Origin of the sequence: Virgibacillus natechei (assembly GCF_026013645.1) — a bacterium.
Classification (GTDB): domain Bacteria; phylum Bacillota; class Bacilli; order Bacillales; family Amphibacillaceae; genus Virgibacillus_L; species Virgibacillus_L natechei.
Window position 1 is genome coordinate 1,730,144 of record NZ_CP110224.1, and the last position, 57,671, is coordinate 1,787,814.

The window sequence follows — 57,671 nt, forward strand, 5'->3', positions numbered from 1 at the left end:
ACATAAAGCACAAGGGACAGAATCGGCTTCAGGTGTAGAAGTGACGAATATTGTTGAAGATGAAGATCCTTTTAAAATGGAATATAACCCGAATCATCCAGATGCAAATGATGATGGTTATGTTGAACTACCGAATGTAGACCCATTAAAGGAAATGGTTGATCTAATGAGTACGACCAGGTCCTATGAAGCAAATGTAACCTCTTTAAATGCTAGCAAAGGTATGTTAATGAAGGCATTGGAAATAGGGAAATAATCCACAGCAAGGAGTATGAAAATGGATAGTCTATCAATAAATAATATACAACAACAAACATCATTACCTGAATCTGCAAATACAATTTCACCTGGAGATGCCCAGAATAATTTTGCTAATACACTAAAATCAGCAATTGATGGAGTGAATGAAGCACAAATTGCGTCTGATGAAAAGACAGAAGCACTGGCACAAGGTAATATAGATGATTTGCATGATGTGATGATTACTGCTCAAAAAGCTAGTCTTACATTGGAAACAACTGTACAGGTTCAAGGTAAGGCTATAGATGCTTATAACGAAATTATGCGTATGCAAGTCTAATTTACCATGTTCGATATACATGGAGTAGAAATGGTATAACAGTTGATTTAGTACATGTTTGCAATTAACCAGAAATAATTGTTATTTTTTTGGCGCTTTGGTGGGGGAATATATGAAAGAAAAAATGATGAAGTGGAAAGATACAGCGGCAACTGCTTGGACAAGCAGATCAAAAAGCCAAAAAGGCGTCTTTATAGGTTCAGCACTAATTATCATCATGCTAATCGCAGCTATAGCACTCGTTACATCAAGTTCTAATTTCGTCCCGTTGTATAATAATTTAACTTTACAGGAATCGGGACAAATAAGTGAAGAATTAGATGCTAGGGGTATTCCTTATGAAATAGAGGATGGTGGTACGACAATTACTGTACCGGAGCCACAAGTAGATACCTTAATGGTAGATCTTGCAGGTCAAGGAATACCAAACAGCGGAAATATTGACTATTCTTTTTTTAGTGAAAACACCTCCTGGGGGATCACAGATAATGAATTTGACATTATGAAGCTTGATGCAATGCAAACAGAGCTAGGTAATCTAATGCAAGGTATTGATGGAATTGAAAGTGCTGAAGTGATGATTGACATGCCTGAAGATCCAGTGTTTGCAAGTGAAACAACACAAGAATCCAGCGCTTCAATCGTGTTAAATACACAACCAGGGTATCAATTTGAAGGAAACCAAATCGAGTCTCTCTACCACCTGGTATCCAGTGCTATTCCAAATTTACCAGATGACAATGTGGTTATTATGAATCAGCATTTTGAGTATTTTGATCGTGATTCACAAACTGCTCAAGGAAACCAGGATTCGCATTCATACCAACAGACTGTCAAGCAGGATGTGGAACGAGATATTCAAAGAAGGTTACAGCAAATGCTTGGTACGATGGTTGGTGCAGATAATGTAATTGTTTCTGTAACAGCAGATATAGATTTCACACAGGAAAATCGGACTGAGGAGCTCATTGAGCCTGTAGACATTGAGAATATGGAAGGCGTTCCTGTCAGTATTGAATCCATCCAGGAATCATATTCCGGGAACCCTGGTGTTGGTGGAACTGGTGCAGGTGATGTGACTGGAACTGGGGAAGATGATATTCCTACTATGCAAGAGATAGAAGGTGACGACGGGGAATACGAATTAGATAGAGAAACAATCAACAATGAATATAACCGTATCCGCAGAGACATTGTAGAAAGTCCTTATAAAGTTAGGGATTTAGGGGTTCAAGTTGCTGTTGATAGCGTAACGGATTCGGATGGAGATGATATTCAATATTTAACCCAACAAGAGGAAACAACGGTTGAAGCAGGAATATCTTCCATATTAGATTCTGTTATTGGTACTTCAATGAGTGAAGAGTTTGGTGAGGTTGTTCCAGAAGATAATTTTTCTATTGTATTTCAGGAGTTTAGTGGGACTACAGCAACGCCTGAAACGACAACACCAATTATTCCAACATGGCTTTATATAACAGGTGCTATTTTATTGGCAATCATTATTTTATTAGCTTTCCTATTATTCCGTAATCGCAACGAAGATGAGGAAGAATTTGTAGAAGAAGATTATACAACTGAAATTATGGAAGAGGTACCAGAAATAGAAGAACAACAACAGGACTCAGAATCAGTTACACGAAGAAAAGAACTGGAAAAAATAGCAAGAGATAAACCAGAAGATTTTGCGAAGCTTTTAAGAAGTTGGATCGGGGACGATTAGGGGGAATGAACGATGGCAAAACAAACATTATCAGGAAAACAAAAAGCAGCGATTCTTTTAATCTCCTTAGGTCCAGATATATCAGCGCAGGTGTATAAACATTTATCAGAAGATGAAATTGAGAAATTAAGTTTAGAGATATCTTCTGTAAAAAAGGTTGACTCCCACATGAAAGAAGATGTACTGGAACAGTTTCATCAAATCGCTGTTGCTCAAGACTTTATTTCCCAAGGTGGTATTGGCTATGCCAAAACAGTATTAGAAAAAGCATTTGGAACAGAGGAAGCATCGGGTATTATCAATCGCCTTACCTCATCATTACAAGTTAGACCTTTTGATTTTGCGAGAAAGGCCGACCCAAAGCAAGTATTAAATTTTATCCAAAGTGAACACCCTCAAACCATAGCTTTAGTCTTATCTTATCTTGATGCGGAGCAGTCTGGCCAAATATTATCCGAATTGCCTCAGGAAATGCAAGCAGATATTGCAAAGCGTATTGCAACAATGGACTCTACGTCGCCAGAGATCATTGCTCAGGTGGAACAGGTTTTGGAACGAAATATATCATCTTCTTTAACAGAAGATTATACACAAACTGGTGGTATTCAAGCTGTAGTCGAAGTGTTGAATGGTGTAGACCGAAGTACGGAGCGAACGATTTTGGATTCCTTAGAAATACAAGATCCTAAGCTTGCTGAGGAAATAAAGAAACGTATGTTTGTTTTTGAAGATATAGTTGTATTGGACAGTCGTGCAATCCAGCGCGTCATAAGAGAAGTAGAAAATGAAGACCTACAATTGTCACTTAAAGTTTCTAGTGATGAAGTGAAGGATGTTGTCTTTAAAAATATGTCACAAAGAATGGCTGATACCTTTATGGAAGAGATGGAGTACATGGGACCAGTTCGGCTACGAGATGTAGAAGATGCACAAACGAGGATTGTTAGCGTGATACGCAGACTTGAAGAGATTGGTGAAATTATTATTGCCCGTGGCGGAGGAGACGATATTATTGTCTAGTCATACGCAGAATCGCCAAAGCAAGGTTATTGAGCTTAAACCAATCGAGGTTACGAAAAAAGCGCCAAATCAAACGTTAGATTTAGAGGTTGAGGACAGTAAGGTGAAAGATGAAATTCAAAATGCTAGAGATGAACTGCAAAAAATAGAACAACAGAAGAAACAGCATATAGCTGATACAAAATCAGAAATTGAAAACGCAAGACAGAATTGGAAAAACGAAAAGAAACAATTTATCGAAGCGGCGAAAGAAGAAGGGTATAATGCAGGTTTCTCGCAAGGAAAAGAAGAGGGGATTCTAAATTATCAGCATTTAATCGATAAGGCCAATTCGATAATGGAGGAAGCTATTAAAGATTTTCATTCCACAATTGAAAAAAGTGATGAAGCAATTCTTGGTCTAGCAATACATATAGCGGACACGATTATGAAACAGAAGCTTACGGAAGATCCAAGGTCCTTTTTGTCGATCGTGAAAGCTGCAATTAAAGAATTGAAAGATCAATCTGTAATCACTATTTATTTACATCCTAATAACTATGAGTATGTTATACAGCAAAAAGATGAATTAGAGCTTATTTTGGAAAGTGAAACAAACTTGTCTATTTATGTGGATGAATCGGTTAAAGAGAATGGGTGTGTAATCGAACATCCATTTGGTCAAATTGATGCTGGTACTGATACACAGCTACAGCAGATACGTAAAGTTTTATATGAAATAGCAACGGAGAATAAATAATGAATACATTGGATTACTTTTCTGCAATTGATCAAACAGATACATACAAGCGTTATGGTAAGGTTTTGCGTGTGGTTGGGCTAATGATTGAATCACAAGGGCCGGAAGCGAATATTGGAGAAGTCTGTTATATTCATGCTTCAACAAAAAATAAAGATCCAATACTTTCGGAGGTTGTTGGTTTTCATAATGAAAAGCTGATTCTTATGCCATATGCAGAAGTAGCCGAAATCGGGTCAGGGTGTTTAGTCGAATCGACTGGAAAAGCATTAACGGTCAAAGTAGGACGTGGGTTAATCGGTAAAGTTGTGGACTCACTAGGTATGAATCTTGACAATTCATTATTACCAAAAGGATTATCTAGCCGTTTAACGGAGCAATCGCCTCCTAATCCGATGTTGCGTCCACCTATTTCTGAGCCCTTACAAGTTGGTGTGAAGGCAGTCGATTCTATGCTTACAGTCGGTAAAGGACAACGAATTGGAATTTTTGCAGGTAGTGGTGTTGGGAAAAGTACATTGCTTGGAATGATTGCTCGTAATAGTAATGCTGATATTAATATTATTGCGTTAATTGGAGAAAGAGGACGTGAAGTGAGGGAATTCATTGAAAATGACCTCGGGGAAGAAGGACTAAAAAAATCAATTGTTGTTGTCGCCACTTCTGATCAACCAGCTTTAATGCGTATAAAAGGTGCTTATACCGCTACAGCGATTAGTGAATACTTTCGTGATTTAGGTTATCAGGTAAATTTAATGATGGATTCGGTAACGAGGGTTGCAATGGCCCAGCGTGAAGTAGGACTTGCAACAGGTGAACCACCAACAACAAAAGGGTATACACCTTCTGTATTTGCAACGTTGCCAAAACTATTGGAACGAACGGGTACGAATGAACATGGAAGCATCACAGCATTTTATACAGTTCTAGTCGATGGTGATGATATGAATGAGCCAATAGCAGATACGGTTCGGGGTATTTTAGACGGCCATTTTGTGATGGATCGTAAACTAGCAGAACGGGGGCAATTCCCTGCTATCAATATCTTGAAATCGATTAGCCGAGTAATGAATAAAGTAGTGGATAACAAGCATCAAGATTTTGCACAACAAATACGAACTTTTATGGCTACATATGAAGAAAACAGTGAGTTGATTAATATTGGTGCATATAAGCGTGGTACTGATAAAGAAATAGACAACGCAATTTCCCATTATCCAAAAATACAAGCCTTTTTAAGGCAGGATGTTTTTGAATATCGAACACTTGATGAATCGATTGAATTGATGAAAGACCTGCTTAATGGGGGTGTGAAATAATGGCTGAAACAGCTACATTATCTAAACTATTACATATTCGAGAGAATGAAAAGAAAGAAGCAAAACAAGCATATCATCAATCAATGGATTTCTTTGAAGGAATAGCTACACGACTATATACATTACTGAAAAGAAAAGAAAATGCGGAGGATTCCTATGATGATTGTTTAAGTGCTACGTCGTCTGTTGAGATTATTAAAGAACAGGTCGCTTTTATTGAACTATTAAATAATCAAATTATGAATTTACAGCAACAAGTACAAATTGCTAGAGCTGATATGGAGTCCAAGCAAATGAAGTTAAGTGATGCTTACGTTGAAGTGAAGAAATTCGAGAAAATAATAGACACCCGAAAAAAGTCAGAGGAAGAAATGGAAATAAAGCGGGAAAAAGCTTCGATGGATGAAGTATCCATTCAACAATACTTACGATATAAAAACAGGTGAAGCTAATGGTAAAGCAACCAAAAACAAAAAAGAAAATGAATCCATTTCTGCGATTTCTTTTTGCCATTGTGATTCCAATCGTTGTACTCATTATAGTGGTGATCATTATATTTTCTGCTGCAGGCGTAAATGTAATGGATTGGACAAAGGAAAAAGGGAGTAATATTCCAGTTGTGTCTACTTTTATTACAACAGCGGAAGAGGAGAGTCTTCAGCTTGAAGAGGAGCAAGTTCAGGCTGAAATAGAAAGTAAAGAGGCAGAAATACAGGAATTATATCAAGAGATAGATGGACTTGAGTTCGAAAATGAACAAATGGCGCAGGAAATACTTAGGTTGGAAAACAATGATGAAAATCCAGAGGACGCAGCTGCTGGTTCATTTAAGGATATGGACAATGAGCAAGCAGCATTAATTATTGAAAACCTGGAAAACGAGACGGCTGTTGCTATTTTAGAAGAAGTATCAGATGAGGTACGTGGTGAGATCTTAGAGGCGATGGACCCCGAAACGGCAGCAACTTTAACACAATTATTGATTAGTAGTGATGAATAAAATGATTCACTTGAAAGGGGGTGAGAAAACTGAATGCGATAGGTATGCTTTTTCAACAAGGGCAATTGTCTTTGCCTTCGTCAGGTAATTTAAAGCAGACTAGTGGAGAAGAAGGTAATTCCTCATTATTTCAAATGCTATTAGATGGCGAACAAGCAACAGAACCACACATTACAAAAATGAAAGATTCTAGTTCTGATAATGAAGTGATGAATCTGGATAACACCCCAACAGAAATGAAAGAACACTTGTACAATATGTTAATGGATTCTGATAAATTTGGAGATAAAGCCATTTCTGAAGATGAAATGGGGGCTAAGTGGTTGAATTTGGATAGCGTGTCAACAGAGATAAAAGAACTATTAAATAACATGTTAATGGATTCTGATAACTTGGAAGGTATAACCATTACTGAAGAAGGAATTGCGAGTAAGTGGATTAATTTGGATCGTTTACCATCCGAGGTGACAGATAAATTATTCAACATGATAAATGACTCTGATAATGGGGTGGTGAGCTTAGAGCAATTTTTCGAGTCAGGTATACTACCAACAATATCTGAAGAAGCCTTGATAGATACATCTGCTATTCAGAAAGAGTTGGGTGGAATTATTGCAAAGGTTGAAACACTTTTATCCCAGATTGAAACGAAGCAGGATATTAAAAGAGCAGCACCCAAAATACTAGACTTGCTACAACAATGGACTTCCATGCAAAAGAAGTCAGGTAATAGCGAGTCAAATATTTTATCAACGATGAATAATAAAGAAGGAACGAAAGAACAGGGAATCTGGAGAGAACTCGTACAATCTTTTCAAAAAAGAGATCAATTAGCAGCAAAACAACACTATAATAGTGATGCTAAAGTTACAAGTTCAGATATAACGAAATGGATTGGCAACGCATTGGATAACCAGGCGCCTGCTGAGAGATTAGCTGGGCAACCGAATGTGACTAACATGCCAATTACGAGATTGGAACAACACGCTATCTATCTGAATCAAACGCAAGGTTCTCAGTCTGCTGAGAAGCAATTCATCGAACAATTTCAAAAAATAATGCAAGCGAGTAAATTTTCAACTATGCCGAATGGAACAAATCAATTATCCATTACAATGCGACCTGAAAATTTAGGTGAAATGATGGTTCGGCTAACACAAGTGAATGGGGAAATGACAGTAAAAATTCTTGTTACATCTCAAGCATCAAAAGAAATGCTTGAATCAAACATGGGACAATTGAGAAATATTTTTTCACCACAACAAGTTGTTATTGAAAAACAGGAATTGACTGCTCAACAAGAACAGGATTTGCAGAAGGATAAGGAAGAGAAAGAAGAACAATTGAAAGACCAAAATAATTCTCACTATCAGGACCAGGGCAATGATGAGAAAGACTTGGAAGATGATTTTGAAACACAATTCCAGGAATTATTAAATGAGAAAGTGTAGGTGCATGTAATGACAACGATTGATCCGAATTTATACTTGCATAACCAATCAACATCAAGAACACCAAGCCCAGAACTTGGAAAAGATCAATTTTTACAAATACTAATGACGCAATTGCAAAATCAAGACCCTACAGATCCAATGGACGATTCGCAATTCATATCGCAAATGGCCGAATTCTCTTCATTGGAACAAACAATGAATATGGCAAATTCTATTGATCAACTTGTCCAAAATCAAACGGTATCTCCAGTAATTCAAAATAGTCATATGATAGATAAAGAGATTTCGTATCAAGCTTATGAACAAGAAACTGGAGCAGCACTAGATATTGAAACTAGTAATGTGGTCGCGGTTAGTCAGCATGAGGGATACGCTGTATTAGAATTAGAAAATGGTGAGAAAATCTATGCAGATGCTGTGTTACAAATAAATCATCCAAACATAGAAGACGGGGATAGTGCCACGGACGTAACAGGTCCAAGCCCTGAAGGAAGTGAATAACATGGATCATCCTATTCACCAGTTACAGCAACATCATAACGTACAAATTCCGGCAATGAAAAAGCAAGATGTAAAACAGTCATCAGGTACACCATTTCGTGACGTTTTATCTGAGCAACAAAATTTAAAGGTCAGTAAGCATGCAAAACAGCGTATGGATGAACGGAATATCCAACTTAATGATACGCAATGGAGTGCAATTACAGAAAAAATGGGTGAAGCAAAGGGTAAAGGTGTAACAGATTCGTTGGTACTTACGAACGAGGCAGCATTATTAGTTAGTACGAAAAATAATACCGTTGTCACAGCAATGGACCGCGAAGAAGCGACAAGTAAAATTTTCACAAATATTAATGGAACGATTTTAATAAATGACTAAGCTGGACCCGATTGGGAGGCTTATACAAGTTGTTGACTGATTGATACAGCTTATTACTAAAACCAAAAAGGGGATAATAAAATGTTACGTTCAATGTATGCAGGTATTTCAGGAATGCAAGGGTCACAAACAAAATTGGATGTTATTGGTAATAACATTGCCAATGTGAATACATCTGGTTTTAAAAAAGGTCGTGTGACATTTCAAGATATGATGAGCCAAACCACTTCAGGTGCTCAAGGTCCAACAGATACACGTGGTGGCGTGAACCCAAATCAAGTAGGACTCGGGTCAAAACAGGGAACAATTGATAATATACAAACACAGGGATTCTTGGAAACAACTGAAAACCCATTGGATTTAGCCATTGAAGGTGATGGGATGTTTCAAGTTGAAGAAGGTGAAGCGCAAGGTGATGGAGCTCCTTATTATACACGTGCTGGGAATTTCTACTTGGATGATGAAGGAGATATTATAAATCCTGATGGATATTACTTAACCGGTGAAGCAACTGTTGAGAGTGCTGCTCAAGATGGTAACGTCACAGAAGGGGACATAATTCGTTTAACGATACCAGATGAAGCTCAAAGTTTCAGCATTCAATCAAATGGCATCGTTAACTATGTAGATGCAGAGGGAGGAACACAAGAAGCAGGCCAAATAGTGCTTGCAAACTTTTCAAACCCGGCTGGACTTGAAAAAGCCGGAAATAATCTATTCCTGGATTCACCAAATGCTGGATATAATGATTTAGTTCCACCCGAGACAGCTGGAACCGGTTCTCTCGTCAGCGGAACGTTGGAAATGTCCAATGTTGACCTTGCAGAGGAATTCACAGAAATGATTACCGCACAACGTGCATTCCAGGCCAATACTAGAATTATTACAACATCTGATGAAATCCTGCAAGAGCTTGTTAACCTAAAACGATAATAAGGAGGGAGGGAGTGCTCTTTTATTAAGCGTACTCCCGCCATTATTATGATTCAATTAAGACGATTGAACGCAGAACCATTTACACTTAATGCTATTATGATTGAACAAATTCAATCCTTTCCTGATACGATGATTACATTAACAAATGGCAAGAAGATTATCGTGCAAAATCCTGAATCGGAAGTCATTGAGTTAGTTAACTCTTATTATCGAAAAATAGGTATACAGAAAGTGTTAAATGAAGTAGATAAAGGAAGTGAATAGATTGGTCAGAACGATCGTAACTTCGCTCTTAACGTTAGTGATAGGCGCTGCTCTTACAGCGGTAGTATTACTGAATGTTACAGATGAAAATAATGAAGGACAAGCTGAGTCTATTGATGACATTGTCGAACATTCTTATGACTCTCCAGAAATAACAACTGACCTTCAGAGCGGCAATTTTGTGCGCATACAATTTAAGTTATTAACAGATAGTGATGCAGCAAGAGAAGAAATAGGCAAGCGAGACTTTCAGTTAAAAAATATATTAATAAAAGAGTTGGCAACAATGGATGAAGAAGACTTCAAGTCCGACTTATCTGAGCTGGAGGATATTGTTAAATCAAGGTTAAATGAGGTAATGTCGGAAGGAAATATTACAGATGTTTATACAATAAATAAAATTATGCAATAAAAATATAATTTATGAAACTACTCCACTATGGAGGTGAGTATTTTTGACAGATGAAATTCTTTCACAAAATGAAATTGATTCTCTTTTATCTGCGATTACATCAGGTGAAATGGATGCAGAAGAATTGCAGAAAGAAGAGCAGGAAAAGAAGGTACGTGTTTATGATTTCAAACGAGCACTGCGATATTCAAAGGATCAGATTCGAAGTGTATCCAGAATCCATGAAAATTATGCACGGTTGTTGACTACTTTTTTTTCATCGCAATTAAGAACCTACATTAATATTTCAGTTGCTTCAGTAGATCAAATCCCTTACGAAGAATTTATTAGATCAATTCCTCAGGTAACGGTGTTAAATATTTATAGTGTTGCACCCCTAGATGGAAGGTTAATTATGGAAGTGAATCCAAACATTGCCTATGCAATGCTTGATCGTGTACTTGGCGGAAAAGGAAGTAGCGAGAATAAGGTTGAAAAATTTACAGAAATTGAAACGATACTAATATCACAATTATTCGAAAAAGCTGTAGTCAATCTCCAAGAGGCATGGTCTTCTATTGTGGAACTTGATCCTGTACTTGAGGAGTTTGAGATGAATCCGCAGTTTTTACAAATGGTATCCCCAAATGAAACGGTTGTTGTGGTTTCACTGCATACAACAATTGGAGAAACAAGTGGGATGATAAATATTTGCATTCCACATAATATTTTGGAACCTATCATTTCCAAACTATCTGTTCATTATTGGATGCAAGCTACGACGAATAATAAAGACTCGGATGCATATGAAAAAATATCCAAAAATATACAGGATGTTCAAATAGAAGGAAAAGCATTTTTAGGAGAAACAGATATCAATATTCAAGAATTTTTAAATTTGAATAAAGGTGATGTAATATCCTTAAATCAATCAATTGATCATCCGCTTACAATGGCAATAAATAACGAAGCTAAGTTTTATGTGCAGCCAGGTAACTATAAAAATAAAATGTCAGTGCAAGTATTGGAACAAATTGGGGGGAATGAAAATGATGAATGACGGAATGCTTTCTCAAGACGAAATTGACGCTCTATTAAAAGTAAGTTCAGATAACGATGTGAATGAGATCGATTATTTATCAACCATAGAAGAAGACACACTTGGTGAAATAGGTAATATCTCATTTGGGAACTCTGCAACTACGCTTTCTTCGTTGCTAAATCAAAAGGTTGAAATTACAACCCCTTCCGTTTCTATTATCCAACAATCGGATTTAGAACAGGAATTTAATGCTGAAGCTATAAATATTTCGGTTAACTATACAGAGGGTTTTATCGGAAATAATGTATTTGTTATGCAGGCAGAAGCTGCAGCAATTATTTCGGATATTATGTTAGGTGGTGATGGTACATCACCAGAAGAGGATTTAACTGAAATTCATCTAAGTGCTGTACAGGAAGCCATGAATCAAATGATGGGTGCAGCTGCTACAAGTATGTCTAGTGTTTTTAATAAAAAAGTAGATATAACACCACCATCTATCACTAGTGAGTCAAACTCCAAGCCTATATTTGATGAAGATGCTTATGTCAAGGTCTCTTTTCAATTAAAGATTGGTAACTTAATAGATTCCATTATCATGCAACTGATACCATTTCCGTTTGCAAAGCAATTAGTGGAACAATTAATGAATAAAGAAGTAGTTGATGAAGCTGCAGTAGCGAAGGAACCAATAGAAAAACAGAGCCAACCCAAAGCACAAATGAAAAAAACAACCGAAGAACCAACCAATAATACAACAAATGGATTTAATACAAACCCGCAATATTTAGGAAATTCAATGGATCAAAGCAATGCAGACATTCAGCATGCAACGTTCTCAAGTTTTAATCCGGTTGAACTGAATAAAAATGAACAGCGAAATTTGGATATGCTTTTGGATGTACCATTAAAGGTTACCGTTGAACTAGGACGCACGAAACGGTCAATAAAAGATATATTGGATTTAGCGCCTGGATCTATAATTGAGCTTGATAAGTTGGCAGGGGAACCTGTAGATATTATGGTGAATGAGAAATTGGTTGCTAAAGGTGAAGTCGTTGTAATTGATGAGAACTTTGGTGTACGAGTATCGGATATAATAAGTCAGACCGATCGATTGATGAAACTTAAATAAGATTAAACGAAGGAGGATTAATCAATGTCTCAGCGTATCTTAATTGTTGATGATGCAGCATTCATGCGAATGATGATAAAAGATATTCTAACGAAGAGTGGATACAATGTAATTGGGGAAGCACAGGACGGTGCTGAAGCTGTTGAGAAATATAAAGAGTTATCACCAGATCTCGTTACAATGGATATTACGATGCCTGAAATGGATGGTGTAGAAGCATTAAAAAAAATCCAAGAATTAAACCAAGAGGCAAAGGTGATTATGTGCTCTGCCATGGGACAGCAAGCAATGGTAATTGATGCCATTCAAGCCGGGGCAAAGGATTTTATTGTTAAGCCATTTGAAGCAGAACGGGTTATAGAAGCAATACAAAAGGTCTTACGTTAAGAAACGAGTGATTATGTTGACTAAAAAATTATTCTTTAGTATCTGTGTGACAATCCTTCTCACCAGTAGTGTTTTTTCAGTTCATGTTGAAGCAAGTACAAATGTATTGGATTGTCTTAACGGTAATAGTGATTGTGAAGAGTTGAATGAGGTACCAGAGGAGCCAGAAATGGATGAAGTTCAAGATGAAGAATCACAAGTTCAAAATCAAGATGAAGATGAATCGGTAGCAGGTTCTGAAGGTAGTTTGCCGTTATTTGAATTGGTGAAAATGTTTTTTGCTTTATTATTAGTCCTTGCACTTATTTATTTATTACTTAAATTTTTAAGCAAGCGGAATAAATTATTCAATCAAGTAAGATCTTTAGAAAATTTGGGTGGTATATCAGTTGGTCAGAATAAATCGATTCAAATTGTTCGAATAGGATCAAAGGTTCATCTTATAGGTGTTGGTGAAAATGTAGAAATGCTGCATGAGATTACCGATGAAGAAATTAAAAGTGAGTTATTACATAGAGAGACAAATGAAGAAAGTGAATTTACCACAAGTAAAATTTTATCATCATTTTTACAACCAAATTCAGATAGAGGAAAGCGTACAATGAACCGAAAAAACGAATTTAAAAACCAGTTTTCAATTGAACTGGAGAAACTTAAACAAAATAGAAAAAATATAATCAAGCAGAATAAACAGAAAGAAGATAAGCCATATGAATGAATTCATAGATATGTTTTCCAGTTCTGATCCTGCATCTGTTACAACATCTGTTCAATTGCTATTATTATTAACCGTCTTATCATTGGCGCCGAGTATTTTAATCTTAATGACTAGTTTTACTAGAATTATAATTGTTCTTTCTTTCGTTCGGACATCACTCGCAACTCAACAAATGCCTCCTAATCAGGTTTTAATAGGAATTGCATTATTTTTAACCTTCTTTATTATGGCCCCGACGTTTAGTCAGGTATATGACGAAGCCTTGCAGCCACTTTTTGAAGAGGATATTACATTGGATGAGGCTTATGAACGTGCTAGTATTCCAATGAAAGATTTTATGGCGGGTCATACTAGACAAAAAGATTTGGCATTATTTGTGAATTACGCAGAAATGGATGCTCCTGAAACGGTACAGGATATTCCATTAACGACACTCGTACCAGCATTTGCCATCAGTGAATTGAAAACGGCTTTTCAGATGGGCTTTATGATTTTTGTTCCATTTTTAATTATTGATATGGCAGTAGCCAGTGTCTTAATGTCGATGGGGATGATGATGCTGCCACCAGTAATGATTTCACTACCATTTAAGATTCTATTATTTGTCCTAGTAGATGGATGGTATCTCATTACGCATTCATTATTGGGCGGCTTTTAATGTGATTTTACTAATTAATCGATGATAAACGGAGTTGTTCTAAAGGAGAGGGGGGCTTTTTAACTTGACTAGTGAATTTGTTTTAACATTAGCAGAAAGAGGCATTTATACAATTTTAATGGTTACTGGTCCATTGCTTATCTTAGCATTAACAGTCGGGCTCTTAGTTAGTGTTTTTCAAGCTACAACTCAAATCCAGGAACAAACACTGGCCTTTATTCCTAAAATAGTAGCTGTTTTTCTTGGTCTGGTTTTCTTTGGCCCCTGGATGCTTACGACAATGATAGAGTTTACTGTAGATGTATTTGAAAACTTAAACCGGTTTGTAGGATAACTTATGCTGGAAATAATTGATATCAATAGTATCCCTATATTTTTACTTATTTTTGTTCGAATAGCGGCGTTTTTTGTTACATTACCGTTGTTTTCATATCAGACAATTCCAGCGCCATTTACAATTGGATTTAGTTTTTTTCTCGCTTTTATTATGTTTTATACAGTTGATGCCTCCGCTGTGACTGTTGATTATATGTATCTTTTATTACTTGTTAAAGAAGCCCTTGTTGGACTTTTAATAGGGTTTATCGCTTTTTTAATTCTATCAGCTGTTCAGGTTGCCGGTGGTTTCATCGACTTTCAGATGGGTTTCGCTATTGCAAATGTGATGGATCCGCAAACAGGAGCGCAAGTTCCTATTACAGGTCAGTATCTCTATATATTTACACTGCTGTTTCTATTATCGGTTAATGGTCATCATTTATTAATAGATGGTATCTTTTATAGTTATAATTTAATTCCAATTGATGCCTTTATACCGTTTCACGATGGATCTATCGCTTATTTTGTAATTAATACGTTTAATCAAATGTTTCTAATTGCATTTCAAATGGCTATACCAATCGTTGGTTGTTTGTTTTTAGTTGATGTTGCCTTAGGTATTATTGCTAGGACAGTACCACAGTTAAACGTGTTTGTAGTTGGTTTGCCTTTGAAAATATTTGTGAGCTTCGTCGTTATTTTATTTTTCCTTAGCCTTTATATAGGCCTTGTAAGGAATTTATTCGAGACAATGTTTGAAGTGATGCAGGGGCTTATGCAATTGTTCGGGGGTGCTTAACGTGCAACTGAAACTGGATTTACAATTTTTTGCAGGTGAAAAAACAGAAAAAGCAACTCCAAAGAAAAAACAAGATGAGCGCCAAAAAGGAAAGGTTGCTAAAAGTCAGGATGTAAATACAGCTATTCTATTGTTATTTTCTTTTATTCTACTATTTGTATTTGGTAGTTACATGAGAGATACACTGACAACATTATATGAACATACATTTACAGAATTCATCCATTGGGAGTTAACGGAAAACTCTATTCACCAAATATTCTCAGGAGCTGCTGTTGAACTAGCAAAAATGCTAGCTCCGATTATGTTGGGGGCAATTATTGCTGGATTGGTATCCAATCTAACTCAAATTGGCTTTTTGTTTACTGCTACACCTTTGAAAGTTGACTTGAAAAGAATTGATCCAATACAAGGGGCAAAGCGGATTTTCTCGGCACGTGCTCTGGTTGAGTTATTAAAATCATTATTGAAAATTGTTTTTATTGGTGTTATTACGTTTACGATTATTTGGATTTATAAAGATGAAATGATGATGCAAGCATTTATAAACGCAGAAAATGCACTAGCATTCTTCTCTAGAGTAACGATAATCATGGGGATATCAGCAACCTTAGCTTTATTATTCCTTTCTATTTTGGATTATGTCTATCAACGGTATGACTTCGAAAAAAACTTGAGAATGTCTAAGCAAGATGTAAAAGATGAGCACAAAAACATGGAGGGCGACCCTCTTATCAAATCGAAAATAAAAGCAAAGCAAAAGCAAATGGCGCAGCGACGTATGATGAGTGAGGTTCCAACTGCAGATGTGGTTATTACAAACCCAACTCATTTTGCAATTGCAATAAAATATGATGAGGAAAAAGCTATTGCCCCCTATATAGTAGCAAGAGGTACAGACCACATGGCTTTAAGAATTAAAGAAATAGCTAAAGCACATCATGTTGTAACAGTAGAAGATAGACAATTAGCACGTTCTTTACATAATGCGCTTGAAATTGGTGATGTGATTCCTGAGGAGTTTTATCAAGCGGTCGCTGAAATTCTGGCCTATGTCTATCGACTAGAGAAAAAAGTTTGAGCAATGAGGAGAGTCAATAATGAGAGCACGTGATTTGTCTGTACTTTTAGGTGTTATTTTAATAATTATTATGTTAGTTATTCCGCTACCTGGATGGCTATTAAGTGTACTCATTTTATGCAATATAACATTAGCATTAATTGTTATCTTAGTATCTATGAATACCCAGGAAGCTTTACAATTTTCTGTTTTTCCTACTCTCTTATTGTTGTTAACTTTATTTCGACTTGGTTTGAACGTTTCGACAACTAGATCAATTTTATCCGAAGCAGATGCCGGTGGGGTGGTTGACACATTTGGGTCTTTTGTTATAGGAGGGAACCCACTTGTAGGTTTTGTTGTATTTGGAATTTTAGTTGTTATTCAATTTTTGGTTATTACAAAAGGTGCAGAGCGTGTGTCGGAAGTTGCGGCTCGTTTCACGTTGGATGCCATGCCTGGTAAACAAATGAGTATTGATGCAGATTTAAATGCTGGATTAATCTCGGAACATCAGGCTAAAGAAAGACGTGAAAAAGTTGAAAATGAAGCAGATTTCCATGGATCAATGGATGGTGCAAGTAAATTTGTTAAGGGAGACGCGATTGCTGGAATTGTAATTGTCCTAATCAATATTATATTTGGGCTGATAATAGGTATGGTTCAAATGGATATGTCTTTCCAAGAAGCAATCAATACATACATGGCTTTAACGATAGGAGATGGCTTGGTAAGTCAGATTCCTGCTATTTTAATTGCAACTGCAACAGGAATTGTTGTAACAAGAACGACAACTACTGGTAATCTAGGTTCAGAAGTAACTGGACAATTATTGCAATACCCAAAATTACTACTCATTGCCGCTGGAACAATCTTTATGCTAGGTTTCACACCAATCAACTTTTTTCTGACTACATTGCTTGCGAGTATATTGGGACTTAGCGGATATTTATTATTAAAACAGTCCAAGGAACCTGAAGTACCAGACATAGAGGAAGAGGATCAAACGGAAAGCTCTTCAATGAAGTCTTCTGAGAATGTAGTAAATCTATTAAATATGGATCCAATTGAATTTGAATTTGGTTATGCACTTATACCGCTAGCTGATTCCAATCAAGGCGGTGATTTATTAGACCGTATCATTATGATTCGCAGACAATTAGCTATAGAGCTTGGGGTAGTAATTCCTGTTGTTCGAATACGAGATAACATACAGCTCAATCCGAATGAATACCGTTTAAAGGTTAAAGGAAATGAAGTAGCATCAGGTGAATTACTATTAGATCATTATTTAGCTATGGCGCCTGATATAGATGACGATCATATAGATGGAATTGATACGAAGGAACCAGCCTTTGGGTTGCCCGCAAAATGGATTACAGAAGATAATAAAGATGATGCTGAATTATCAGGTTATACAGTTGTTGATCCGCCATCAGTTGTCTCCACCCATATCACGGAAGTCATCAAGCATGTTGCTCACACGTTGTTGGGAAGGCAGGAAACGAAGCAATTAATTGACCATTTAAAGGAGAACTATCCAATATTAGTGGAAGAAGTTACCCCAGAACCATTAGCGACGGGTGATGTTCAAAAAGTTCTAGCCAAACTACTTAGAGAAAATATATCCATACGTAACTTGCCAATCATTTTTGAAACACTGGCAGATTTTTCTAAAATGACAAACGACACAGAGTTACTGGGAGAGTATTCTAGGCAAGCATTATCATCGCAAATCACCAAACAATTTGTACATGATGATATGTCCCTAAAAGTTATCACTGTATCAGGAAAAGCGGAAAAGATGATTGCCGAAAATATTCAGCAAACGGAGCATGGTAATTATTTAGCATTAGATCCGGAATCACAGCAGCTTATTATTAAAAAAATACATGAAGAGGTAGAAAAACTATCACTACAGGAAGAAACAGCAATTGTATTATGTTCACCGGCAATTCGAATGTATCTAAAGCAACTATTGGATCGATACCTGCCACAAGTCGTTGTGTTGTCATATAATGAATTAGAACCAAATGTACAAATTCAAAGCGTAGGGGTGGTGAATGTAGCGTGAAGGTAAAAAAATTCGTAGCACCAACAATGCCGGAAGCGATGAAACAAATTCGAAATGAACTTGGGTCAGAGGCTGTCATATTGAATTCTAAAGAAATAAAAAAAGGTGGTTTTCTCGGATTATTTAAAAAGCAAAATATTGAAGTAATAGCAGCACTTGATCCGCACCCTTTAGAAACGAAAGAGGAAGCAAAAACAAAGAAAGAATCAAAAGTACCGGTTATAAATGATCCTGTTTTGCAATCAAATAGCCAATCGGATAGTAAAGAAGTTATAAATGAGATTCAAAACTTAAAGAAAATTATTTCGCATCAAGCACTATCAAATGGAAGTAATTATTCAGTTGATTATCAACTCGTCTATCAACACTTGCTGGAACAGGAGGTAGATAATAAGCTTGCGGAGCAACTAATAAATAATGTAGTAAAAAAGAGCGAAGGCTTAGAGACTAAGCCTAGTCTGAATACGATTAAGCAGGAGATTAAAAAAGAAATTCAAAATAGATTACGTGATTTATCTTTTGAAGGTATCACATATGATCAAAAAATCGTTCAATTTGTTGGTCCGACAGGTGTGGGCAAAACAACTACGTTAGCAAAAATTGCTGCGCATAGTATGCTTAATGATAATAAAAAGGTTGCTTTTATTACTACCGACACGTATCGGATAGCCGCCATAGAACAATTGAAGACCTATGCTCGGATCTTGGACGTACCGGTAAAAGTGGCTTATACCATAGAGGAATACAAGAATGCGATTGAATCATTTCAAAACTACGATTTAATTTTAATTGACACGGCAGGTAGAAACTTCCGTGATGAGAGATATGTAACAGAATTAGAAGATACGATTGATTTAAGTATGGATCTCGCTACATATCTCGTTTTATCCTTAACTGCAAAGCCTAAAGATTTAACCGAAATTTATGATCAATTTTACCATATCCCGATTAAGGAAGTTATTTTTACTAAAATTGATGAAACAAGACAGTATGGGACCATGTTAAACATTGCAATAAATAAACATGTCGGTATCGCGTATGTCACAAATGGCCAAGATGTTCCCGATGATCTTGTGCATCTTACACCAGAAGTAATTACGGATTATATTGTGGGTGAGAATAATGCGTGATCAGGATCAAGCGGAAATCTTGCGTCGAAAACTTAAACATGCCAGTAACCCAAGACAGGCAAAAACGCTGTCTATAATAAGTGGAAAAGGTGGGGTTGGTAAGTCAAATGTTGCACTGAATTTCTCGTTAGGTTTAATAAAAAATAAAAACAAGGTGTTAATAATCGATTTAGATGTAGGTATGGGAAATATTAATATCTTACTCGGATTACATGCACATAAAACAATTATCGACATGTTTAATGAACAGTTATCCATTCATGATATTATCGAGACAGGTCCAGGTGAATTAGCCTATATTGCAGGTGGTTCCGGGATGAGTGATTTTTTTACAATGAATCATGCAAAAAGAGAGTATTTTTTTACGCAGTATCAAGAATTAATACAAATGTATGATTACATTATCTTTGATATGGGCGCTGGAGCTACGTCGGATAGTATATTTTTTATTCTTGCTTCCGATGAATGTCTTGTTGTCACAACTCCAGAACCTACATCTATCACAGATGCATATAGCATGGTGAAACATGTGTTAACAAATCAGGCTGCAATGCCGTTGTACGTGATAATGAATCGCGCTTCAACACATAAAGATGGAATGAAATCCTTGAAAAGATTCAAACAAGTCGTATTTCAGTTTCTTCAAACCGACATTCAATTACTGGGAATTCTTCCGGAAGATAAAATTGTTTCTACAGCTGTGAGAAGACAGATTCCCTATGTATTGTTAAATGAAAAGTCTGCTGTTTCTAAAGCAATGAACCAGCTTACCACTAATTATACAAATAACGTAAAAGAATTTACTGAGTCTGCATCATTTATTCAGAAATTAAAAAAATTGCTAACAGAGAGGTAAGATTATGCATTTAATCCGTGTGATAGTGATTGATGATTCGGCATTTATGCGAAAAATAATTTCAGATATATTAGAAAGCGAGAATCGCATCAAGGTTATCGCTACAGCCAGAAATGGTGAGATTGGTATACAAAAAATAAAGGAATTAGTTCCTGATGTTGTGACAATGGATATTCATATGCCGGTCATGGACGGAATTACTGCCTTACAACAAATTATGCATAGGAATCCCTTACCCGTTATTATGCTTTCTAGTTCGACAAAAGATGGAACTGACAGGACCGTTCAAGCAATGTCTAATGGTGCAGTTGATTTTATTATGAAGCCATCTGGATCCATTTCTTTGGATATCGAATCAAGTGCTCAAGAAATAATTACGAAGGTCATAAATGCTGCTGAGGCCAAGGTTAATCATTCATCACAATTAAACGAAGGACAAGCCTCTCAAAATACAGCGCGTAAAAAGCAACCATTTGAAAAAACAATCGTTTCCATTGGTACTTCAACAGGAGGTCCTAGAGCATTGCAACAAGTTTTGATGGACATTCCTAATGACTTTTTACCACCAATTTTAATTGTACAACATATGCCAGAAAAATTTACAAAGTCACTTGCGGAAAGGCTAGATACCTTAACAAATATGCATGTCAAAGAAGCTGTTCATGGAGAAACGATTAAAGACAGAACAGCTTATATAGCACCAGGAGGGCTCCATATGAAGGCTAAGAAGACTGGTAACAAGTTTGTTATCGAGCTAATAAATGATGCGCTTTTATATAGACATCAGCCATCCGTAGACGTGCTATTTAAATCAGTAGCTAATTTGCAACAAGTTAACAAGTTTGCAGTTATATTAACAGGTATGGGTAATGATGGTGCAGAAGGAATTAAACGATTAAAAGAAGCAGACGAAAATGCGGTAGTTATTGCGGAATCTGAAGAAACTTCTATTGTTTATGGAATGCCAAATGCAGCTGTAAAGACAAACTGCGTGGACCATGTTTTACCTTTGAATCAAATTGGTTTGAGCATTGCGAATCTAGTTAGAAGTTCAAAGGGTAGAAGATAAACTATTAAAATAGCAATATTGGAGTGAATATCATGGATAGGAAAGTGATCGTTTTTCAGTTAAAAAATGAAGCGTATGCTGTATCTGTACAACAAATAGGATCAATTGAACGCATGCAGCCAATTACTAGAGTCCCACAAACAGACGATTTTGTAAAAGGTGTTATGAATTTACGTGGTGTTGTTATACCGGTAATTGATTTAAGAGCTCGCTTTGGTATCGAAAAAATGGCATCCACAGAAACAACTCGAATAATCATTGTATATCTTGATGATATGGAAGTTGGTCTAATCGTTGATGCGGCCAATGATGTTATCGACATACCAGAAGATGCTATTGAACCTCCACCAGAAGTAATAGGAAGTGTTGACGAAGACTATATAGAAGGTGTAGCTAAACTGGACCATCGTTTACTTATTCTGCTTCATTTGCGTAACGTATTAAAACCTGAGGAAATAAATGACTTAAAGACAGTGGAAGGGTGAGGGATTGATGATATGAATCTTACAAGTATACAAAGAGATGTACTCAAAGAAATCGGAAATATCGGTGCAGGTAATGCAGCGACTTCCATGTCTAAGTTAATAAATAAAAAAGTAGAAATGCAGATACCCGCTGTAGATGTCGTAAGTTATGATGAAATGATGGAATTAATCGGTGGTCCGGATGAGTTAATTGTGGCTATCCTTTTCCGAATTCAAGGTGAAACACCTGGTACAGTGTATTTCATTTTAACAACCAAAGAAGCTGGAACCTTGGTAAGTCAACTCACCGATGAAGTTGAATTTGATTTTGCAAGCGATGGGCCTGCGAATGAACTAGCAATTTCAGTGTTGCAGGAAATGGGTAATATTCTAACAGGTTCTTATTTAGCAGCTTTATCTGATTTTACCAATATAAATATGCAACCATCCGTTCCGTATTTAAGCGTGGACATGGCTGGAGCAATTTTAACAGCAGGATTACTTGAGTTGTCCCAAGTAACAGATTCCGTCACCATTATAGATACAAAGATCAACAGCAACCTTGGGGATGGGATACATGGTAATTTATTGTTACTGCCGGATCCAGAGTCATTTCCAAAAATATTTAATGCGCTCGGAATTGACAAACATGAATGACCAGAAAATTATCAAGGTAGGAATTGCTGATTTAAATATTGTTACAGTACCAGATACGATACGGACATCAGGGCTCGGCTCATGTGTAGGAGTTGTACTATATGATTCTTCAAGGAAAATTGCGGGCCTAGCACATATATTGCTTCCAGATTCCGGTTTGACCAGGCAAGAAAATATAAATCAATATAAATATGCAGATACAGCTATCCCTGTTCTAATTGAAAGTTTAGTGAAAGCTGGAGCCGCTAAACGCTCTTTAAAAGCAAAGTTAGCTGGTGGAGCACAAATGTTTTCGTTTACTTCTAGTTCCAATATCACTCGAATTGGTACAAGAAATAGTGAGGCTGTTCATGAAAAGTTACAGGAACTTAAAATTCCAGTTGTGTCATCTGATTTAGGCGGCAATAGTGGTAGAACTATTGAATTTGACCCCTATACATGTGAATTGAAGATACGTAAAATAAAAAAGCAGGAAAAAATCATTTAAAACTAGTTTAAGGAGGAGCAATTCAAATGACAACTAATAAATCTCCTCACGAACAAAAGCTATGGGATAATTGGATATCAAATAAAGATAATGAAGCAGCAAATCAATTAATACAAAATTACAGGTACTTAGTAAACTTTCATGTGGAGCGGATTTCCAGTCACTTACCAAATAATGTGAATCGAGATGATATAAAAAGTTTTGGGCTAATTGGCTTATATGATGCATTGAAAAAATTTGAACCCAGTCGTGATTTGAAATTTGATACATATGCCTCATTTCGCATTCGTGGCGCTATTATTGATGGATTAAGAAGGGAAGACTGGCTCCCGAGATCCCGGAGAGAAAAAACGAAAAAGATCGAACAAATCTCACAAGAGTTGGAACAAATGTATCAACGAGTCCCTACATCGGAAGAAATTGCTGTAAAAACGGACATGTCACCCAAAGAAGTGGAAACCATTATCAAAGATTCGCTTTTTGCACATGTATTATCAATTGAAGAAAAGCCACGAAATGGTGATAGCGATCTAAAGGAAGGCTTAGGTTACACCATTGCTGACGAGGTAACAATTTCACCTGAAGAAAGTGTGCTTTCGATGGAAGTGAAAGATGAACTTTCAGAAGGTATACAAACATTAAACAACAATGAGCAAATGGTAATCAGTTTATTTTATCATGATGAGTTAACATTGACAGAAATAGGACAGGTTCTACATCTAACTACATCAAGGATTTCACAAATACATAAAAAAGCGATTTTTAAATTAAGAAATTCACTAAAAAAAATTCAAGCCTAAGTCGTAATGAATTATCATCAACTGGTTTTACCAAGAGAGAAGGCTAAGAAGCGCAACCCTTGAGGAAAAGATAGATTTTATTGGATAGAAGGTGTAGCTAAATGGTATCATTTGTACTGATTATAAGTTTTTTATTACACATCATCACATTGGTTGTTATTTATCAATTCTTTAAACAGATACAGACTTTAAAGCAAACAGATTCTAATGATAATGATGATATCGTGGAACTTTTTGAAGTTTATTTACAAGAATTCAAAGATGAAAATAAACGTTTGCAAGATGAACTATTAAAGGATATGTCAGCTAGAAATACAGATATAGACAACATAGATATGGAACTAGAAACAACGGCCGAAAATAAATCGCATCATGAACACACCCCCCCAGAATATGAAGCTGTTGATCGTGTGGAAGCCTCATTACAAGCAAGGATTTTACAACTTTATCATAAAGGACTCTCCGAAACAGAAATAGCACAGAAGTTGGACTGTGGTAAAACGGAGGTCGCATTAATTATTAAATTACATGCCTGATGAAAAAAATAATTGTAATACTTGATTACATGCATTCTATGTGATATATTAATTTCTGGTGTAAATACTATGTTCATAAATAATGAACAAGTTTTCATAACACACGTTTAGTAATTTGCGTGGATGGTGCCAGTAAAATGGTCTTTATGCAAAAGTGATCTAAGCGGAGGAAAAAAACCAAGGAGGAATTTATTATGGCAGCAATATCAATGAAGCAGTTATTAGAAGCTGGTGTACACTTTGGACATCAGACTCGCCGTTGGAATCCAAAGATGAAGAAGTACATCTTCACAGAGCGTAACGGCATTTATATCATTGACCTTCAAAAAACAGTTAAAAAGGTTGATGAAGCGTACAAATACGTAAAAGAAATCGCCTCAAATGGCGGAACGATTCTTTTCGTAGGTACCAAAAAACAAGCACAGGATTCAGTACGTGATGAAGCAACCCGTTCAGGAATGTACTACATTAACCAACGTTGGTTAGGTGGGACACTTACAAATTTCCAAACGATCCGCAAGCGTATTAATCGTCTAAAAGACATTGAGCGTATGGAAGAGGATGGTACATTTGACGTACTACCGAAAAAAGAAGTTGTTGACTTATTAAAAGAAAAAGATCGCTTAGAGAAGTTCTTGGGTGGTATTAAAGAAATGAACAAGTTGCCAGATGCAATGTTCGTTATTGATCCTCGCAAAGAGCGTATCGCGATCGCTGAAGCTCATAAATTAAACATTCCAATTATCGGAATGGTGGACACAAACTGTGATCCTGATGAAATTGATTATGTTATCCCAGCAAATGACGATGCAATTCGTGCTGTTAAACTATTGACTTCAAAAATGGCTGACGCTATTTTAGAAGTAAAACAAGGTGAAGAAATAGAAGAGGCACAGCAAGAAGTTCAAGAAGAAGAATCAGAAGCTAAAACTGAATCTGAAGTTGAAGCTAACCAAGGTTAATTAATAGTAGAAAAAATGAGGGTGATAAGAGGATAAGAGCCTTTTATCACCTTTTTTAGAAAGACATTAGAAGGAGGAAATTTTATGGCTATTACAGCTAAAATGGTAAAAGAACTACGTGAAAAAACTGGTGCAGGTATGATGGATTGTAAAAAGGCACTACAAGAATCAGACGGAGATATGGAAAGTGCAATAAATTATTTACGTGAAAAAGGCATGTCTAAAGCTGCTAAGAAGGCTGATCGGATTGCAGCAGAGGGTGCGACGTATATTGAAGAAGATGGAAATACAGCTGTTCTATTGGAAGTTAATTGTGAAACGGACTTCGTAACAAAAAATGAGCAGTTCCAACAATTATTATCAGAAATAGGAAAACATATTTTAAAACAGCAGCCAGAAAACCTAGAACAAGTACTTACCCAAAAACTACATGGTGATGGTGACACCGTGGAAGCATACATTAACTCAGCTGTTGCAAAAATTGGTGAAAAGATTTCATTAAGACGCTTTACACTACAAAACAAAACAGATAACGATGCATTTGGGGCGTACCTTCATATGGGTGGCCGAATAGGCGTATTGTCCGTACTAGAAGGTACGAAAGAACAAGATGTTGCTAAAGATATATCGATGCATGTAGCTGCTGTTAACCCACGTTATATTTCTCGTGATGCAGTTTCGGAAGAAGAGGTTAATCAAGAGCGTGAAGTATTGAAAACACAAGCTTTAAACGAAGGTAAGCCTGAAAATATTGTTGAAAAAATGGTAGAAGGTCGTCTTGGTAAATACTTTGAAGAAATTTGTCTATTAGAACAAAACTTTGTTAAAGATCCAGATCAGAAGGTTAAAAAATATGTTGCAGACAAAGGTGCAACAGTTAAGACGTTCGTTCGATATGAAGTAGGCGAAGGCATGGAAAAACGTGAAGAGAATTTTGCTGAAGAAGTAATGAATCAAATTAAAGAATAAGTAGTAGGTGTGTATAGTAGGGAACAAATGTTGTTCCCTACTTCTCAATAACAATACAGGTTTTCTATGGAGGTAAATATGTCTACAGCTCGTTACCGTAGAATTGTACTTAAAATAAGTGGAGAAGCTTTAAGTGGTGAACAAGGGTCAGGTATTGAACCTAAAGTAATGGAGTCAATCGCAAGCCAAGTAAAAGAAGTGTCCGAACTAGGACTTGAAATTGCTATTGTTGTAGGTGGTGGAAATATATGGCGTGGAAAAGTAGGAAGTGAAATGGGAATGGATCGTGCAACTGCTGATTATATGGGCATGTTAGCAACGGTAATGAATTCTCTTGCACTTCAGGATGCTTTGGAAACCATTGACATTCCTACGCGTGTACAAACATCAATTGAAATGCGTCAGGTAGCCGAACCTTACATAAGAAGAAAAGCAATTCGTCATCTGGAAAAAAAACGTGTCGTGATCTTCGCAGCCGGTACAGGGAATCCATACTTCTCTACAGATACAACAGCAGCGTTACGAGCTGCAGAAATTGAAGCTGAAGTAATTTTAATGGCCAAAAACAATGTTGATGGTGTTTATACAGATGATCCTAAAATCAATAAAGATGCAGAGAAGTTTGAGCGTTTATCATTCTTGGAAATGTTAAACAAAGACCTAGGTGTAATGGACTCAACTGCTTCTTCCCTATGCATGGATAATGATATTCAATTAATTGTATTTTCTATTATGGAAAAAGGAAATATAAAAAGGGTTGTTACTGGTGAGAAAATCGGAACAACAATAAGGGGGAAATAACCATGTCAGAAATGATAGTTAAAGAAATGAAAGATAAAATGCAACAAGCTGTACAAGCATTTTCTAAAAACCTGGCAAGTGTAAGAGCTGGAAGAGCAAGTGCTAACTTGCTGGATAATGTTTATGTGGATTATTATGGTGCATCAACACCATTACATCAATTGTCCTCTATTTCTGTGCCAGAAGCACGAATGCTTTTGATTTCACCATATGATAAGTCATCCCTTTCTGATGTTGAAAAAGCAATTCAAAAAGCCGATCTGGGTATATCCCCATCAAATGATGGAAATGTAATTCGTATAAATATGCCAGCACTAACCGAAGAAAGACGAAAAGATTTAGTGAAAGTAGTTGGTAAATATGCGGAAGAATCTCGAGTTCAAGTAAGAAATGTTCGCCGTGATGCAAATGATCAATTAAAAAAGGCAGAAAAAAACAATGACCTTACAGAAGATCAATTGCGTAGTTTTCAAGAGAACGTTCAAAAAGAAACAGACAATCAAATCGCTAAAATCGACCAGATTACCAAGGATAAAGAAAATGATATTATGGAAGTATAATATCATACTATCTTTTTCTTAAATTGCTTGTTCAAAAAAATGTCGAATTAGTTACGCTGACAAAGCATAGTTGATGCGTCGCAAAACCAGAGGATATAGGTTGATTTAACATCAGTTGGTATGGGATTTTTGAACAACCTCTTAAATTTTATTCCTTAAAATCTTTATTAACGCTACAATAAAGTGTAAAATAAGATGCAGATAGCCCTCTTGTTTAAGGGGGCTTTTGTATTCTTGTTACGTAATCGTTATAATAAAAAATGATTTTAATGATATAATGATGATTCATCCTTATAGGATAATATAGTACTATAATTCTTTTTCCTTCAGTATTGATTATAGTTAAAGGATTGTAAGTGGATAATCAACAGTATTTGGAGGACAAAACTATGTCAATGAAATTTCCTTTTTTAAACAATAAACAAAAAGAAGAAACAGGGCAAATGGATCTTGAACACATACCGAATCACGTAGCAATTATTATGGACGGGAATGGTCGGTGGGCAAAGAAACGTGGTCTTCCACGCATAGCTGGTCATAGGGAAGGTGTTAAGACTGTTAAAAACATTGTTAAGGCTGCATCTAAGTTTAACCTAGAAGCACTTACCCTTTATACGTTTTCTACTGAAAATTGGAAAAGACCGAAGTCAGAAGTCGATTTTATCATGAAACTTCCAAAAGAGTTCATCGATGTTTATTTACCGGAGTTGATGAAAAATAATGTAAGACTTGAAACAATTGGTAATGTTGATGCTTTACCCGATCCTACGAAAGAAGTAATCCAGTATGCTAAAGGTAAAACAAAGAATAATGATGGATTATTATTAATTTTTGCTTTAAACTATGGTAGTAGAATTGAAATATTGCAGGCAACGAAACAAATAATGACTGACATAGAAGATTCGAAGCTATCCATCGAAGCTTTAGATGAAAATGTTTTTTCAGAATACTTATATACCAATGGCACAACTGATCCGGACTTATTAATACGTACTAGTGGAGAGCAGCGTTTGAGTAATTTTTTATTATGGCAATTAGCCTATTCTGAGTTCTGGTTTACTGACGTATTATGGCCAGATTTTGATGAAGAAGTGTTTTTGCAGGCTCTTCTGGATTATCAACAGCGAGTAAGGCGATATGGAGGTATTTAAGGTGATGAAAAAGATATGAAGCAACGGATCCAGACAGCAATTTTAGCATTGGTTTTATTCTTACCATTCGTTCTTTACGGAGATTGGCCATTTACCCTTTTTGTATATGCAATAGCGACCATTGGACTCATTGAACTTATGAAAATGCATAAAGTAACAATCTATTCATTACCATCTTTTTTGGCAATTGCATTCTTATGGTTCATTTTGTTTCCATTTCAAGATGTTTCTTCTACGTTCTTTGGATTAACACAAATGGAAGTAACTATTTTGTTTGTGATGTCACTGTTGACTTACATGGTATTGGTGAAAAATAAATTCACATTTGATGATGTCGGTTTTATGCTTCTAGCAGTTGTATATATAGGAATTGGGTTCTATTATTTAATTGAGACACGTAATGCTGGATTAAATTATGTTATTTATGCATTACTTGTGGTGTGGTCAACGGATACTGGCGCCTATATATTTGGCCGTAAAATGGGACGTAAGAAGCTTTGGCCCGAAATCAGTCCAAAGAAAACAATCGAAGGAGCATTAGGAGGAATTATTTTAGCTTGTATTGTCGCCGTAGTTTTCCAATTAATTGCCCCATTCTCCTTCTCTACTCTAGTTGTAATACTTGTAACGATATTGGCTTCTGTTTTTGGACAAATTGGTGACTTAGTTGAATCAGCATTTAAACGGCATTATGGAGTGAAAGATTCTGGAAACATATTGCCAGGTCATGGTGGAATTTTAGATCGCTTTGATAGCTTGTTGTTTGTTTTTCCATTGTTACATTTTATAGGTTTCATATAAAATGTAGTATAACACTACTATTTAAGGCTTGGTATAAATATACTTATTAAGAATGTTCAAAAACCTCGGGGAAATTTTTGCGAGTTTACTTTTTCATGCGTCTGAAACAAATAGTGAGCAGAAATCTTTCTGCTCCTGTATTACGATGTAAGGAACTTCTACAAACACGTCACGCCCTCTGGGCAACTCGGATCTCACCACTTGTAGAAACCTTAGTACTACTCAGATCTATGCCAACTTGCTCATTTTATCTTGTTTTTTGAAACTGTAATTTAAAGGTTTACATTAGTGTTAGAATTAATACAAGCAATCTAAGGTGGAGTTTATTCCCACATCGATTAAAGGAAGGTGCTTTATTTGACAACAGTTATAGCTTTTATACTCATGTTTGGGTTACTCGTTTCTATCCACGAATGGGGTCATTTAATCTTCGCGAAGCGTGCAGGGATGTTAGTACGCGAATTTGCTATTGGCTTTGGACCAAAGATATTTTCGTTTACCAAAAATGAAACGTTGTACACGATACGCTTAATTCCTGCGGGTGGTTACGTGCGTGTAGCTGGGGAAGATCCGGAGATTATTGAATTAAAACCTGGTCATCATATAGGGCTTGAATTTAATGCTGCAAATAAGATTAACAAAATTATTGTTAATAATAAATCAAAGCATCCTAACGCTCGGGTTATTGAAGTAGAACATGCAGATTTGGATCATGAATTACGTATAGAAGGTTATGAGATAGATGAAGAGGACAAGCTTCGCTTTGAGGTAGATCCTAAAGCATTTTTTGTTATGGATGAGCGAGAGACGCAAATTGCGCCATATGACCGACAGTTTGCTTCAAAGAGTCCAAGAAAAAGAGGTATGCAGCTTTTTGCAGGCCCAATGATGAATTTTATATTGGCAATTGCACTATTTCTTTTCTTAGGAACCTTCCAAGGTGTACCAGTTGATGAGGCAAAAATGAGTGAGGTTCAACCAGATAGCCCAGGTGAAGAAGCAGGGTTGCAGGAAAATGATGAAATTATACAGATTGAAGGAGAGTCTATATCCACTTGGGAAGAATTTACTGCAATTGTACAGGACAGTCCTGAAGAGGAATTGAGTATGACTGTTGACCGTAATGGAGAGCAAGAATCTGTTACAGTGGTCCCTAGAGCAGTAGAAACCCCGGAATTCACGATTGGACAAGTTGGCGTTCAACGAGCATTTGAAAAGTCATTCCTGGGGACCTTCGAATATGCATTTACCCAAACGTATGATACAACGAACATGATACTAACTAATTTAGGAATGTTAATTACTGGACAGGTTTCCATTGAGTTATTATCTGGACCTGTTGGTATATATGATGCGACGGATCAAGTCGTTCAGACTGGTTTTATGAATTTTGTGATGTGGACAGCTATCTTGAGTGTTAACTTAGGTATTATAAATCTAGTACCGCTCCCGGCGTTAGATGGTGGACGATTAATGTTTGTTGGAATAGAAGCATTACGTGGCAAACCCGTTGCCCCAGAAAAGGAAGGAATCTTCCATTTTGTCGGATTTGCATTACTCATGCTTTTAATGATTATTGTTACATGGAATGACATACAAAGGCTATTCTTATAATATTAAATCACTACTTTAAACACAATGAGAACCCTTGTCTTTTTCTTCTGGCAAGGGTTCTCTATGATTATAGCTATTTTGTGAGCTGTATGAGGAGGAGTAAAAATGGATATTTCAAAAAAAGAGAAAATGAATTTATTATTAAAACAGCTACAAATACCAGAAGAATATATGAAAGACTATTTTCTAGAAAGCTATCTAGAAAAGTTAGAGGTATACAAGCAGACAAGGACATGGCATTTTCATATCCATGTAAAGCGTGTGCTTCCGCTTAATATGTACCTATTACTGACAAGTAAATTGCGCGAAACATTTCAACAAGCTAATACAGTTGACCTAACAATTGTTGCCGAAGATAAAGGTTGTGATGGTGACACGATAAAGGGTTACTGGAAGAATTTCATACAATCGATAACAAATTTGTCACCTGCCTATAAAGATCTGGTTCATAATCAAACCCCGCAAGTAAACAATAATAAGCTTACGCTAACAGCAAGAAATGAAGCGGAGGCAACTGCTTTAAAAAAACGATTGGAGGATAGTTTTCAGACTTACTGTAAGAAAATCGGCGCTATGGTTTATACGCTAGAAATTAATGTAAAAACAGAAGAAGAAGCTATTCAAAAATTCAAAGAACAAACTGCCTTAGAGGATCAGCAAGTTGTCTTAAAAACTGTACAAGAAAAAGAGAAACGTGATAAAGACAAATCCCAAAATGATAATAAGCCATTGCTGCTAGGATACAAAATAAATGATGATGTTATGCAAATGGAAGAAATTCAAGATGAAGAACGTCGTGTTACGGTACAAGGCTATATATTTGCAGTTGATATCCGCAAATTACGCTCTGGAAGAAGCCTTTTAATTATTAAAGCAACGGATTATACCGATTCCTTGCAAATTAAAATGTTCTCTAAAGGTGATGAGGATGCTGCAAAATTTGAATCGGTTAAAGAAGGTATGTGGGTTAAAGCAAGAGGAAGTATACAAACGGATATGTATACAAATGAGTTAGCTATGATGGCAAATGATATTCATGAAGTAAAAGTAAAGGTGCGTATGGACGAAGCCACGGATGAAGAGAAACGGGTTGAATTGCACGCACACACTACCATGAGTCAAATGGATGCTGTAGTTACGCCGTCAGCCCTTGTTACACAAGCTGCTAAATGGGGGCACAAAGCTGTTTCTATTACCGATCATGCTGGGGTTCAAGCGTTTCCTGATGCACATGCTGCTGGTCAAAAGCATGGTATTAAGGTGCTGTATGGAGTTGAAGCTAATTTAGTTGATGATGGTGTGCCAATTGCCTATAATGAAAACGATCTTGATTTGGAATCTGGCACCTATGTTGTTTTTGACGTGGAAACAACGGGTCTATCAGCTGTATACGACACGATCATTGAACTTGCAGGTGTTAAAATTCAACATGGAGAGATTGTTGACCGTTTTGAGTCTTTCTCTAATCCGCACCATCCTTTATCACAGACTACTACAGACTTAACTGGTATAACCGATGAAATGGTCAAAAACGCACCAGAAGTAGATGATGTACTTAAGGATTTCTATGAGTGGATGGGTGACAGTATTTTAGTTGCACATAATGCTAGCTTTGATATTGGTTTTTTAAATCAGGGCTTTAAAAGAATAGATTATGAGAAAGTGAAAAATCCTGTGATCGATACGTTGGAGCTTGCGCGGTTTCTGTATCCAGAGTTAAAAAACCATCGTCTAAATACGATGTGTAAGCACCTAGATATTGAACTTACACAACACCATAGAGCTATTTACGATGCGGAGGCTACCGGGTATTTACTTTGGAAATTTGTCCAAGGTTTATTGAAAAATGAAATCATAAATCATAATCAATTAAATAATCATATGGGTGAAGGGAATGCATACCAGCGATCACGCCCACATCACTGCATATTATTTGCAAAAACACAGGAAGGTTTAAAGAATTTATATAAGCTTGTTTCCTTCGCACATATTAATTACTTTTACCGTGTTCCGCGTATTCCGCGTTCCCTATTAAAAAAATATAGAACCGGACTTCTAGTTGGCTCAGCATGTGACAAAGGGGAAGTCTTTGAAACAATGATGCAAAAATCCGAAGAAGAAGCAGAGAATATCGCTGAATTTTATGACTATATTGAAGTACAACCACCAGCCAACTACGCTCATCTGATCGAAAAAGATCTTGTCCAAAATGAAGCGCAAATCCTGGATATTATTAGAAAGCTCGTGGAAATGGGTCAGCGTATGAATAAGCTGGTTACGGCTACAGGAAATGTTCATTATATTGATGATCATGATAAAATGTATCGTCAAATTCTCATTGCTTCTCAAGCTGGTAATCCGCTAAGTCGTCAAACATTACCAGATACACCATTTCGCACAACGAATGAAATGATGGAATGCTTTAGCTTTTTAGGTGTGGAAAAAGCAAAGGAAATAGTGGTGACAAATACAAATACATTAGCAGAAGAAATAGAAGAAGTTTCTCCAGTTCAGGATGGGCTCTTCACTCCAAATATAGAAGGATCGGATCAGGAAATAAGAGATACTTGCTACAACCGGGCAAAAGAGCTTTATGGTGAGGAAGTACCGCAGCTCGTTGTCGATCGATTAGAAAAAGAGTTAGCGAGTATTATTGATAACGGATTTTCTGTCATCTATCTTATTTCGCAAAAATTGGTCAAAAAATCCCTTAATGATGGATACCTTGTAGGTTCACGTGGTTCTGTCGGTTCGTCTTTAGTTGCAACATTAACTGAAATAACCGAAGTAAATCCCCTACCACCACATTATGCCTGTACAGAATGCCACTATAATGAATTTATTACGGATGGATCAGTAGGTAGTGGTTTTGATTTACCTGAAAAGAATTGTCCTAATTGTAATAGCCCTTTAACAATGGACGGGCAAGATATCCCATTTGAAACTTTCTTAGGATTCAAGGGGGACAAGGTTCCTGATATCGACTTAAACTTCTCTGGTGAGTATCAGCCTATAGCTCATAACTATACGAAAGAGTTATTTGGTGAAGATTATGTCTATCGTGCAGGAACAATAGGAACAGTTGCTGAAAAAACAGCTTATGGCTATGTAAAAGGGTATGCTTCTGATAAGCAGCTGGTCTATAAAAATGCCGAAGTGGATCGTCTTGTTCAAGGAAGTACGGGTGTGAAAAGGACAACGGGACAACACCCAGGTGGTATCATTGTTGTACCTGAGGAGAAGGAGATATTTGATTTCACGCCAATTCAATTTCCGGCGGATGACCGAAAAAGTGAATGGAAAACAACCCATTTTGATTTTCACTCCATTGACAGTAATCTATTGAAACTAGATATTCTAGGGCATGATGATCCAACCGTCATTCGCATGCTTCAGGATTTAAGCGGCATTGATCCGGAAACCATCCCCATCAATGATGCAGAAGTAATGAAAATATTTTCAGGTCCGGAATCACTTGGGGTTACACCAGAACAAATTAATTGTAAAACAGGTACATTGGGTGTTCCAGAATTTGGAACAAATTTTGTAAGGCAAATGCTTGAAGATACAAAGCCTTCTACATTTGCAGAACTTGTTATGATTTCAGGTTTATCACATGGTACGGATGTTTGGTTAGGGAATGCACAGGAATTAATTAACGATGGTATCTGTGAGCTTGCGGATGTAATTGGTTGCCGTGATGACATTATGGTTTATTTAATGCACAAAGGTTTAGAGGCATCGCTTGCTTTTAATATTATGGAGTTTGTTCGTAAAGGTAAAGGGTTGAAGGATGAGTGGATAACGGAAATGAAAAAGCATGGTGTTCCCGATTGGTATATTGAATCTTGTAAAAAAATCAAGTATATGTTTCCGAAGGCCCATGCTGCTGCTTATGTTTTAATGGCTGTTCGAATCGCTTATTTTAAAGTACATCATCCCATCTTCTTTTACGCAGCTTATCTTACGGTGAGAGCTAGTGATTATGAACTGGATACGATGGTTAAAGGTTCAGAAACGATTAAACAGCGAATAGAAGGTATAGCAATAAAAGGAAATGAGATGTCCCCGAAAGAGAAAGGTTTGTTAACTGTACTGGAAGTCACGTTAGAAATGTGTCAGCGCGGGTATTCGTTGAAAAAAGTTGATCTTTATAAATCAAGTGCTACCGAATTTATCGTAGATGGTGATGCACTAATTCCTCCCTTTAATGCAGTTGACGGATTAGGGACCAACGCAGCTCTTAACATTGTAAAAGCGCGTGAAGAAGGTGAATTTCTATCCAAGGAGGATCTTCGCGAACGAAGCAGGATATCTAAGACTGTACTGGAATACTTGGATAATCATGGCTGTTTAGCCGGAATGGAAGATAAAAATCAATTATCATTGTTCTAGTAGTTAGTAGGTAAAAGTTAGGTATTGTAATAGCCATTAGAACAAAAGCGCAAGCGCCCGTTTAGCAACGTACAAACTGGAGCACTTCGCAATGAGATAAAGGAAACACGATGAACGAAGTGAGTCGATGTTGACTTTCACCACAAGGGTATAAGTGCGACTTTACTTCTGCCTACGCCTCTGGCTTGGAATCAGTAAGTCTTCTTTATCGTAGTGGAGGAGTGTGAAGTTTGATAGTTGATGGGCGCTGGAGCTGGACGTGGATATTCCAATATATAAGTTATCCACAGCATTTAATTCTATAGTTTCCTACACTAGCGTTGCATAAAATAGGAGTCTACCGCTCTTTTATAATGGCATACAAACCTCAATAATCTTGCATCATTCATTCTCTTGTGATATACTTTTTTTGGTAAGTTATGATACGAACGGTAAAAAGAGTGGGTAAATGCCCACTCTTTCTTCATACTTCTATTCGATTTTGGTTTAAACTTCCCCCTTGCCATATCTTCCGGCAGGGGTTTTATATTGATTTGGAAGGTACTTAAATGAAAATAGGTATGTTTGTCCATAATAAGTGGTAAATACAACTGAATAAAGGAGGATAAATAGTGAGTTCCCAAGTAATTAAAACAACCGAGGAATTATTGCAACCAATTTTAGAGAATAAGAACTTGGATTTGGTTGATATTGAATACGTAAAAGAAGGTAAAAATTGGTTTCTTCGTATCTATATAGATAAATCTGGCGGAGTTGATATTACAGAGTGTGGAGACGTTTCCGAAGAGTTGAGTGAAAAACTTGATGAAATAGATCCAATTCAAGAAAACTATTTTTTGGAAGTGTCTTCACCCGGTGTCGAGCGACCATTAAAAACAAAAGAAGATTTTGAAATGAATATAGATAAAAATATTTTTGTTAAACTATACGAACCAATTGAAGGTGAAAAGGAATACGAAGGTATTTTGAAGGCATTTACAAATGATATGTTGACGATAGAGTATAAAGTAAAAACTCGTAATAAACAAGTAGAAATTCCATACAACAAAGTAGCAAAAGCAAGACTTGCTGTAATGTTTTAAAGGGGGAAATATAAAAGTGGGCAATCAATTGTTTGATGCGATTGATCATTTGGCTAAGGAAAAGGGAATTGATAAAGGGATTCTAATGGAAGCGTTGGAGGCAGCCTTAATATCCGCATATAAGAAAAACTTTAAGTCAGCTTCAAACGTCAGAGTCGAACTTAATGAAGAAACAGGTAAAATGGGTGTCTTTTCTAGAAAAACCATAGTAGAAGAAGTAGAAAATAATCAAGAAGAAATATCACTGGATGAAGCGATAAAATTGGATCCAAAATATGAGTTAGAGGATGTTATTGAAGTTGAAGTCACGCCAAAGGACTTTGGTCGTATTGCAGCACAAGCAGCCAAACAGGTGGTTACACAACGCGTGAGAGAAGCTGAACGTGGTATTATATTTAGCGAGTATTCAGATCGCGAAGAAGATGTAATGACAGGTATTATTCAGCGAAAAGATTCACGGTTTGTATATGTGAATTTAGGAAAGGTTGAAGCTAAGCTTGCAGAGGCTGAGCAAATGCCGACAGAGGAATATTTTGTTCATGATCGCTTAAAAGTATTTGTTACGAAAGTAGAAAGCACGAGTAAAGGACCGCAAATTTATATTTCCAGATCACATCCTGGTCTCCTAAAACGACTGTTTGAAATGGAGGTTCCAGAAATTTATGATGGAATCGTGGAAATTAAATCGGTATCAAGAGAAGCTGGAGATCGTTCTAAAATATCGGTTCATGCTCCCGATCCTGAGATTGACCCTGTTGGATCGTGCGTTGGGCAAAAGGGGCAGCGTGTGCAGGTTATTGTTGATGAATTAAAAGGTGAAAAAATTGATATTGTAGAGTGGTCAGAAGATCCCGTGGTATATGTAACAAACGCGCTTAGTCCATCAAAAGTAGTAGATGTATTAGTGAACGAGGAAGAAAAAGCGACGACAGTAATTGTTCCAGACTACCAATTATCTTTAGCCATTGGAAAACGCGGTCAAAATGCTCGCTTGGCCGCTAAGTTAACAGGCTGGAAAATTGATATTAAAAGTGAATCGGATGCAAGAGCGGAAGGACTTATAACAGATACAGACGATGAAGAAACTTATTCTGACAACAATGATGAAGACTTGTTCGAATAAGGAGGGTATAAATTGGCTCAAAAGAGAAAAATACCGCAACGAAAATGTATTGTTACAAATGAAATGAAGCCCAAAAAAGACTTAATTCGTGTTGTCCGTAACAAAGAAGGAGATGTCTTTGTTGATACGACAGGCAAGAAAAATGGTCGAGGTGCCTATTTGTCACGTGATATTGATGTTATTTTACAAGCCGAGAAGAATAGTACGTTAAATCGGCAATTAAATACAGAAGTGGATGCAGCCATTTATGAGGAATTGAAACAGCTCGTTGAGGATAAACGAAATGAAGAATAATTACTTAAATATGTTAGGACTCGCATATAGAGCCAGAAAATGCTCTCTTGGGGAAGAAACGATTGTAAAAGATATTCAGCAAAAGAGGGCAAAGTTAGTACTTATGGCTAATGATGTCGGACCACAAACACGGAAGAAACTATTGAATAAATGTAAGACATATGAAATACCAATTCGTGTTGTGGATGATAGGGAAACATTATCCAACGCTATTGGAAAATCCCAAAGGGTAGCTGTTGCCATTTTAGATGCAGGATTTGCTACTAAGATTAAATCGCTACTCGGGTCTAATTAAATTCGGGGGTGAACGTATGAGTAAAATACGTGTATATGAATATGCTAAGCAGAAAAACACAACAAGTAAAGATGTAATTAATCATTTAAATAACTTAAATATTGAAGTTTCAAACCATATGTCAACTATTACATCGGAAACAGCTTCAAAATTAGATGAAAAATATAACGCTGCATCTAGTTCAAATGTTAAAAACCAACAGCCAAAGAAAGAGAACGCATCTAATAAAGCAGGACAATCAATGAATAAAAAAGAGAATCCAGGAAAATCTAATAATTCGAGTAAGCCGCAATCAGGACAGCAAAGAAAACCGCAACAAAATAGACATAACAATCAAAATCAAAAAGGTAGAAGAGGACGAGGCAATAAACCTGTCGGAAAGAAACAACCACCAGTTAGAAACATACCTGAGCGAATTACTTATAGTGATACATTAGCAGTTAGTGATCTAGCAAGTAAGCTTAATATGCAAACAGCAGAGATCATTAAAAAGCTTATGTCTCTCGGAGTAATGGCAACGAAAAACCAAGATCTTGACGATGATACAGTTGAATTAATTTGTACTGATTTAAATATAGAAGTTGAAAAAGAAATTATCTTGGAAGACACAGATTTTGATAAATATAGGGTAGAAGAAAAAGATGCTGATCTTATTGAAAGACCTTCTGTTGTTACCATAATGGGGCACGTAGACCATGGTAAAACAACGTTACTGGATTCGATTCGTCACACAAAAGTAACTGCAGGAGAAGCTGGAGGTATTACACAGCATATTGGAGCATATCAAGTAGAAGATCAAGGGAAAAAAGTTACATTCCTTGATACACCAGGTCATGCTGCGTTTACTAGCATGCGTTCTCGCGGAGCACAAGTAACGGATATTGCGATTTTAGTTGTTGCTGCTGATGATGGCGTCATGCCACAAACAGTAGAAGCTATCAGCCATGCGAAAGCTGCTGAAGTACCAATTATCGTAGCCGTAAATAAAATGGACAAAGAAGGCGCGAATCCAGATCGTGTTATGCAGGAATTGACTGAATATGAACTGATTCCTGAAGCTTGGGGTGGTGACACAATTTTCGTTAATGTGACAGCAACAAAAGCTGAAGGTATCGATGATATATTGGAAATGATTTTACTTGTCTCAGAAGTTGAAGAATTAAAAGCCAATCCGAATACGAATGCAACTGGTACCGTGATTGATGCACAGCTCGATAAAGGGCGTGGATCTGTAGCAACATTATTGGTTCAAAATGGTACGTTACAAGTTGGAGACATGGTTGTAGTAGGAAACACCTATGGTCGTGTGCGGACTATGGTTAACGATGTTGGTCAGCGTGTTTCAGAGGCTGGACCATCTACACCGGTAGAAGTAACTGGATTAAATCAAGTGCCTCAAGCAGGCGATCAATTCATGGTGTTTGTTGATGAGAAAAAGGCGCGTCATATTGGGGAAGCTCGAGAGCAAAAATATATTGTTGAAAATCGTAGTCAACAATCAAAAATCAGTTTAGACGATTTATTTGAACAAATTAAACAAGGTGAAATGAAAGAAATTAACATTATTATTAAAGCAGATGTCCAAGGATCTGCTGAAGCACTAGCTAATTCCCTACAGAAGATAGAGGTAGAAGGTGTGAACATTAAAATTATTCATACAGGTGTTGGTGCGATAACAGAATCGGATATTATTTTGGCTTCGGCTTCCAATGCAATTGTAATTGGATTTAGTGTTCGTCCTGATGTCAATGCGAAAAAAGCTGCTGATTCAGAAAAAGTTGATGTACGCTTGCATCGTGTTATATATACTGCGATTGAAGAAGTTGAATCAGCCATGAAAGGGTTGCTTGATCCAGAATACGAGGAAAAAGTCATTGGACAGGTGGAAGTGCGTGAAATATATAAAGTTTCTAAGATAGGAACAATCGCTGGAAGCTATGTAACCGATGGTAAAATCACTCGTAATGCTGGTATCAGAGTTATTCGCGATGGTGTTGTTCAATTTGAGGGAGAAATCGATGCCTTGAAACGCTTTAAAGATGATGTTAAAGAAGTAGCTAAAAACTATGAATGCGGAATTACTGTTAAAAATTTCAATGATATTAAAGAGGGCGATGTTATTGAAGCATTCATTATGGAAGAAATAGAACGTAAATGATCATCTATGCTGAAGTTGAATGTATGATGTATGAGGGACATTCACTTAAGTCGAAACGATCAATTATGAAACGGTTAATGGCTAAGTTGCGCAATGAATTTAATGTAACTGTTACGGAGCTGGATTATCATGATTTGTGGCAACGAACAAAGGTGGGTATTGTTACGATTTCGACAGATCGAAAGCATGCTGAACAAGTGATTCAGGAAGTATTGCGAGTAATTGATACGTATTCGGAAATGGAGCGAACAATTACAGAAGTTGAGCGCTTATAAGCTTTCGGTTTCGAGATAAAAGCATTCGTTAGGCGAGGTGAATTATATGTCAGATATACGTGCAAATCGTGTAGCAGAGCAAATGAAGAAAGAGTTAGGAGAAATTTTTACTCAAAAGTTAAAAGATCCGCGAGTAGGATTTGTTACGATTATGGATGTAGAAGTAACGGGCGATCTTCAACAAGCAAAAGTATTTATTTCTGTTTTAGGTGAGGAACAAGAAAAGCAGAATACACTTTCAAGTCTTGCAAAAGCAAAAGGATTTATTCGTTCAGAGATTGGACAGCGAATTCGTTTACGAAAAACACCTGAAATTACTTTTGAAATAGATGAAGCTTTTGAACATGGTAATCGTATAGAAACAATTTTACGCGATCTAAACAAATAATCACATGGACAATCTGGCACGCTTCAAGGCGTGTCAGATTTTTCCGTGCTTTTTAAACAGGCTGTTTTCTAAAAGCTTGGGACTACGGTTACTCGTCCCACCGAAAAGAATTGTCATTTCGTCTCATCTTGCTTTTTCTGCCGTATATCATCACTGCGAATATTTTAAAGCCAGCAATACGTACGAAAAGAGCCTTTTAAAACTACATATGGGAGGCTGAATATATGAATGGGATATTGCCATTATGGAAACCAAGTGGTATGACATCACACGATTGTGTAATGCGTATACGTAGAATTTTTAATACCAAGAAAGTTGGTCATACTGGTACGCTTGATCCAGAAGTAGAAGGAGTGCTTCCTATATGCATTGGTCACGCAACTAAAATTGTGTCTTATTTAACAGAGACAAACAAAACATATGTTGCAGAAGTAATGCTGGGAAAAGCTACCGATACGGAGGACAGCTATGGAAAAATGATTGAAGAAAGCAGGGTAACAAAATTCCCTTCTGAAAATGAAATAGATAATGTGCTGCAATTATTTAAAGGAAGAATTAGACAGGTTCCACCCATGTACTCTGCAGTAAAAGTTAAAGGAAAAAAACTATATGAGTATGCAAGAGAAAATGAAACAGTAGAGCGTCCTAGTCGAGAAGTTATCATTCATGACTTAAAGCGTTTATCCTCTCCTGAACAAGAGAGAAATGTTTTTCAGATAGAAATTGTCTGTTCCAAAGGGACTTATATACGGACATTATGTGTTGATGTCGGTAAGAAATTGGGTTATCCTGCACATATGTCAGGTTTAATCAGAATGGAATCAGCTTCCTTCACAAAAGAAAATACAGTTACGTTTAACGATTTAGAAGAAGCAGCAAAATTAGATCAACAAAATCAACTATTGATGCCTGTTATGAAAGGCCTTGATCATTTGGATATTCTTTATGTGGATCCAGAAACAAAACGGAAAGTTCTCCATGGACAAAAAATGGATAAACCTATAGAAGTCCTCCATACTGATCCATTTGTCGTCATGTGTGACGACAAATTATTAGCAATATATCAAACACATCCTGATAAACCTGAACAAATAAAACCAGTTCGTGTTTTTAATGGATGAAAAAAAGCGTAGGTGAATGATTATGAGAACATTTGAGCTAACACATCCACATTCCTTAATGACAGAAGATTTACCTAGTGTGGTTAGTGCAATAGGTTTTTTTGATGGTGTACATAGAGGGCATCAAAAAGTAATACAGACTGCGGTAACAGAAGCTAAGAACAGAAATATGGAGAGTGCAGTTATTACATTTCATCCACATCCATCGGTTGTATTAAAAAAAGGTACGCAGCACGTGCAATATATTACTCCTATACGAGAAAAAAAAGAAATGCTACAAAAATTAAATGTTGATCGATTGTATGTTATAGAGTTTAATAAGGAATTGTCTTCTTTGTCACCGCAGCGTTTTATTGACCAATTTATTATAGGGTTAAATATAAAACATTTAGTCGCAGGATTTGATTTTTCTTACGGACATAAAGGGCAAGGCAATATGGATGTGATGGAAGAACATACAAGGGGAGAATTCACCTATACAGCAGTTGATAAAGTAACTATCGATGACGAAAAAATCAGCTCAACCAAAATCAGAGAATTTCTAAGTACAGGAAAAATGCAAGAGGCCAATGTATTGCTGGGCAGACCACTAAACTTGGCAGGTGTTGTTATTAGGGGGGATCAGCGAGGCAAGGCGATCGGATATCCTACAGCTAATTTACAACTGAGCCCAGACGCATTATTACCAAAGTCTGGAGTTTATGCAGTAAAAGTCCAGTATAAAAATGAAACGTATGAGGGAATGGCTAGTATTGGTACAAATCCAACCTTTACAGAAGAGCGAACAGATTTGTCTGTTGAAGTAAATATTTTTGATTATAATAATGATCTATATGGGGAAGAATTGTTTATTGAGTGGCACAAATATTTTCGTGAAGAGAAGAAGTTTGATGGGGTTTCGGAACTTATTGATGAAATTGCTAATGATGAAATAAAGATACGTCGTTTTTTTTCAAATCAAAACTAATTCGGGTTTCTTACTTTTCTCTTGCATTTTCCTCAAAAAAGAGATAAGATTATCAATGTAAAACCATTGCTTGGCAAATCGTAACTCCGACGTTTGCTAGGGAACTGGGGATATACAATATATGATTAGGAGGTGAGCCAGATGGCTATCACACAAGAACGCAAGAATGAAATTATTAGTGAATATAAAGTTCACGATAATGACACTGGTTCTCCAGAAGTACAAATTGCAGTACTTACTGAAGAAATCACAAAATTAAATGAGCATTTACGTACGCATACAAAAGACCACCATTCACGTCGTGGGCTTTTAAAAATGGTTGGTAAACGCCGTAATTTACTAAACTACCTACGTAATAAAGATATTATCCGTTATCGTGATCTCATTAAAAGTCTCGGTTTACGTCGATAAAAAGCAGGAGCAATCCTGCTTTTTTTATCTTTTAACTACATAAAATTTACATTTCTGTCAATAAACTATAAAATGGGTAATAGAATGCTTTTTTGAAAGGAGCAAAATAATAAATGTCAGAAGCTAAACAAGTTTTTTCAACAGAAATTGCTGGAAAAAAGTTTTCTGTCGAAATAGGAGAACTGGCAAAACAAGCGAATGGAGCATGTATGATACACTATGGAGATACATCGGTATTATGTGTAGCAACAGCTTCAAAAGAGCCAAAGGATTTGCCGTTTTTTCCATTGACCGTAAACTATGAAGAACGCTTATATGCGGTTGGGAAAATTCCAGGGGGCTTCATTAAACGGGAAGGAAGGCCAAGTGAGAAAGCAACGTTGACTTCACGCTTAATTGATCGCCCTATTCGTCCATTATTCCCAGATGGTTTTAGAAATGAGGTACAAGTAATCAGTACTGTCATGAGTGTTGAACAGGATAATCCATCAGACATTGCTGCAATGATTGGATCATCAATCGCTTTAAGCATCTCCGATATTCAGTTTGCTGAACCTATAGCTGGTGTTAAAGTTGGACGAGTTGACGGAGAATTCATTATCAACCCTGGTATTGAACAAGAAGAAAAAAGTGATATTGCGTTAACAGTAGCTGGTACAAAAGATGCCATTAATATGGTAGAAGCTGCAGCAGAGGAAGTACCTGAAAACATTATGCTTGATGCTATCATGTTTGGCCACGAGGAAATTAAACGTCTCGTTGCATTTCAAGAGGAAATAGTACAGGCTGTAGGTGTTGAAAAATCATCTGTGACGTTATTTGAACCAGATGAAGAAATAGCTACTAACGTAGAGCAAAAAGCAAAAGATAAATTGGCTGCAGCTATTCAAGTATTTGAAAAACATGAAAGAGAAGAAGCTATTACGAAAGTGAAAGATGAGACACTAGAACAGTATGCGGAAGAAGAACCAGAAGTTATTAAACAAGTGAAATCTGTTCTGGATCATATGACTAAAGAAGAAGTACGTCGTCGTATCACGAAAGAAAAACTTCGTCCTGATGGTCGTAAAATCGATGAGATTCGTCCATTGTCATCAAGAATTAATGTATTGCCAAGAACGCATGGATCTGGCTTGTTTACACGCGGACAAACACAAGCGCTTAGTATCTGTACACTTGGAGCATTAGGGGATGTACAGATTTTGGATGGGTTGGATCTTGAGGAGTCCAAACGCTTTATGCATCATTATAATTTCCCCCAGTATAGTGTCGGTGAAACAGGACCTATTAGAGGGCCAGGTCGTCGAGAAATTGGACATGGAGCATTAGGCGAACGAGCGCTTGAACAAGTTATTCCTTCAGATAAGGAATTTCCGTACACCATACGTTTAGTATCAGAAGTATTAGAATCAAACGGTTCTACATCTCAAGCAAGTATATGTGCTAGTACACTCGCTATGATGGATGCAGGGGTACCCATTAAAGCACCTGTTGCAGGTATTGCCATGGGACTTGTCAAATCAGGAGATGACTATTCTATTTTAACTGATATTCAAGGCATGGAAGATGCTTTAGGTGATATGGACTTTAAAGTTGCAGGTACTGAGAATGGTGTAACAGCTCTACAAATGGATATAAAAATCGATGGCTTATCAAAAGAAATTTTGGAAGAAGCATTAAATCAGGCTAAAATTGGCCGTATACAAATCTTAGATTCAATGCTCGCCACAATTGAAGAACCAAAAACACAGCTTTCTGAATACGCACCTAAGATTTTAACAATGAACATTAACCCTGATAAAATCCGATCTGTTATTGGGCCGAGCGGTAAACAGATTAATCAAATTATTGATGATACAGGAGTTAAAATTGATATTGAGCAGGATGGCGGTGTCTTTATTTCGTCAACAGATGCTTCTATGAATGAGAAGGCTAAAAAGATTATTGAAGATCTTGTGAGAGAAGTTGAAGTTGATCAAATGTATTTGGGAACTGTAAAAAGGATTGAGAAATTTGGAGCCTTTGTAGAAATATTTAAAGGCAAGGATGGTCTCGTTCACATTTCTGAGTTGGCAGAAGAACGCACAAATAAAGTGGAAGATGTTGTATCCATCGGTGACGAAATAATGGTTAAAGTGAAAGAGATTGATCATCAAGGTCGCGTGAATCTTTCCCGTAAAGCAGTTCTAAAGGAAGAGCAAGAAAAACAGAAACAAGCTGAGTCATAGATAATAGAGATACAAGAAGCTGGCAACCCAGTTTCTTTTTTTATTTCATAGGAAACTATAGAATTTAAATGCTGTGGATAACTTATACACTGAAATAGCCACGTCCAGCTCCAGCGCCCAGCAACTATCAAACTTCACACTCATCCACTACGATAAAGAAGACTTACTGATTGCCAAGCCGGCAGGCGCAGGCAGAAGTAAAGTCGCACTTATACCCTTGTGGTGAAAGTCAACATCGACTCACTTCGTTCGTCGTGTTTCCTTTATCTCATTGCGGGGTGCTCCAGTTTGTACGTTGCTAAACGGGCGCTTGCGCTTTTGTTCTTTGCAGATACAAAAGTATAAACTTTGAATGAAAACAAATACATTTTCATGCTAGATGGTGGCTCTATATAGGTGAGCCATGTTAGTTCCCTATCAATATAAGTGCGGGTTTTGGCTACCGCCACAAAGCTTGGCGATGAGCCAAGTTTTTTCTAAGTAAAGTTAGTACATACGTTTTATACATACCCTGTCCTTTTATTTCATATGAATGCTACAGGGGGGATTTGAATGTATCGTTATCGGAAATTTGTTAACTTAGTTGTTTTTCTTTTCATTATTCTTGTAGCTTATAATCCAGAACATAATCCATTTGTTATTAATGAAGTTGGTTCAATAACCGAAGTAACACGTACAGAGGATGTACTATATAAGGAAATACAAGATAAAAGTCCAGAGTATTCACAAGATCCTCAGAATGCATATATAGATAGTGTTTGGAAAAAAACGCCTGGAAGAAATGGGGCTAAAGTAAATCTAGAAGAATCTTACGAGAAAATGAAAGAAGAAGGTACATTCAAAGAATCTTTACTTGTATATGATCAAACTCCTCCAGAAATAAAGCTTAAGGATTTACCAGCTTCTCCTATATTCCGTGGTCACCCAGAAAAGGATATGGTTTCTCTTTTATTTAATGTTTCGTGGGGGGAAGAACATATTCCCGATATATTGAATATTTTAAATGAACACAGTGTAAAAGCAACGTTTTTTATCGAGGGGAAATGGGCTCAGCAGAATTCTGAATCTGTGAAAATGATTGATGAGCAAGGTCATGTTGTAGGAAATCATGCATATAATCATCCAGATATGACCAGATTAACAGAACAGGAAAACACAAGACAAATAGCACAGACTAACGAAATTATTAAAGCGATCACTGGCAAAGACTTAAAATGGTTTGCACCACCCAGCGGCAATCATACTGAACAAGTTGTGGAGGTAGCAGACGCTTTAAATATGGAAACAATACTTTGGACTGTAGATACAATTGATTGGAAGAACCCATCTGTTTCTGTTATGATAAACCGAGTAAATAATAAACTCCATCCAGGTGCAACCATTCTAATGCATCCGACATCTTCCATCGTAGAAGGACTTGAACCATTAATTAAGAATATTAAAGAAAACGGCTACCGAATTGGTACAATTGAAAAGTTGTTAAATGAAGAAAGATAAAAGGCATGCACAATGGTAAAGACAGGAGGAAAAGTATGATTGAAAAGCACACAAGTAAAAACGGAGTTCGAATCGTAATGGAAAATATTCCAGCAGTTCGCTCTGTTACAATTGGTGTCTGGGTGTTAACCGGTTCACGAAATGAATCACAATTAAATAATGGAATATCTCATTTTTTAGAACATATGTTTTTTAAAGGTACAAATACGAGATCTCCGCAGGATATTGCAGAAGCTTTTGACTCTATTGGTGGTCAGGTAAATGCATTTACCTCTAAGGAATATACTTGTTTCTTTGCAAAGGTACTAGATACACATAAAGAATATGCACTGGAAATTCTCGCAGATATGTTTTTTAATTCATCATTTGATGAAGCAGAAATTGAAAGAGAGAAGAAAGTAATTTACGAAGAGATTAAAATGTATGAAGACACACCGGATGATATTGTTCATGATTTGCTGGCACAAGCTTCCTACGGTGAACATCCATTAGGATATCCAATTTTAGGTACAGAAGAGCACTTGAAATCATTTAATGCTGATACACTGAAAAATTATATGAAAGAGCGATACATACCGGAGAATGTGGTTATATCTGTTGCCGGAAATTTAGATGATTCCTTCGCAGCTAAAATTGAAGAACACTTTGGATCCTATCAATTTGGTGCTGATCGTTCTGAAATACAAAAACCAACCTTTTTGGCAAATAATATTGAACGAAATAAAGATACAGAGCAAGCACATTTATGCTTAGGTTATAATGGGTTGCCTGTAGGTGACGAAAGTACTTATAGTTTGGTTATTATGAATAATGTGCTCGGTGGAAGTATGAGCTCAAGGTTATTTCAGGAGGTGCGTGAAAATCAAGGTCTTGCCTATTCAGTTTTCTCCTTCCACGCTTCCTTCTTAGATAATGGGTTATTAACGATTTATGCTGGTACTGGAAAAGATCAATTACCATTATTAGAAGACACAATAAATGAAACAATGGGTACATTAATTAAAAATGGTTTAACAGACAAAGAATTAATGAATAGCAAAGAACAGTTAAAAGGAAACCTAATGCTAAGCCTTGAAAGTACCAATAGTCGAATGAGTCGTAATGGACGTAATGAAATGCTTCTGCAGCGACACCGTACGTTGGATGACATGATTCAAGAAATCGATGCTGTAAATCATGACTCCATCCAACAAGTAATTGAGTCGATGTTTAATCAACCCCCTTCTAGGGCATTGATAGCACCAAAAATGTAAACAAAGGAGAATCTATGTTTTTTACATAGGTTCTTTTTTGTGGCATATATATGTATAACTCAAGCTTAATGGAGGGGTTAGATATGCGCTATAAAGATATTAGTGGAAAAGAGATCGTCAATGTTAGTCAGGGATCTCGGTTAGGAATACTGGGTCAAACAGATTTGGAAATAAATGAGAAAACAGGTCAGATTGAATCTTTTATTATTCCAAATTATAAATGGTTTGGACTTAAGAAAGAAGGGGATGAACAAAAAATAAATTGGAATTCGATTAAAAAAATAGGTGAAGACATGATTATGATTGAAATGGAGGAATGAAATGAATTATGACTGCGCTAAAAATCAGCTAGTATTGCTTCTGTATACTAGCTGATTTTTTGTTTTTTTAAAAGTACTTATCACTATCAGCCTTCAAACACATAAGCTATTAAATAATGATTTCAAGAAAAATGTAGTTTGGAGGGGATTCCCAATAATGAGTCAATTAATTGCAGTAATAGGTGGCGATGCTCGCTATTTGGAATTAATTCGGCAGTTGCAGACGCTGCCTGATACAACAATTATTCTTGTAGGTTTTGATAAATTGGAACAAGGTTTTACAGGGTTGAAGCAGATGGATTTCGATGATCTAGAACCAGACAAATTAGATGCGGTCGTTTTACCGATTACTGGAACAGATATGGCAGGGTATGTTGAAACCGTGTTTTCTGATCAGCCAATTCATATAGAGAAGGAATGGTTTCTAAAACTTAACAAATCGACACAGGTTTTTACAGGCATTACAAATGATTATTTATCATCTGCTGCAAAAGAATCAGATGTTTCATTAATTCCTTTATTAGATAGAGATGATGTTGCTATATATAATTCAATACCAACAGCAGAAGGGACAATTATGATGGCAATAGAACATACGGATTATACCATCCATTCCTCACGAGTTATTGTAGTTGGTTTTGGCAGAGTTGGCAATACAGTAGCAAATAAATTCGCGGCACTCGGTGCTAAGGTTTCTGTGAGCGGCAGTAGTATAAAAGATTTGGCCAGAATAAATGAAATGGGTTTAACTGCTATTCCTTTATCCGAACTAGATGCGTACACAAGTGAATGTGATTTACTAATTAATACGATTCCAGCTCCAGTTGTAGAAAAGGATTCCATTCAACATTTGCCTCCACATGCCCTTATAATGGATCTTGCTTCTAAGCCGGGTGGTACGGACTTCAATTATGCAGAGCAAAGGGGGATACAGGCGATATTAGCTAGAAGTTTGCCTGGTATTGTTGCCCCAAAAACGGCTGGAAAAATTCTTGCCGATGTCATTAAACAATTAGTAACGAAAGGGGATTAAAATGAGTTTAGAAGGAAAGCGTATTGGTCTTGGTTTAACGGGATCACATCATATGTATGAAAAGGTATACCCACAAATTGAAAAGTTGATGGATGAAAAAGCCGAAGTAATTCCAATTGTTTCCTATACGGTAAGAAATACAGATACGAAACATGGAAAAGCAGAAGAACATATTGAAAGAGTCGAATCAATTACAGGAAAACAGGTAATATCCACCATTCCTGGAGCTGAACCATTGGGTCCAAAGAATCCATTAGATTGTATGGTAATCGCTCCGTTAACTGGAAATTCATTGAGTAAATTTGCCAATGCACTTACAGACAACCCCGTATTAATGGCTGCAAAATCTACAATAAGGAATCAGAAACCTGTTGTTTTAGGGATTTCCACAAATGATGCACTTGGATTGAATGGCATAAATTTAATGCGATTAATGGCAACAAAATATATTTATTTCATTCCATATGGTCAGGATAATCCTTATAATAAACCGAACTCACTAGTAGCCAATATGGATTATTTACTTCCAACAGTAGAATCGGCCCTTAATGACAAGCAATTGCAACCTGTTATTATTCCTCATATCTATTAATTTATGATAAGATAGATTTATTATTATTTTTTTATGAGGAAGGGAGTCATATTCATGACAGAAAAAACAACTTACAATATAGCAGTGGTAGGAGCTACAGGGGCAGTTGGACAGAAAATCATCCAATTATTAGAAGATAAAAATTTCCCAATAAATGAATTAAAACTTTTATCATCAGAAAGGTCAGCAGGAAAGAAAGTTCAATTTAAGCAAAATGAATTAACAGTAGAAGTAGCCGCTCCTGAAAGTTTTGCAGGAGTAGATATTGCATTTTTTTCTGCAGGTGGGTCGGTATCCAAAAAACTAGCACCTGAAGCAGTAAAACATGGTGCTGTAGTTGTTGACAATACGAGTGCATATCGAATGGATGATGAGGTGCCATTAGTAGTGCCAGAGGTTAATAAGTCAGATATTAAAAGCCATAAAGGGATTATTGCTAATCCAAATTGCTCAACCATTCAAATGGTAGCAGCATTAAAACCCTTACAGGATGTATACGGTATTGATCGTGTTATTGTATCGACATACCAAGCAGTTTCAGGTGCTGGGGAAGCCGCCAATGATGAATTAGTTAAACAAACGAAACAATTCATAGCTAATGAAGAAATGGAAGCAGAATTACTTCCAGTATCAGGTGATAAGAAACATTTTCCAATTGCGTTTAATGCATTGCCACAAATTGACGTATTTCAGGAAAACGGTTATACGTTTGAAGAAATGAAGATGATCAACGAAACAAAGAAAATTATGCATGCCCCACAATTGGCAGTTTCTGCGACGTGCGTACGTCTCCCTGTGTTTACATCACATGCAGAAAGTATATATATAGAAGTGGAAACAGAAGGTCTAGGAGTTGCTGATCTTTGGAAGGTCTTAGGCAATGCAGAAGGTGTTGCGCTTGAAGATGATCCTTCAACACAATCGTATCCAACACCTTTAAGTGCTGCAAATAAAGAAGATGTTTTTGTTGGTCGTGTAAGAAAAGATTTAGATAACGATAAAGGATTTCATATGTGGGTTGTATCTGATAACCTCATGAAAGGTGCTGCTTGGAATTCAATCCAAATAGCAGATAGTTTAATTCAAAATAAATGGCTATAAGGTAGTGTTACTATGCAGATATTGGTTCAAAAATTTGGTGGGACTTCTGTACAAACGGAGGATAGCAGAGAGCATGTAGTAGAACATATAAAAGACGCGTTGAAAAAGGATTATAAAATTGTGGTTGTCGTATCTGCATTAGGAAGAGAACCAGATCCTTATGCAACAGATACCTTATTAAACTTAGTTGGGTATCCTCTAAATCACAGCTCTAATCGCGAACTGGATATGTTGATGTCGTGTGGTGAAGTCATTTCGTCAGTCGTTTTATCAAATGAATTAAAAAAACACCAAATAACTGCAACAGCATTAACTGGAGCGCAGGCAGGTTTTGTAACTACTGCAGACTTTAACCGGGCTAAAATTAAAGAAGTAAAACAAGAGCGAATTTTAAAGGAATTTGAAAGAAATGAAGTGATCGTAGTTGCAGGATTTCAAGGGCAAACGAAAACCGGTGAAATAACAACAATCGGTCGTGGGGGCAGTGATACTACTGCAGCTGCACTTGCGAACTCCTTGGACGCTGAACGAATCGAAGTATTTACTGATGTTAACGGTATTATGACAGCAGATCCGCGCATTGTTCATTCCGCTCGTCCCTTGGATGTTGTCACCTATACTGAAATATGTAATTTGGCGTACCAAGGAGCAAAAGTAGTTCATCCACGTGCAGTGGAAATTGTTATGCAAGCTAAAATTCCAATGCGGGTACGGTCTACTTACCTTAAAGATACAGGAACATTAGTGACATCATCTAGAAGTCAAGACAAAGTCAAGGATGTGAAGCAGGTCGTAACAGGTATTGCCCATATGTCATCCATTACACAAATTAAAATCCAGACAAAAGAAGGTGCATATCTTCTCCAGTCTGATGTGTTTAAGGCAATGGCTGAAGCAGGAATTTCCGTCGATTTCATCAATATTTCACCAAGTAGTGTTATTTATACTGTACCGGAAGCATTCACGAAAAAAGCTGTAGACATATTAGATGTGTTGGGGTTTCACTTTGAAATTATAGAAGGGTGTGCGAAGGTTTCAGCAGTTGGAGCTGGCATGGCTGGAATGCCTGGAGTTGCTTCTAAGATTGTGCAGGCACTTACCAACAAGGGTATTCAAATACTGCAATCTGCAGATAGCCATACGACAATTTGGATGCTTGTTCATGGGAAAGATTTAAAGTCTGCTGTAAACGCATTACATGATGTGTTTGAATTAAGTACTAATAAACAATTTATATAAAGAAAGTTGTGATATGGAATGAATTTTGGAAGCGTACTAACAGCAATGGTAACTCCATTTAGCCAAAATAATGATATCGATTATGATCAAACTGAGATATTAATTGAGTATTTACTCGATAACGGTACGGAAGGGCTCGTGATCAATGGTACGACTGGTGAATCACCAACCCTCTCCATTGAAGAAAAAATCAACTTGTTTAAACATGTTGTTAAGGTTGTGAATCAACGCGTTCCTGTCATTGCAGGAACCAGTAGTAATGATACTGCCGCCTCCATTGCTTTGACAAAAGAAGCGGAAAAGGCGGGTGTGGACGCTGCGATGATTGTTGCTCCATACTATAATAACCCGTCTCAACGTGGTATGTATGAGCATTTTAAAGCAATTGCAAACGCAACATCTTTGCCTGTAGTGCTTTATAATATCCCAGGTCGATCAGTGGTAACAATAAATGCAGAAACGATAATCAAATTAAGTAAAATTGATAATATTGTTTCCGTAAAAGAAGCGTCAGGGGATCTGGATTTAGTTTCGCAAGTTATTGAAGAAACAAGCGATGACTTCAGTGTATATAGTGGAGAAGACGGCTTAACCCTGCCAATGCTTGCAATAGGTTCTGATGGTGTTATTTCGGTTTCATCTCATATAATAGGTAATGAAATGCAGCGTATGGTAAAAGCATATCGTACAGGAAATATTCAAGATGCTGCTTCCATACACCGAAGAACACTTCCAATTATGAGAGAGCTATTTAAATCGCCATCACCTGCGCCGGTAAAAGCAGCGCTAGAGATAAATGGAGTTAATACTGGGGGTGTACGTTTACCGTTACTCTCAATTACAGCAGATGAAAAAAAAGCGTTAAAAATTATAATGGATAATCAAAAAGTATCGGCTAAATAAAGCCGATACTTTTTTCGCATGTAACTGTTCATTTACGTTCATACTACTTATAGAATGTAATCTAAAAGGAGTGTATGGAATGAACAAAGAACCAGAGAAAAAAGAAAATCCAAATGAAGAGGATAAAAATTCTTCAGTAGTAAATAAAATACAGCAACTGGGACAATCAAATATACCAGAAGCCCCAGACACCAATGTTCATGTACTTACTATCATTGGACAGGTGGAAGGTCATGTGCAATTACCACCACAAAACAAAACAACGAAATATGAACATTTGCTTCCTCAATTAATTGCGATTGAACAAAACCCCAAAATTGAAGGTCTGGTTGTGTTGCTTAATACAGTAGGTGGGGATGTCGAAGCAGGACTCGCATTAGCTGAAATGATTGCTTCTATCTCTAAGCCAACTGTTTCTATTGTGTTGGGTGGGGGACATTCCATTGGAGTTCCTATTGCTGTGGCAACTGATCATTCCTATATCGTTCCGACAGCAACAATGACAATTCACCCTGTAAGAGTAACAGGACTGGTGATTGGTGTGCCACAGACTTTTGAATACCTAGATAAGATGCAGGATAGAGTAATTGATTTTGTAACAAATCATTCAAACATAACGGAAGAAAAATTCCAGGAACTTATGTTTGCAAAAGGGAATTTAACAAGGGATATTGGTACAAACGTAATTGGTACCGATGCTGTTGAATATGGATTAATTGATAATGTTGGCGGTGTGAACGAAGCAATGAAAAAAGTTAATGAATTAATAAGTGCAAATAAAAATACAGGAGATCAGGTGATACAATGATATTATATACACCAATGTCAGAAGCAGAAATATTCCCAACTTCAGCGGATGAATATGGGAATAGACAAATTGTCTCTCGTGAAGGAAGATCTTTATATGTAGAACAAACGGATGATGGCTATCAATTGTTGCAACTGATGTCCACAGATCCTCAAGACTTCCTGAATGAGAAATATTCGCCAGGAAGTATTTTAAAATAAGGTTACTTGGCAGTGTTTAACGGGTAATAAAATCCCACTGAATGTAATTTCACTTTATGATATAATGGTAATATCTGTATGGAACGTAAACCCTTGCCACATTTCGGCAGGGGTTACTGTTTATATATATCTTATATATAATTGAGGTGAAATGAAATAATGGCAAAAAAAAGAAAAAAACGTAGAAGTAGTAAACTAAAAAAACAAGTCAAATTTGAATTACTGGGATTATTATTTATTTTTCTTGCTATATTTGGTAGTGGAGCCGGTGCTATAAGCGATGGTGCAATACCTGGTGGTTTGGAACAAATCTTTCGCTTATTTTTAGGTATATGGTATTTTGTAGCATCTGTGTTTTTACTCGTAACTGGAATAATATTATTAATAAAAAGGCGTTTTCCAGATTTTTTAAACAAAAAGATAATCGGCTTTTATATTTTATTTGCAGGTATATTATTATTAACCCATATTCAAACGTTGCAAAGTCTTCTTGTCTCCGTTGGCGAGGTGTCTATAATTGGTGCAACATGGGATAACTTCCTATCGTACGCTAATGGACAAGGAACAACGATGCAAACAGGTGGAGGTATGGTAGGAGGGCTCTTATTTACGTTTTGTTATTATTTATTCTCCTCCGTAGGGGCACAAATTGTCGCAGCCTTTTCTATCATTATCGGTGTTATTTTCATGACCGAACTGTCATTGGGTGACTTTTTCGCTAAGGCGTGGAAAAAGATTAAATCACTAATTGTAAACTATCAAACGAAGTGGAAGGCTGCTAGAATTGAAAAAAATAACCAGAAAGAAGCAGAGCAATTCGAATCTGCATCCAGTGCCAGTGATAATCTTGGGTCAGAGGAGCCGTTAATTCAGGATTTTTCCGAAGTGACTTCTTCACTCGATATAGTGGAAAGTCAACCGATGCAAAAAGAAGTTGAAGAAGAGGCCGTAGAAGAAATCGATGAAACGATTAATAATATGCCGATGACTGAATCAGAAAATCATGAGTATGAATTACCTTCTCCCGGTTTATTAGCTGAACCTGCACATAATTCACAACAGCAGGAGAAGTCACAGATTCAAGCTACCGTGAAGAAATTGGAACGCACATTTGAAAGCTTTGGAGTAAAAGCGAAAATCACGAAAGTCCATGTTGGTCCGGCGGTTACGAAGTACGAAGTATATCCGGAAGCGGGAGTTAAAGTAAGTAAAATAGTGAATTTACATGATGATTTAGCTCTAGCGTTAGCTGCAAAAGATATTCGAATAGAAGCGCCAATTCCAGGAAAATCAGCAGTTGGTATTGAAGTGCCAAACCAGGAAATTGCAATGGTATCCTTTCGTGAAGTGTTGGATAACAGCTCAAATAATAAGGAATCAAAACTTTTATTCGCATTGGGTCGTGATATTTCGGGAGAAGCAATTGTTTCCGAACTAAACAAAATGCCTCATTTATTAATTGCTGGTGCAACTGGTAGCGGTAAAAGTGTTTGTGTAAATGGTATTATAACAACCATTCTAATGCGAACCAAACCACATGAGGTTAAAATGATGATGATTGATCCCAAAAAAGTTGAGTTGAATGTTTATAATGGTATACCACACTTACTTGCACCAGTGGTTACGGATCCAAAAAAAGCATCAAGGGCGTTGAAAAAAGTAGTTTCTGAAATGGAAAGAAGATATGAATTATTTGCTGATACTGGAGCTCGGAATATTGAAGGCTATAATGAACATATTCGAAAATATAACCAAACGATTAATGAAGAGGAAGCGCAACCTAATCTACCATATATTGTTGTGTTGGTAGATGAATTAGCTGATTTAATGATGGTAGCTTCTAACGATGTGGAAGACTCTATCACGAGACTTGCTCAAATGGCCCGTGCGGCTGGTATCCATTTAATAATCGCAACACAGCGTCCGTCAGTTGACGTTATTACTGGGGTTATTAAAGCAAATATACCTTCTCGAATTGCCTTTAGTGTTTCTTCTGCGACTGATTCACGTACTATTTTGGATTCCGGTGGAGCAGACAAGTTATTGGGTCGAGGGGATATGTTATTTCTCCCAGTTGGATCTTCAAAGCCTATGCGAATTCAAGGGGCATTTCTATCGGACGAGGAAGTTGAACGAATTGTTGACCATAGTATAGAGCAGCAAAAGGCGACGTATCAGGAAGAAATGATACCTGAAGAGACAAGTGATGTTGTTGAAGAGGTGGACGATGAATTATATGGAGATGCGGTTCAGCTTATAACAGAGATGCAAAGTGCTAGTGTTTCCATGCTACAAAGAAGATTCCGTATTGGATATACACGAGCAGCTCGGTTAATAGACGCAATGGAAGATAGAGGTATTGTAGGCCCGTATGAAGGGAGTAAGCCAAGAACCGTTCTGGTTTCCGAGTCGGCCTCTGAGGAAAAAACATCCTAGAACATTGGGATAGAGAATAGTAAGACAGTATATTTCCAAAAACTGAAATGTAAAGTTGGATTATACTGTCTTTTTTATCGCAGGTTTATGGGCAATAAAATCCCAACTGAATGAAGTTTTACTTTATAGAGGATGTTCAAAAAGTCCGGTAAAAATGACACATCGAATTTCTTCGTTGGCTTGCTTTTCCGTTGTTCA

The 57,671-nt window shown here is 36.7% G+C and carries 61 protein-coding genes (1 of these 61 cut by a window edge); all 61 read left to right on the top strand.

Features of this window, described 5'->3' with window-relative positions; all coding sequences use genetic code 11:
• A protein-coding gene (flgC, locus tag OLD84_RS09010; RefSeq protein WP_209461347.1) for a flagellar basal body rod protein FlgC crosses the window boundary here: on the top strand, positions 1–256 show its 3' portion. It extends 194 nt beyond the left edge of the window; only the last 256 of its 450 coding nucleotides appear in the window; the start codon falls outside the window, past its left edge; its stop codon occupies positions 254–256.
• Between the two features lie 21 nt (positions 257–277).
• The gene (gene fliE, locus OLD84_RS09015) at positions 278–580 is read left to right on the top strand and encodes a flagellar hook-basal body complex protein FliE (protein WP_209461346.1); all 303 of its coding nucleotides are present in this window, start codon (positions 278–280) and stop codon (positions 578–580) included.
• Positions 581–692: 112 nt separating this feature from the next.
• Complete coding sequence (gene fliF, locus OLD84_RS09020; RefSeq protein ID WP_209461345.1) at positions 693–2,303, top strand: flagellar basal-body MS-ring/collar protein FliF; 1,611 nt, start codon at positions 693–695, stop codon at positions 2,301–2,303.
• Between the two features lie 12 nt (positions 2,304–2,315).
• A complete protein-coding gene (gene fliG, locus OLD84_RS09025) occupies positions 2,316–3,323 on the top strand; it encodes a flagellar motor switch protein FliG (RefSeq protein WP_209461344.1) in 1,008 nt (335 codons plus the stop codon).
• Entirely contained in the window at positions 3,316–4,062 is a 747-nt protein-coding gene (fliH, locus tag OLD84_RS09030; RefSeq protein WP_209461343.1) for a flagellar assembly protein FliH, read from the top strand. The genes fliG and fliH overlap by 8 nt, the downstream gene beginning before the upstream one ends.
• Positions 4,062–5,381 (top strand): flagellar protein export ATPase FliI, encoded by a 1,320-nt coding sequence (gene fliI, locus OLD84_RS09035; RefSeq protein WP_209461342.1) that lies wholly within the window; start codon positions 4,062–4,064, stop codon positions 5,379–5,381. The genes fliH and fliI overlap by 1 nt, the downstream gene beginning before the upstream one ends.
• On the top strand, positions 5,381–5,827 hold the full coding sequence (fliJ, locus tag OLD84_RS09040; protein ID WP_209461341.1) for a flagellar export protein FliJ: 447 nt from the start codon (positions 5,381–5,383) through the stop codon (positions 5,825–5,827). Before fliI ends, fliJ begins: the two co-directional genes overlap by 1 nt.
• Before the next feature lie 5 nt (positions 5,828–5,832).
• Positions 5,833–6,381 carry a MotE family protein gene (locus tag OLD84_RS09045; RefSeq protein WP_209461340.1) on the top strand — a complete coding sequence of 183 codons (549 nt, stop codon included), beginning with the start codon at positions 5,833–5,835 and terminating at the stop codon, positions 6,379–6,381.
• A gap of 20 nt (positions 6,382–6,401) precedes the next feature.
• Entirely contained in the window at positions 6,402–7,832 is a 1,431-nt protein-coding gene (locus OLD84_RS09050) for a flagellar hook-length control protein FliK (RefSeq protein ID WP_209461339.1), read from the top strand.
• 9 nt (positions 7,833–7,841) lie between these two features.
• Positions 7,842–8,336, top strand: a complete 495-nt coding sequence (gene flgD / locus OLD84_RS09055; RefSeq protein ID WP_209461338.1) for a flagellar hook assembly protein FlgD — start codon at positions 7,842–7,844, stop codon at positions 8,334–8,336.
• Between the two features lies 1 nt (position 8,337).
• On the top strand, positions 8,338–8,715 hold the full coding sequence (locus OLD84_RS09060) for a TIGR02530 family flagellar biosynthesis protein (RefSeq protein ID WP_209461337.1): 378 nt from the start codon (positions 8,338–8,340) through the stop codon (positions 8,713–8,715).
• Positions 8,716–8,796: 81 nt separating this feature from the next.
• The gene (gene flgG / locus OLD84_RS09065; RefSeq protein ID WP_209461336.1) at positions 8,797–9,648 is read left to right on the top strand and encodes a flagellar basal body rod protein FlgG; all 852 of its coding nucleotides are present in this window, start codon (positions 8,797–8,799) and stop codon (positions 9,646–9,648) included.
• 48 nt (positions 9,649–9,696) lie between these two features.
• Positions 9,697–9,915, top strand: coding sequence for a flagellar FlbD family protein (locus OLD84_RS09070; RefSeq protein WP_209461335.1), 219 nt, complete (start codon positions 9,697–9,699; stop codon positions 9,913–9,915).
• Positions 9,908–10,327, top strand: coding sequence for a flagellar basal body-associated protein FliL (gene fliL / locus OLD84_RS09075; protein WP_209461334.1), 420 nt, complete (start codon positions 9,908–9,910; stop codon positions 10,325–10,327). Before OLD84_RS09070 ends, fliL begins: the two co-directional genes overlap by 8 nt.
• A gap of 43 nt (positions 10,328–10,370) precedes the next feature.
• Positions 10,371–11,366: a flagellar motor switch protein FliM gene (fliM, locus tag OLD84_RS09080; protein WP_209461333.1), complete on the top strand. Its 996-nt coding sequence runs from the start codon at positions 10,371–10,373 to the stop codon at positions 11,364–11,366.
• On the top strand, positions 11,356–12,483 hold the full coding sequence (fliY, locus tag OLD84_RS09085; protein ID WP_209461332.1) for a flagellar motor switch phosphatase FliY: 1,128 nt from the start codon (positions 11,356–11,358) through the stop codon (positions 12,481–12,483). The genes fliM and fliY overlap by 11 nt, the downstream gene beginning before the upstream one ends.
• Positions 12,484–12,507: 24 nt before the next feature.
• The gene (locus OLD84_RS09090; protein ID WP_209461331.1) at positions 12,508–12,870 is read left to right on the top strand and encodes a response regulator; all 363 of its coding nucleotides are present in this window, start codon (positions 12,508–12,510) and stop codon (positions 12,868–12,870) included.
• 106 nt (positions 12,871–12,976) lie between these two features.
• Complete coding sequence (locus OLD84_RS09095; protein ID WP_264917418.1) at positions 12,977–13,588, top strand: flagellar biosynthetic protein FliO; 612 nt, start codon at positions 12,977–12,979, stop codon at positions 13,586–13,588.
• Complete coding sequence (fliP, locus tag OLD84_RS09100) at positions 13,581–14,246, top strand: flagellar type III secretion system pore protein FliP (protein WP_209461329.1); 666 nt, start codon at positions 13,581–13,583, stop codon at positions 14,244–14,246. The genes OLD84_RS09095 and fliP overlap by 8 nt, the downstream gene beginning before the upstream one ends.
• Before the next feature lie 64 nt (positions 14,247–14,310).
• On the top strand, positions 14,311–14,580 hold the full coding sequence (gene fliQ / locus OLD84_RS09105; RefSeq protein WP_209461328.1) for a flagellar biosynthesis protein FliQ: 270 nt from the start codon (positions 14,311–14,313) through the stop codon (positions 14,578–14,580).
• 3 nt (positions 14,581–14,583) lie between these two features.
• On the top strand, positions 14,584–15,363 hold the full coding sequence (gene fliR / locus OLD84_RS09110; protein ID WP_209461327.1) for a flagellar biosynthetic protein FliR: 780 nt from the start codon (positions 14,584–14,586) through the stop codon (positions 15,361–15,363).
• 1 nt (position 15,364) lies between these two features.
• Positions 15,365–16,444 carry a flagellar biosynthesis protein FlhB gene (gene flhB / locus OLD84_RS09115; protein WP_209461326.1) on the top strand — a complete coding sequence of 360 codons (1,080 nt, stop codon included), beginning with the start codon at positions 15,365–15,367 and terminating at the stop codon, positions 16,442–16,444.
• A gap of 19 nt (positions 16,445–16,463) precedes the next feature.
• A complete protein-coding gene (flhA, locus tag OLD84_RS09120) occupies positions 16,464–18,497 on the top strand; it encodes a flagellar biosynthesis protein FlhA (RefSeq protein WP_209461325.1) in 2,034 nt (677 codons plus the stop codon).
• Positions 18,494–19,627, top strand: a complete 1,134-nt coding sequence (gene flhF / locus OLD84_RS09125; protein WP_209461324.1) for a flagellar biosynthesis GTPase FlhF — start codon at positions 18,494–18,496, stop codon at positions 19,625–19,627. Before flhA ends, flhF begins: the two co-directional genes overlap by 4 nt.
• Entirely contained in the window at positions 19,620–20,483 is an 864-nt protein-coding gene (locus tag OLD84_RS09130; protein WP_209461323.1) for a MinD/ParA family protein, read from the top strand. The genes flhF and OLD84_RS09130 overlap by 8 nt, the downstream gene beginning before the upstream one ends.
• Positions 20,484–20,487: 4 nt before the next feature.
• Positions 20,488–21,552, top strand: a complete 1,065-nt coding sequence (locus tag OLD84_RS09135; RefSeq protein WP_209461322.1) for a protein-glutamate methylesterase/protein-glutamine glutaminase — start codon at positions 20,488–20,490, stop codon at positions 21,550–21,552.
• A 32-nt stretch (positions 21,553–21,584) separates the two neighbouring features.
• Positions 21,585–22,037 (top strand): chemotaxis protein CheW, encoded by a 453-nt coding sequence (locus tag OLD84_RS09140; RefSeq protein WP_209461321.1) that lies wholly within the window; start codon positions 21,585–21,587, stop codon positions 22,035–22,037.
• 12 nt (positions 22,038–22,049) lie between these two features.
• Complete coding sequence (locus OLD84_RS09145; RefSeq protein ID WP_209461320.1) at positions 22,050–22,673, top strand: chemotaxis protein CheC; 624 nt, start codon at positions 22,050–22,052, stop codon at positions 22,671–22,673.
• Positions 22,666–23,160 carry a chemotaxis protein CheD gene (locus OLD84_RS09150; protein WP_209461319.1) on the top strand — a complete coding sequence of 165 codons (495 nt, stop codon included), beginning with the start codon at positions 22,666–22,668 and terminating at the stop codon, positions 23,158–23,160. Before OLD84_RS09145 ends, OLD84_RS09150 begins: the two co-directional genes overlap by 8 nt.
• 26 nt (positions 23,161–23,186) lie before the next feature.
• On the top strand, positions 23,187–23,960 hold the full coding sequence (locus tag OLD84_RS09155; RefSeq protein ID WP_209461318.1) for a FliA/WhiG family RNA polymerase sigma factor: 774 nt from the start codon (positions 23,187–23,189) through the stop codon (positions 23,958–23,960).
• Between the two features lie 101 nt (positions 23,961–24,061).
• Entirely contained in the window at positions 24,062–24,496 is a 435-nt protein-coding gene (locus tag OLD84_RS09160; RefSeq protein WP_209461317.1) for a DUF6115 domain-containing protein, read from the top strand.
• A 194-nt stretch (positions 24,497–24,690) separates the two neighbouring features.
• The gene (gene rpsB, locus OLD84_RS09165; protein ID WP_209461316.1) at positions 24,691–25,458 is read left to right on the top strand and encodes a 30S ribosomal protein S2; all 768 of its coding nucleotides are present in this window, start codon (positions 24,691–24,693) and stop codon (positions 25,456–25,458) included.
• 84 nt (positions 25,459–25,542) lie between these two features.
• Complete coding sequence (gene tsf / locus OLD84_RS09170) at positions 25,543–26,427, top strand: translation elongation factor Ts (RefSeq protein ID WP_209461315.1); 885 nt, start codon at positions 25,543–25,545, stop codon at positions 26,425–26,427.
• A 78-nt stretch (positions 26,428–26,505) separates the two neighbouring features.
• Positions 26,506–27,228: a UMP kinase gene (pyrH, locus tag OLD84_RS09175; protein ID WP_209461314.1), complete on the top strand. Its 723-nt coding sequence runs from the start codon at positions 26,506–26,508 to the stop codon at positions 27,226–27,228.
• A gap of 2 nt (positions 27,229–27,230) precedes the next feature.
• Positions 27,231–27,788 carry a ribosome recycling factor gene (gene frr, locus OLD84_RS09180; protein ID WP_209461313.1) on the top strand — a complete coding sequence of 186 codons (558 nt, stop codon included), beginning with the start codon at positions 27,231–27,233 and terminating at the stop codon, positions 27,786–27,788.
• A 389-nt stretch (positions 27,789–28,177) separates the two neighbouring features.
• Positions 28,178–28,939 carry an undecaprenyl pyrophosphate synthase gene (locus OLD84_RS09185; RefSeq protein WP_209461312.1) on the top strand — a complete coding sequence of 254 codons (762 nt, stop codon included), beginning with the start codon at positions 28,178–28,180 and terminating at the stop codon, positions 28,937–28,939.
• 15 nt (positions 28,940–28,954) lie between these two features.
• The gene (locus OLD84_RS09190) at positions 28,955–29,740 is read left to right on the top strand and encodes a phosphatidate cytidylyltransferase (protein WP_209461311.1); all 786 of its coding nucleotides are present in this window, start codon (positions 28,955–28,957) and stop codon (positions 29,738–29,740) included.
• A gap of 357 nt (positions 29,741–30,097) precedes the next feature.
• Positions 30,098–31,354, top strand: coding sequence for an RIP metalloprotease RseP (rseP, locus tag OLD84_RS09195; RefSeq protein ID WP_209461310.1), 1,257 nt, complete (start codon positions 30,098–30,100; stop codon positions 31,352–31,354).
• Positions 31,355–31,459: 105 nt separating this feature from the next.
• Positions 31,460–35,749, top strand: a complete 4,290-nt coding sequence (locus OLD84_RS09200) for a PolC-type DNA polymerase III (RefSeq protein ID WP_209461309.1) — start codon at positions 31,460–31,462, stop codon at positions 35,747–35,749.
• Between the two features lie 611 nt (positions 35,750–36,360).
• Positions 36,361–36,831, top strand: a complete 471-nt coding sequence (gene rimP, locus OLD84_RS09205) for a ribosome maturation factor RimP (protein WP_209461308.1) — start codon at positions 36,361–36,363, stop codon at positions 36,829–36,831.
• A gap of 16 nt (positions 36,832–36,847) precedes the next feature.
• The gene (nusA, locus tag OLD84_RS09210; protein WP_209461307.1) at positions 36,848–37,954 is read left to right on the top strand and encodes a transcription termination factor NusA; all 1,107 of its coding nucleotides are present in this window, start codon (positions 36,848–36,850) and stop codon (positions 37,952–37,954) included.
• A gap of 12 nt (positions 37,955–37,966) precedes the next feature.
• Positions 37,967–38,248, top strand: coding sequence for an RNase P modulator RnpM (gene rnpM / locus OLD84_RS09215; RefSeq protein ID WP_209461306.1), 282 nt, complete (start codon positions 37,967–37,969; stop codon positions 38,246–38,248).
• Positions 38,238–38,543, top strand: coding sequence for a L7Ae/L30e/S12e/Gadd45 family ribosomal protein (locus OLD84_RS09220; protein ID WP_209461305.1), 306 nt, complete (start codon positions 38,238–38,240; stop codon positions 38,541–38,543). Before rnpM ends, OLD84_RS09220 begins: the two co-directional genes overlap by 11 nt.
• A gap of 16 nt (positions 38,544–38,559) precedes the next feature.
• Positions 38,560–40,701 carry a translation initiation factor IF-2 gene (gene infB, locus OLD84_RS09225; protein WP_209461304.1) on the top strand — a complete coding sequence of 714 codons (2,142 nt, stop codon included), beginning with the start codon at positions 38,560–38,562 and terminating at the stop codon, positions 40,699–40,701.
• Complete coding sequence (locus OLD84_RS09230; protein WP_209461303.1) at positions 40,698–40,976, top strand: DUF503 domain-containing protein; 279 nt, start codon at positions 40,698–40,700, stop codon at positions 40,974–40,976. The genes infB and OLD84_RS09230 overlap by 4 nt, the downstream gene beginning before the upstream one ends.
• A gap of 46 nt (positions 40,977–41,022) precedes the next feature.
• On the top strand, positions 41,023–41,364 hold the full coding sequence (gene rbfA / locus OLD84_RS09235) for a 30S ribosome-binding factor RbfA (RefSeq protein WP_209461302.1): 342 nt from the start codon (positions 41,023–41,025) through the stop codon (positions 41,362–41,364).
• Between the two features lie 224 nt (positions 41,365–41,588).
• A complete protein-coding gene (truB, locus tag OLD84_RS09240) occupies positions 41,589–42,485 on the top strand; it encodes a tRNA pseudouridine(55) synthase TruB (RefSeq protein ID WP_209461301.1) in 897 nt (298 codons plus the stop codon).
• A gap of 22 nt (positions 42,486–42,507) precedes the next feature.
• Entirely contained in the window at positions 42,508–43,452 is a 945-nt protein-coding gene (locus OLD84_RS09245; protein WP_209461300.1) for a bifunctional riboflavin kinase/FAD synthetase, read from the top strand.
• A 141-nt stretch (positions 43,453–43,593) separates the two neighbouring features.
• Positions 43,594–43,863, top strand: coding sequence for a 30S ribosomal protein S15 (gene rpsO, locus OLD84_RS09250; RefSeq protein WP_209461299.1), 270 nt, complete (start codon positions 43,594–43,596; stop codon positions 43,861–43,863).
• Positions 43,864–43,976: 113 nt separating this feature from the next.
• Positions 43,977–46,091 carry a polyribonucleotide nucleotidyltransferase gene (locus OLD84_RS09255; protein ID WP_209461298.1) on the top strand — a complete coding sequence of 705 codons (2,115 nt, stop codon included), beginning with the start codon at positions 43,977–43,979 and terminating at the stop codon, positions 46,089–46,091.
• A gap of 552 nt (positions 46,092–46,643) precedes the next feature.
• Positions 46,644–47,588 carry a polysaccharide deacetylase family protein gene (locus tag OLD84_RS09260; protein ID WP_209461297.1) on the top strand — a complete coding sequence of 315 codons (945 nt, stop codon included), beginning with the start codon at positions 46,644–46,646 and terminating at the stop codon, positions 47,586–47,588.
• 35 nt (positions 47,589–47,623) lie between these two features.
• Positions 47,624–48,841, top strand: coding sequence for a M16 family metallopeptidase (locus OLD84_RS09265; RefSeq protein ID WP_209461296.1), 1,218 nt, complete (start codon positions 47,624–47,626; stop codon positions 48,839–48,841).
• An 83-nt stretch (positions 48,842–48,924) separates the two neighbouring features.
• The gene (locus OLD84_RS09270; RefSeq protein WP_209461295.1) at positions 48,925–49,161 is read left to right on the top strand and encodes a YlmC/YmxH family sporulation protein; all 237 of its coding nucleotides are present in this window, start codon (positions 48,925–48,927) and stop codon (positions 49,159–49,161) included.
• A gap of 157 nt (positions 49,162–49,318) precedes the next feature.
• A complete protein-coding gene (gene dpaA, locus OLD84_RS09275) occupies positions 49,319–50,194 on the top strand; it encodes a dipicolinic acid synthetase subunit A (protein ID WP_209461294.1) in 876 nt (291 codons plus the stop codon).
• Position 50,195: 1 nt separating this feature from the next.
• A complete protein-coding gene (dpaB, locus tag OLD84_RS09280) occupies positions 50,196–50,786 on the top strand; it encodes a dipicolinate synthase subunit B (RefSeq protein ID WP_209461293.1) in 591 nt (196 codons plus the stop codon).
• A 54-nt stretch (positions 50,787–50,840) separates the two neighbouring features.
• Positions 50,841–51,887, top strand: coding sequence for an aspartate-semialdehyde dehydrogenase (gene asd / locus OLD84_RS09285; protein WP_209461292.1), 1,047 nt, complete (start codon positions 50,841–50,843; stop codon positions 51,885–51,887).
• A 12-nt stretch (positions 51,888–51,899) separates the two neighbouring features.
• Positions 51,900–53,126 (top strand): aspartate kinase, encoded by a 1,227-nt coding sequence (gene dapG / locus OLD84_RS09290; protein ID WP_209461291.1) that lies wholly within the window; start codon positions 51,900–51,902, stop codon positions 53,124–53,126.
• 18 nt (positions 53,127–53,144) lie between these two features.
• Positions 53,145–54,029 carry a 4-hydroxy-tetrahydrodipicolinate synthase gene (gene dapA, locus OLD84_RS09295; RefSeq protein WP_209461290.1) on the top strand — a complete coding sequence of 295 codons (885 nt, stop codon included), beginning with the start codon at positions 53,145–53,147 and terminating at the stop codon, positions 54,027–54,029.
• A 79-nt stretch (positions 54,030–54,108) separates the two neighbouring features.
• Positions 54,109–54,837, top strand: coding sequence for a ClpP family protease (locus OLD84_RS09300; RefSeq protein ID WP_209461289.1), 729 nt, complete (start codon positions 54,109–54,111; stop codon positions 54,835–54,837).
• Positions 54,834–55,037, top strand: coding sequence for a YlzJ-like family protein (locus OLD84_RS09305; protein WP_209461288.1), 204 nt, complete (start codon positions 54,834–54,836; stop codon positions 55,035–55,037). The genes OLD84_RS09300 and OLD84_RS09305 overlap by 4 nt, the downstream gene beginning before the upstream one ends.
• Before the next feature lie 159 nt (positions 55,038–55,196).
• Positions 55,197–57,473, top strand: a complete 2,277-nt coding sequence (locus tag OLD84_RS09310; protein ID WP_209461287.1) for an FtsK/SpoIIIE family DNA translocase — start codon at positions 55,197–55,199, stop codon at positions 57,471–57,473.
• The last annotated feature ends 198 nt before the right edge of the window (positions 57,474–57,671 follow it).

Bases quoted from the DNA above. Each gene is read 5' to 3' on its own strand.
- fliE (WP_209461346.1), top strand. From the start codon at position 278: ATGGATAGTCTATCAATAAATAATATACAACAACAAACATCATTACCT.
- fliF (WP_209461345.1), top strand. From the start codon at position 693: ATGAAAGAAAAAATGATGAAGTGGAAAGATACAGCGGCAACTGCTTGG.
- fliG (WP_209461344.1), top strand. From the start codon at position 2,316: ATGGCAAAACAAACATTATCAGGAAAACAAAAAGCAGCGATTCTTTTA.
- fliI (WP_209461342.1), top strand. From the start codon at position 4,062: ATGAATACATTGGATTACTTTTCTGCAATTGATCAAACAGATACATAC.
- fliJ (WP_209461341.1), top strand. From the start codon at position 5,381: ATGGCTGAAACAGCTACATTATCTAAACTATTACATATTCGAGAGAAT.
- OLD84_RS09045 (WP_209461340.1), top strand. From the start codon at position 5,833: ATGGTAAAGCAACCAAAAACAAAAAAGAAAATGAATCCATTTCTGCGA.
- flgD (WP_209461338.1), top strand. From the start codon at position 7,842: ATGACAACGATTGATCCGAATTTATACTTGCATAACCAATCAACATCA.
- OLD84_RS09060 (WP_209461337.1), top strand. From the start codon at position 8,338: ATGGATCATCCTATTCACCAGTTACAGCAACATCATAACGTACAAATT.
- flgG (WP_209461336.1), top strand. From the start codon at position 8,797: ATGTTACGTTCAATGTATGCAGGTATTTCAGGAATGCAAGGGTCACAA.
- OLD84_RS09070 (WP_209461335.1), top strand. From the start codon at position 9,697: ATGATTCAATTAAGACGATTGAACGCAGAACCATTTACACTTAATGCT.
- fliY (WP_209461332.1), top strand. From the start codon at position 11,356: ATGATGAATGACGGAATGCTTTCTCAAGACGAAATTGACGCTCTATTA.
- OLD84_RS09090 (WP_209461331.1), top strand. From the start codon at position 12,508: ATGTCTCAGCGTATCTTAATTGTTGATGATGCAGCATTCATGCGAATG.
- fliP (WP_209461329.1), top strand. From the start codon at position 13,581: ATGAATGAATTCATAGATATGTTTTCCAGTTCTGATCCTGCATCTGTT.
- fliR (WP_209461327.1), top strand. From the start codon at position 14,584: ATGCTGGAAATAATTGATATCAATAGTATCCCTATATTTTTACTTATT.
- flhA (WP_209461325.1), top strand. From the start codon at position 16,464: ATGAGAGCACGTGATTTGTCTGTACTTTTAGGTGTTATTTTAATAATT.
- OLD84_RS09130 (WP_209461323.1), top strand. From the start codon at position 19,620: ATGCGTGATCAGGATCAAGCGGAAATCTTGCGTCGAAAACTTAAACAT.
- OLD84_RS09135 (WP_209461322.1), top strand. From the start codon at position 20,488: ATGCATTTAATCCGTGTGATAGTGATTGATGATTCGGCATTTATGCGA.
- OLD84_RS09140 (WP_209461321.1), top strand. From the start codon at position 21,585: ATGGATAGGAAAGTGATCGTTTTTCAGTTAAAAAATGAAGCGTATGCT.
- OLD84_RS09145 (WP_209461320.1), top strand. From the start codon at position 22,050: ATGAATCTTACAAGTATACAAAGAGATGTACTCAAAGAAATCGGAAAT.
- OLD84_RS09150 (WP_209461319.1), top strand. From the start codon at position 22,666: ATGAATGACCAGAAAATTATCAAGGTAGGAATTGCTGATTTAAATATT.
- OLD84_RS09155 (WP_209461318.1), top strand. From the start codon at position 23,187: ATGACAACTAATAAATCTCCTCACGAACAAAAGCTATGGGATAATTGG.
- OLD84_RS09160 (WP_209461317.1), top strand. From the start codon at position 24,062: ATGGTATCATTTGTACTGATTATAAGTTTTTTATTACACATCATCACA.
- rpsB (WP_209461316.1), top strand. From the start codon at position 24,691: ATGGCAGCAATATCAATGAAGCAGTTATTAGAAGCTGGTGTACACTTT.
- tsf (WP_209461315.1), top strand. From the start codon at position 25,543: ATGGCTATTACAGCTAAAATGGTAAAAGAACTACGTGAAAAAACTGGT.
- pyrH (WP_209461314.1), top strand. From the start codon at position 26,506: ATGTCTACAGCTCGTTACCGTAGAATTGTACTTAAAATAAGTGGAGAA.
- frr (WP_209461313.1), top strand. From the start codon at position 27,231: ATGTCAGAAATGATAGTTAAAGAAATGAAAGATAAAATGCAACAAGCT.
- OLD84_RS09185 (WP_209461312.1), top strand. From the start codon at position 28,178: ATGTCAATGAAATTTCCTTTTTTAAACAATAAACAAAAAGAAGAAACA.
- OLD84_RS09190 (WP_209461311.1), top strand. From the start codon at position 28,955: ATGAAGCAACGGATCCAGACAGCAATTTTAGCATTGGTTTTATTCTTA.
- OLD84_RS09200 (WP_209461309.1), top strand. From the start codon at position 31,460: ATGGATATTTCAAAAAAAGAGAAAATGAATTTATTATTAAAACAGCTA.
- OLD84_RS09220 (WP_209461305.1), top strand. From the start codon at position 38,238: ATGAAGAATAATTACTTAAATATGTTAGGACTCGCATATAGAGCCAGA.
- infB (WP_209461304.1), top strand. From the start codon at position 38,560: ATGAGTAAAATACGTGTATATGAATATGCTAAGCAGAAAAACACAACA.
- OLD84_RS09230 (WP_209461303.1), top strand. From the start codon at position 40,698: ATGATCATCTATGCTGAAGTTGAATGTATGATGTATGAGGGACATTCA.
- rbfA (WP_209461302.1), top strand. From the start codon at position 41,023: ATGTCAGATATACGTGCAAATCGTGTAGCAGAGCAAATGAAGAAAGAG.
- truB (WP_209461301.1), top strand. From the start codon at position 41,589: ATGAATGGGATATTGCCATTATGGAAACCAAGTGGTATGACATCACAC.
- OLD84_RS09245 (WP_209461300.1), top strand. From the start codon at position 42,508: ATGAGAACATTTGAGCTAACACATCCACATTCCTTAATGACAGAAGAT.
- rpsO (WP_209461299.1), top strand. From the start codon at position 43,594: ATGGCTATCACACAAGAACGCAAGAATGAAATTATTAGTGAATATAAA.
- OLD84_RS09255 (WP_209461298.1), top strand. From the start codon at position 43,977: ATGTCAGAAGCTAAACAAGTTTTTTCAACAGAAATTGCTGGAAAAAAG.
- OLD84_RS09260 (WP_209461297.1), top strand. From the start codon at position 46,644: ATGTATCGTTATCGGAAATTTGTTAACTTAGTTGTTTTTCTTTTCATT.
- OLD84_RS09265 (WP_209461296.1), top strand. From the start codon at position 47,624: ATGATTGAAAAGCACACAAGTAAAAACGGAGTTCGAATCGTAATGGAA.
- OLD84_RS09270 (WP_209461295.1), top strand. From the start codon at position 48,925: ATGCGCTATAAAGATATTAGTGGAAAAGAGATCGTCAATGTTAGTCAG.
- dpaA (WP_209461294.1), top strand. From the start codon at position 49,319: ATGAGTCAATTAATTGCAGTAATAGGTGGCGATGCTCGCTATTTGGAA.
- dpaB (WP_209461293.1), top strand. From the start codon at position 50,196: ATGAGTTTAGAAGGAAAGCGTATTGGTCTTGGTTTAACGGGATCACAT.
- asd (WP_209461292.1), top strand. From the start codon at position 50,841: ATGACAGAAAAAACAACTTACAATATAGCAGTGGTAGGAGCTACAGGG.
- dapG (WP_209461291.1), top strand. From the start codon at position 51,900: ATGCAGATATTGGTTCAAAAATTTGGTGGGACTTCTGTACAAACGGAG.
- dapA (WP_209461290.1), top strand. From the start codon at position 53,145: ATGAATTTTGGAAGCGTACTAACAGCAATGGTAACTCCATTTAGCCAA.
- OLD84_RS09300 (WP_209461289.1), top strand. From the start codon at position 54,109: ATGAACAAAGAACCAGAGAAAAAAGAAAATCCAAATGAAGAGGATAAA.
- OLD84_RS09305 (WP_209461288.1), top strand. From the start codon at position 54,834: ATGATATTATATACACCAATGTCAGAAGCAGAAATATTCCCAACTTCA.
- OLD84_RS09310 (WP_209461287.1), top strand. From the start codon at position 55,197: ATGGCAAAAAAAAGAAAAAAACGTAGAAGTAGTAAACTAAAAAAACAA.